This window comes from Nocardioides sp. (genome assembly GCF_036405735.1).
Lineage (GTDB): Bacteria > Actinomycetota > Actinomycetes > Propionibacteriales > Nocardioidaceae > Nocardioides.
Genome location: NZ_DASWXC010000021.1, coordinates 1 through 54492 on the forward strand (window position 1 = coordinate 1; position 54492 = coordinate 54492).

Annotated in this window: 59 protein-coding genes, 2 tRNA genes and 3 pseudogenes (1 of these 64 only partly in view); 41 read left to right on the forward strand and 23 right to left on the reverse strand. The window is 72.0% G+C overall.

What is annotated here, in order from left to right:
• Nucleotides 1-120: 120 nt before the first annotated feature.
• Genes VGE38_RS03725 through VGE38_RS03740 form a run of 4 tightly spaced genes read left to right on the forward strand, consistent with a single transcriptional unit; the run spans nucleotide 121 to nucleotide 3242 of the window.
• Nucleotides 121-1131: a PhoH family protein gene (locus VGE38_RS03725; RefSeq protein WP_331141194.1), complete on the forward strand. Its 1011-nt coding sequence runs from the start codon at nucleotides 121-123 to the stop codon at nucleotides 1129-1131.
• Entirely contained in the window at nucleotides 1128-1607 is a 480-nt protein-coding gene (gene ybeY, locus VGE38_RS03730; protein WP_331141195.1) for an rRNA maturation RNase YbeY, read from the forward strand. Before VGE38_RS03725 ends, ybeY begins: the two co-directional genes overlap by 4 nt.
• Nucleotides 1608-1611: 4 nt before the next feature.
• Nucleotides 1612-2898 carry a hemolysin family protein gene (locus VGE38_RS03735; protein ID WP_331141196.1) on the forward strand — a complete coding sequence of 429 codons (1287 nt, stop codon included), beginning with the start codon at nucleotides 1612-1614 and terminating at the stop codon, nucleotides 2896-2898.
• On the forward strand, nucleotides 2895-3242 hold the full coding sequence (locus VGE38_RS03740) for a cytidine deaminase-like protein (protein WP_331141197.1): 348 nt from the start codon (nucleotides 2895-2897) through the stop codon (nucleotides 3240-3242). Before VGE38_RS03735 ends, VGE38_RS03740 begins: the two co-directional genes overlap by 4 nt.
• Before the next feature lie 27 nt (nucleotides 3243-3269).
• On the opposite strand, the gene VGE38_RS03745 is transcribed toward VGE38_RS03740, so the two are convergent.
• Nucleotides 3270-3521 carry a hypothetical protein gene (locus tag VGE38_RS03745; protein WP_331141198.1) on the reverse strand — a complete coding sequence of 84 codons (252 nt, stop codon included), beginning with the start codon at nucleotides 3519-3521 and terminating at the stop codon, nucleotides 3270-3272.
• Nucleotides 3522-3649: 128 nt separating this feature from the next.
• On the opposite strand from VGE38_RS03745, the gene VGE38_RS03750 reads away from it, so the two are divergent.
• Genes VGE38_RS03750 through era form a run of 4 tightly spaced genes read left to right on the forward strand, consistent with a single transcriptional unit; the run spans nucleotide 3650 to nucleotide 8158 of the window.
• On the forward strand, nucleotides 3650-5083 hold the full coding sequence (locus tag VGE38_RS03750; RefSeq protein WP_331141199.1) for an FAD-binding oxidoreductase: 1434 nt from the start codon (nucleotides 3650-3652) through the stop codon (nucleotides 5081-5083).
• Complete coding sequence (locus tag VGE38_RS03755; protein ID WP_331141200.1) at nucleotides 5080-6375, forward strand: class I SAM-dependent methyltransferase; 1296 nt, start codon at nucleotides 5080-5082, stop codon at nucleotides 6373-6375. The genes VGE38_RS03750 and VGE38_RS03755 overlap by 4 nt, the downstream gene beginning before the upstream one ends.
• A gap of 38 nt (nucleotides 6376-6413) precedes the next feature.
• Nucleotides 6414-7235, forward strand: a complete 822-nt coding sequence (locus tag VGE38_RS03760) for a siderophore-interacting protein (RefSeq protein ID WP_331141201.1) — start codon at nucleotides 6414-6416, stop codon at nucleotides 7233-7235.
• On the forward strand, nucleotides 7232-8158 hold the full coding sequence (gene era, locus VGE38_RS03765) for a GTPase Era (RefSeq protein ID WP_331141202.1): 927 nt from the start codon (nucleotides 7232-7234) through the stop codon (nucleotides 8156-8158). The genes VGE38_RS03760 and era overlap by 4 nt, the downstream gene beginning before the upstream one ends.
• 38 nt (nucleotides 8159-8196) lie before the next feature.
• On the opposite strand, the gene VGE38_RS03770 is transcribed toward era, so the two are convergent.
• From VGE38_RS03770 to VGE38_RS03780, 3 genes are all read right to left on the reverse strand, one after another.
• A complete protein-coding gene (locus tag VGE38_RS03770) occupies nucleotides 8197-9081 on the reverse strand; it encodes a putative endonuclease domain-containing protein (protein ID WP_331141203.1) in 885 nt (294 codons plus the stop codon).
• A gap of 175 nt (nucleotides 9082-9256) precedes the next feature.
• Complete coding sequence (locus tag VGE38_RS03775) at nucleotides 9257-10084, reverse strand: septum formation family protein (RefSeq protein ID WP_331141204.1); 828 nt, start codon at nucleotides 10082-10084, stop codon at nucleotides 9257-9259.
• Nucleotides 10081-10857 (reverse strand): septum formation family protein, encoded by a 777-nt coding sequence (locus VGE38_RS03780; RefSeq protein ID WP_331141205.1) that lies wholly within the window; start codon nucleotides 10855-10857, stop codon nucleotides 10081-10083. The genes VGE38_RS03775 and VGE38_RS03780 overlap by 4 nt, the downstream gene beginning before the upstream one ends.
• 178 nt (nucleotides 10858-11035) lie before the next feature.
• Here VGE38_RS03780 and VGE38_RS03785 point away from each other — a divergent pair, with 178 nt between their 5' ends.
• The gene (locus VGE38_RS03785) at nucleotides 11036-12226 is read left to right on the forward strand and encodes a cytochrome P450 (RefSeq protein WP_331141206.1); all 1191 of its coding nucleotides are present in this window, start codon (nucleotides 11036-11038) and stop codon (nucleotides 12224-12226) included.
• 6 nt (nucleotides 12227-12232) lie between these two features.
• On the opposite strand, the gene VGE38_RS03790 is transcribed toward VGE38_RS03785, so the two are convergent.
• From VGE38_RS03790 to VGE38_RS03805, 4 genes are all read right to left on the reverse strand, one after another.
• Nucleotides 12233-13093 (reverse strand): sigma-70 family RNA polymerase sigma factor, encoded by an 861-nt coding sequence (locus VGE38_RS03790; RefSeq protein ID WP_331141207.1) that lies wholly within the window; start codon nucleotides 13091-13093, stop codon nucleotides 12233-12235.
• A gap of 227 nt (nucleotides 13094-13320) precedes the next feature.
• Nucleotides 13321-13821 (reverse strand): flavodoxin family protein, encoded by a 501-nt coding sequence (locus VGE38_RS03795; RefSeq protein WP_331141208.1) that lies wholly within the window; start codon nucleotides 13819-13821, stop codon nucleotides 13321-13323.
• A 6-nt stretch (nucleotides 13822-13827) separates the two neighbouring features.
• Entirely contained in the window at nucleotides 13828-14235 is a 408-nt protein-coding gene (locus VGE38_RS03800) for a pyridoxamine 5'-phosphate oxidase family protein (RefSeq protein WP_331141209.1), read from the reverse strand.
• A gap of 74 nt (nucleotides 14236-14309) precedes the next feature.
• Nucleotides 14310-15410 (reverse strand): GNAT family N-acetyltransferase, encoded by a 1101-nt coding sequence (locus VGE38_RS03805; RefSeq protein ID WP_331141210.1) that lies wholly within the window; start codon nucleotides 15408-15410, stop codon nucleotides 14310-14312.
• A 278-nt stretch (nucleotides 15411-15688) separates the two neighbouring features.
• Here VGE38_RS03805 and leuA point away from each other — a divergent pair, with 278 nt between their 5' ends.
• On the forward strand, nucleotides 15689-17446 hold the full coding sequence (gene leuA, locus VGE38_RS03810; protein WP_331141211.1) for a 2-isopropylmalate synthase: 1758 nt from the start codon (nucleotides 15689-15691) through the stop codon (nucleotides 17444-17446).
• Here the strand turns inward: leuA and VGE38_RS03815 are convergent.
• Complete coding sequence (locus tag VGE38_RS03815) at nucleotides 17424-18062, reverse strand: gluconokinase, GntK/IdnK-type (RefSeq protein WP_331141212.1); 639 nt, start codon at nucleotides 18060-18062, stop codon at nucleotides 17424-17426. The two genes, leuA and VGE38_RS03815, sit on opposite strands and share 23 nt — an antisense overlap.
• Nucleotides 18063-18107: 45 nt before the next feature.
• On the opposite strand from VGE38_RS03815, the gene VGE38_RS03820 reads away from it, so the two are divergent.
• A complete protein-coding gene (locus tag VGE38_RS03820) occupies nucleotides 18108-18791 on the forward strand; it encodes a FadR/GntR family transcriptional regulator (RefSeq protein ID WP_331141213.1) in 684 nt (227 codons plus the stop codon).
• A 16-nt stretch (nucleotides 18792-18807) separates the two neighbouring features.
• Here the strand turns inward: VGE38_RS03820 and VGE38_RS03825 are convergent, their stop codons facing one another.
• Both VGE38_RS03825 and VGE38_RS03830 read right to left on the reverse strand, forming a co-directional pair.
• Nucleotides 18808-20202 (reverse strand): GntP family permease, encoded by a 1395-nt coding sequence (locus VGE38_RS03825; RefSeq protein WP_331141214.1) that lies wholly within the window; start codon nucleotides 20200-20202, stop codon nucleotides 18808-18810.
• Between the two features lie 93 nt (nucleotides 20203-20295).
• Nucleotides 20296-21066, reverse strand: a complete 771-nt coding sequence (locus VGE38_RS03830) for an ion transporter (RefSeq protein ID WP_331141215.1) — start codon at nucleotides 21064-21066, stop codon at nucleotides 20296-20298.
• Between the two features lie 18 nt (nucleotides 21067-21084).
• Between VGE38_RS03830 and recO the strand changes: the two genes are divergently transcribed.
• Together recO and VGE38_RS03840 are read left to right on the forward strand one after the other, a co-directional pair.
• The gene (gene recO / locus VGE38_RS03835) at nucleotides 21085-21825 is read left to right on the forward strand and encodes a DNA repair protein RecO (protein ID WP_331141216.1); all 741 of its coding nucleotides are present in this window, start codon (nucleotides 21085-21087) and stop codon (nucleotides 21823-21825) included.
• Nucleotides 21826-22272: 447 nt separating this feature from the next.
• Nucleotides 22273-22905, forward strand: a pseudogene (locus VGE38_RS03840) (YibE/F family protein); the annotation flags it as partial.
• Here VGE38_RS03840 and VGE38_RS03845 read toward each other — a convergent pair.
• Entirely contained in the window at nucleotides 22836-23831 is a 996-nt protein-coding gene (locus tag VGE38_RS03845; protein WP_331141217.1) for an EamA family transporter, read from the reverse strand. The pseudogene VGE38_RS03840 and the gene VGE38_RS03845 overlap by 70 nt on opposite strands.
• 40 nt (nucleotides 23832-23871) lie before the next feature.
• Between VGE38_RS03845 and VGE38_RS03850 the strand changes: the two genes are divergently transcribed.
• Nucleotides 23872-24363 carry a MarR family winged helix-turn-helix transcriptional regulator gene (locus tag VGE38_RS03850; RefSeq protein WP_331141218.1) on the forward strand — a complete coding sequence of 164 codons (492 nt, stop codon included), beginning with the start codon at nucleotides 23872-23874 and terminating at the stop codon, nucleotides 24361-24363.
• A gap of 11 nt (nucleotides 24364-24374) precedes the next feature.
• Nucleotides 24375-25160, forward strand: coding sequence for an isoprenyl transferase (locus VGE38_RS03855; RefSeq protein ID WP_331141219.1), 786 nt, complete (start codon nucleotides 24375-24377; stop codon nucleotides 25158-25160).
• A gap of 3 nt (nucleotides 25161-25163) precedes the next feature.
• On the opposite strand, the gene VGE38_RS03860 is transcribed toward VGE38_RS03855, so the two are convergent.
• The 5 genes from VGE38_RS03860 to VGE38_RS03880 are packed head-to-tail and all read right to left on the reverse strand — an operon-like array spanning nucleotide 25164 to nucleotide 28506.
• A complete protein-coding gene (locus tag VGE38_RS03860; protein WP_331141220.1) occupies nucleotides 25164-25310 on the reverse strand; it encodes a hypothetical protein in 147 nt (48 codons plus the stop codon).
• A 38-nt stretch (nucleotides 25311-25348) separates the two neighbouring features.
• The gene (locus VGE38_RS03865; RefSeq protein ID WP_331141221.1) at nucleotides 25349-25747 is read right to left on the reverse strand and encodes a Fur family transcriptional regulator; all 399 of its coding nucleotides are present in this window, start codon (nucleotides 25745-25747) and stop codon (nucleotides 25349-25351) included.
• Complete coding sequence (locus VGE38_RS03870) at nucleotides 25734-26756, reverse strand: metal ABC transporter permease (RefSeq protein ID WP_331141222.1); 1023 nt, start codon at nucleotides 26754-26756, stop codon at nucleotides 25734-25736. The genes VGE38_RS03865 and VGE38_RS03870 overlap by 14 nt, the downstream gene beginning before the upstream one ends.
• Nucleotides 26753-27568, reverse strand: a complete 816-nt coding sequence (locus tag VGE38_RS03875) for a metal ABC transporter ATP-binding protein (protein ID WP_414690890.1) — start codon at nucleotides 27566-27568, stop codon at nucleotides 26753-26755. The genes VGE38_RS03870 and VGE38_RS03875 overlap by 4 nt, the downstream gene beginning before the upstream one ends.
• Nucleotides 27559-28506 carry a metal ABC transporter substrate-binding protein gene (locus VGE38_RS03880; protein ID WP_331141224.1) on the reverse strand — a complete coding sequence of 316 codons (948 nt, stop codon included), beginning with the start codon at nucleotides 28504-28506 and terminating at the stop codon, nucleotides 27559-27561. Before VGE38_RS03880 ends, VGE38_RS03875 begins: the two co-directional genes overlap by 10 nt.
• A 103-nt stretch (nucleotides 28507-28609) precedes the next feature.
• Between VGE38_RS03880 and VGE38_RS03885 the strand changes: the two genes are divergently transcribed.
• The 19 genes and pseudogenes from VGE38_RS03885 (at nucleotide 28610) to VGE38_RS03975 (ending at nucleotide 45414) form a co-directional block, all read left to right on the forward strand.
• On the forward strand, nucleotides 28610-29185 hold the full coding sequence (locus VGE38_RS03885; RefSeq protein WP_331141225.1) for a GNAT family N-acetyltransferase: 576 nt from the start codon (nucleotides 28610-28612) through the stop codon (nucleotides 29183-29185).
• Nucleotides 29182-29499 carry an antibiotic biosynthesis monooxygenase family protein gene (locus tag VGE38_RS03890; protein ID WP_331141226.1) on the forward strand — a complete coding sequence of 106 codons (318 nt, stop codon included), beginning with the start codon at nucleotides 29182-29184 and terminating at the stop codon, nucleotides 29497-29499. The genes VGE38_RS03885 and VGE38_RS03890 overlap by 4 nt, the downstream gene beginning before the upstream one ends.
• Nucleotides 29500-29557: 58 nt before the next feature.
• Nucleotides 29558-30955: a glycine--tRNA ligase gene (locus tag VGE38_RS03895; protein ID WP_331141227.1), complete on the forward strand. Its 1398-nt coding sequence runs from the start codon at nucleotides 29558-29560 to the stop codon at nucleotides 30953-30955.
• A 63-nt stretch (nucleotides 30956-31018) separates the two neighbouring features.
• On the forward strand, nucleotides 31019-31723 hold the full coding sequence (locus VGE38_RS03900; protein WP_331141228.1) for a hypothetical protein: 705 nt from the start codon (nucleotides 31019-31021) through the stop codon (nucleotides 31721-31723).
• 120 nt (nucleotides 31724-31843) lie between these two features.
• A complete protein-coding gene (locus VGE38_RS03905) occupies nucleotides 31844-32509 on the forward strand; it encodes an ArsR/SmtB family transcription factor (RefSeq protein ID WP_331141229.1) in 666 nt (221 codons plus the stop codon).
• Nucleotides 32510-32585: 76 nt separating this feature from the next.
• Nucleotides 32586-33800: pseudogene (locus VGE38_RS03910) on the forward strand (MFS transporter); the annotation flags it as partial.
• 132 nt (nucleotides 33801-33932) lie between these two features.
• On the forward strand, nucleotides 33933-35060 hold the full coding sequence (dusB, locus tag VGE38_RS03915) for a tRNA dihydrouridine synthase DusB (protein ID WP_331141250.1): 1128 nt from the start codon (nucleotides 33933-33935) through the stop codon (nucleotides 35058-35060).
• Between the two features lie 183 nt (nucleotides 35061-35243).
• Nucleotides 35244-36146, forward strand: coding sequence for a VldE C-terminal domain-containing protein (locus tag VGE38_RS03920; protein WP_331141230.1), 903 nt, complete (start codon nucleotides 35244-35246; stop codon nucleotides 36144-36146).
• A 94-nt stretch (nucleotides 36147-36240) separates the two neighbouring features.
• Nucleotides 36241-37482 carry an HNH endonuclease signature motif containing protein gene (locus tag VGE38_RS03925; RefSeq protein ID WP_331141231.1) on the forward strand — a complete coding sequence of 414 codons (1242 nt, stop codon included), beginning with the start codon at nucleotides 36241-36243 and terminating at the stop codon, nucleotides 37480-37482.
• 294 nt (nucleotides 37483-37776) lie between these two features.
• Nucleotides 37777-39036 carry a deoxyguanosinetriphosphate triphosphohydrolase gene (locus VGE38_RS03930; protein ID WP_331141232.1) on the forward strand — a complete coding sequence of 420 codons (1260 nt, stop codon included), beginning with the start codon at nucleotides 37777-37779 and terminating at the stop codon, nucleotides 39034-39036.
• Nucleotides 39033-39953 (forward strand): 2-hydroxyacid dehydrogenase, encoded by a 921-nt coding sequence (locus VGE38_RS03935; protein WP_331141233.1) that lies wholly within the window; start codon nucleotides 39033-39035, stop codon nucleotides 39951-39953. Before VGE38_RS03930 ends, VGE38_RS03935 begins: the two co-directional genes overlap by 4 nt.
• 58 nt (nucleotides 39954-40011) lie before the next feature.
• Nucleotides 40012-40197: pseudogene (locus VGE38_RS03940) on the forward strand (CHC2 zinc finger domain-containing protein); the annotation flags it as partial.
• 417 nt (nucleotides 40198-40614) lie between these two features.
• Nucleotides 40615-42837, forward strand: a complete 2223-nt coding sequence (gene dnaG / locus VGE38_RS03945; RefSeq protein WP_331141251.1) for a DNA primase — start codon at nucleotides 40615-40617, stop codon at nucleotides 42835-42837.
• Nucleotides 42834-43283: a hypothetical protein gene (locus VGE38_RS03950; protein WP_331141234.1), complete on the forward strand. Its 450-nt coding sequence runs from the start codon at nucleotides 42834-42836 to the stop codon at nucleotides 43281-43283. The genes dnaG and VGE38_RS03950 overlap by 4 nt, the downstream gene beginning before the upstream one ends.
• A 55-nt stretch (nucleotides 43284-43338) precedes the next feature.
• Nucleotides 43339-43414: transfer RNA gene (locus VGE38_RS03955), tRNA-Asn, on the forward strand.
• A gap of 90 nt (nucleotides 43415-43504) precedes the next feature.
• Nucleotides 43505-44071, forward strand: a complete 567-nt coding sequence (locus tag VGE38_RS03960; protein WP_331141235.1) for a VOC family protein — start codon at nucleotides 43505-43507, stop codon at nucleotides 44069-44071.
• 65 nt (nucleotides 44072-44136) lie between these two features.
• Entirely contained in the window at nucleotides 44137-45126 is a 990-nt protein-coding gene (locus tag VGE38_RS03965) for an iron-containing redox enzyme family protein (RefSeq protein ID WP_331141236.1), read from the forward strand.
• Complete coding sequence (locus VGE38_RS03970) at nucleotides 45123-45317, forward strand: CDGSH iron-sulfur domain-containing protein (protein ID WP_331141237.1); 195 nt, start codon at nucleotides 45123-45125, stop codon at nucleotides 45315-45317. Before VGE38_RS03965 ends, VGE38_RS03970 begins: the two co-directional genes overlap by 4 nt.
• Nucleotides 45318-45340: 23 nt before the next feature.
• Nucleotides 45341-45414, forward strand: a tRNA-Ile gene (locus tag VGE38_RS03975).
• A gap of 80 nt (nucleotides 45415-45494) precedes the next feature.
• Here the strand turns inward: VGE38_RS03975 and VGE38_RS03980 are convergent.
• Nucleotides 45495-46889: an APC family permease gene (locus VGE38_RS03980; RefSeq protein ID WP_331141238.1), complete on the reverse strand. Its 1395-nt coding sequence runs from the start codon at nucleotides 46887-46889 to the stop codon at nucleotides 45495-45497.
• Nucleotides 46890-46929: 40 nt separating this feature from the next.
• The gene (locus tag VGE38_RS03985; RefSeq protein ID WP_331141239.1) at nucleotides 46930-48621 is read right to left on the reverse strand and encodes an amidohydrolase; all 1692 of its coding nucleotides are present in this window, start codon (nucleotides 48619-48621) and stop codon (nucleotides 46930-46932) included.
• Between the two features lie 89 nt (nucleotides 48622-48710).
• Between VGE38_RS03985 and VGE38_RS03990 the strand changes: the two genes are divergently transcribed.
• The 3 genes from VGE38_RS03990 (at nucleotide 48711) to VGE38_RS04000 (ending at nucleotide 49974) form a co-directional block, all read left to right on the forward strand.
• Nucleotides 48711-49313, forward strand: coding sequence for a TetR/AcrR family transcriptional regulator (locus VGE38_RS03990; RefSeq protein ID WP_331141240.1), 603 nt, complete (start codon nucleotides 48711-48713; stop codon nucleotides 49311-49313).
• 47 nt (nucleotides 49314-49360) lie between these two features.
• The gene (locus tag VGE38_RS03995) at nucleotides 49361-49546 is read left to right on the forward strand and encodes a hypothetical protein (RefSeq protein WP_331141241.1); all 186 of its coding nucleotides are present in this window, start codon (nucleotides 49361-49363) and stop codon (nucleotides 49544-49546) included.
• 131 nt (nucleotides 49547-49677) lie between these two features.
• Nucleotides 49678-49974 (forward strand): TraR/DksA family transcriptional regulator, encoded by a 297-nt coding sequence (locus tag VGE38_RS04000; protein ID WP_331141242.1) that lies wholly within the window; start codon nucleotides 49678-49680, stop codon nucleotides 49972-49974.
• Between the two features lie 64 nt (nucleotides 49975-50038).
• Here the strand turns inward: VGE38_RS04000 and VGE38_RS04005 are convergent, their stop codons facing one another.
• The 3 genes from VGE38_RS04005 to VGE38_RS04015 all read right to left on the reverse strand — a co-directional run bounded on the left by VGE38_RS04005 (nucleotide 50039) and on the right by VGE38_RS04015 (nucleotide 52373).
• Nucleotides 50039-51295, reverse strand: coding sequence for an NAD(P)/FAD-dependent oxidoreductase (locus VGE38_RS04005; protein ID WP_331141243.1), 1257 nt, complete (start codon nucleotides 51293-51295; stop codon nucleotides 50039-50041).
• Complete coding sequence (gene folE, locus VGE38_RS04010) at nucleotides 51292-51861, reverse strand: GTP cyclohydrolase I FolE (protein WP_331141252.1); 570 nt, start codon at nucleotides 51859-51861, stop codon at nucleotides 51292-51294. The genes VGE38_RS04005 and folE overlap by 4 nt, the downstream gene beginning before the upstream one ends.
• A 74-nt stretch (nucleotides 51862-51935) precedes the next feature.
• Nucleotides 51936-52373 (reverse strand): hypothetical protein, encoded by a 438-nt coding sequence (locus VGE38_RS04015; protein WP_331141244.1) that lies wholly within the window; start codon nucleotides 52371-52373, stop codon nucleotides 51936-51938.
• A gap of 153 nt (nucleotides 52374-52526) precedes the next feature.
• Here VGE38_RS04015 and VGE38_RS04020 point away from each other — a divergent pair, with 153 nt between their 5' ends.
• Genes VGE38_RS04020 through VGE38_RS04030 form a run of 3 tightly spaced genes read left to right on the forward strand, consistent with a single transcriptional unit; the run spans nucleotide 52527 to nucleotide 53649 of the window.
• Complete coding sequence (locus VGE38_RS04020; protein ID WP_331141245.1) at nucleotides 52527-52760, forward strand: hypothetical protein; 234 nt, start codon at nucleotides 52527-52529, stop codon at nucleotides 52758-52760.
• Between the two features lie 5 nt (nucleotides 52761-52765).
• Nucleotides 52766-53410, forward strand: coding sequence for an RNA polymerase sigma factor (locus tag VGE38_RS04025; RefSeq protein WP_331141246.1), 645 nt, complete (start codon nucleotides 52766-52768; stop codon nucleotides 53408-53410).
• A complete protein-coding gene (locus tag VGE38_RS04030; RefSeq protein ID WP_331141247.1) occupies nucleotides 53407-53649 on the forward strand; it encodes a hypothetical protein in 243 nt (80 codons plus the stop codon). Before VGE38_RS04025 ends, VGE38_RS04030 begins: the two co-directional genes overlap by 4 nt.
• Nucleotides 53650-53674: 25 nt before the next feature.
• Here the strand turns inward: VGE38_RS04030 and VGE38_RS04035 are convergent, their stop codons facing one another.
• Entirely contained in the window at nucleotides 53675-54124 is a 450-nt protein-coding gene (locus VGE38_RS04035) for a hypothetical protein (RefSeq protein WP_331141248.1), read from the reverse strand.
• Between the two features lie 150 nt (nucleotides 54125-54274).
• Here VGE38_RS04035 and tyrS point away from each other — a divergent pair, with 150 nt between their 5' ends.
• Nucleotides 54275-54492, forward strand: partial view of a tyrosine--tRNA ligase gene (gene tyrS / locus VGE38_RS04040; RefSeq protein ID WP_331141249.1) — the beginning only. The gene runs 1051 nt beyond the window's last position; only the first 218 of its 1269 coding nucleotides appear in the window; it begins with the start codon at nucleotides 54275-54277; its stop codon lies beyond the right edge, outside the window.

The following is a 54492-nucleotide window of genomic DNA, read 5'->3' on the forward strand; positions in this document are numbered from 1 at the left end:
CGGCGCTCGTTCCTCGCGCCGCGCTGGTCAGGCGGAACAACCGGGTGGGCAGGGTCGTTGACCCTGCGTACGATGAAGAGCACGACTGCCGCACCGGAAGGCCCGCCCGCAAGGGCATCCATGACTGACAACCCGCAACACCTCCAGACCCCCGCCGTCACCAAGCACACCGTCGTGGTGCCGAACAGCGTCGACATGGTCAGCGTGTTGGGCCCGGCCGACGAGCATCTCGGCACCATCGAGTCGCACTTCGACGCCGACGTACACGTCCGCGGCAACCGCATCACGCTGCACGGCCAGCCGGCGGAGATCGCCCTCATCGAGCGGCTGCTCGAGGAGATGGTGACGCTGTTGCGCACCGGCCAGGGCCTCTCGTCCGAGGCGGTCGAGCGGATCATCGCGATGCTGCGCGCCGAGACCTCCGAGCGACCCGCCGACGTGCTCTCGCTCAACATCTTGTCCAACCGGGGCCGCTCGATCCGCCCCAAGACGCTGAACCAGAAGCGGTACGTCGACGCGATCGACAAGCACACCGTGACGTTCGGCATCGGCCCGGCCGGCACCGGCAAGACCTACCTCGCCATGGCCAAGGCCGTGCAGGCGCTGCAGTCCAAGCAGGTCAACCGGATCATCCTGACCCGTCCCGCGGTGGAGTCCGGCGAGCGGCTGGGCTTCCTGCCCGGAACGCTGACGGAGAAGATCGACCCCTACATGCGGCCGCTCTACGACGCTCTGCACGACATGCTCGACCCGGAGCTCATCCCCAAGCTGATGGCGGCCGGCACGATCGAGATCGCGCCGCTGGCCTACATGCGCGGGCGCACGCTCAACGACGCGTTCATCATCCTCGACGAGGCGCAGAACACCACGCCGGAGCAGATGAAGATGTTCCTGACCCGCCTCGGCTTCGGGTCGCGGATCGTGGTCACCGGCGACATCTCGCAGACCGACCTGCCCAGCGGCCAGAAGTCCGGCCTGCGCGTCGTCGAGTCGATCCTCGACGAGGTGGAGGACATCTCCTTCAACCGGCTGACCAGCCACGACGTCGTACGCCACCGCCTGGTGGGCAAGATCGTGGCCGCCTACGACGAGTACGACGCCCAGGGCGCCGACGGACGGAGCAGCAAGTGAGCATCGAGGTTCTCGACGAGTCGGGCCACGAGCTCGACGTCGACCACCTGGCCCGGCTGGCACGGTTCGTGATGGACCGGATGCGGGTGCACCCGCTCGCCGAGCTGTGCATCAAGGCGGTCGACGAGGACACCATCGCGCAGCTCAACCAGCAGTGGATGGAGAAGGAGGGGCCGACCGACGTGCTCGCCTTCCCGATGGACGAGCTGCGGCCCGGGCTGCTCGACGAGGAGCCGGAGGAGGGCGTGCTGGGCGACCTGATCCTCGCGCCGGCCGTCGCCGAGCGGCAGGGCGCGACGGCGGGCCACGGGACGCTCGCCGAGCTCGAGCTGCTCACCACCCACGGCATCCTGCACCTGCTCGGCTACGACCACGCCGAGCCCGACGAGCACCGCGAGATGTTCGGCCTGCAGGCCGAGCTGCTCCGGGAGTGGGGCTCCGCGGCCAAGGCGCCCGCGGCCGACGCCGCGCACTGAGCCGATGGTCGATCTCTGGCTGCTGGTGGCAGCGGCCCTGCTGGTCGTGCTCGCCGGGTTGTTCTCCGCTGCGGACGCGGCGCTCGCCGGCTTCTCCCACGCCCGTGCCCAGGAGCTGCTCGAGGGCAAGCGGCCCGGCGCGCGGCGGCTGCTGACGCTGCTCGACGACCCGCCGCGCTACCTCAACAGCGTGCTGCTGCTGCGGCTGCTGTTCGAGCTGGCCGCCACCGTGATCGCCTCACTCCAGTTCCACGACCTCTACGAGGGCTCGTGGTGGCCGACCGTGCTCAGCACGGTGGCTGTCATGCTGGTGGTCTCCTTCGTCGTGATCGGCGTCGCGCCCCGGACGCTGGGACGCCAGCACCAGGAGCGGGTGGCGCTGCTCGCCGCCGCGCCCGTCACCGTCGTCACCGGCGTGCTCGGCCCGCTCCCACGGCTGCTGATCCTGGTCGGCAACGCCCTCACCCCGGGCCGCGGCTTCCGGGAGGGCCCGTTCAACACCGAGACCGAGCTGCGTGAGCTGGTCGACCTCGCCGAGGCCACGGCCGTGATCGAGGGCGACGAGCGCCGGATGATCCACTCCGTCTTCGAGCTCGGCGACACCGCCGCCCGCGAGGTGATGGTCCCGCGCGGCGACGTCATCTTCATCGAGCGGTACAAGAACCTGCGCCAGACCCTGTCGCTCTTCCTGCGCAGCGGCTTCTCCCGGCTGCCCGTCATCGACGACAACCTCGACAGCGTCGTCGGCATCGCCTACCTCAAGGACATCGTCCGGCGCGACTTCGAGGCGCCCGACGTCGAGTTCACCCAGCGCATCGACGAGGTCATGCGGCCGACGTACTGGGTCCCGGAGTCCAAGCCGGTCGACGAGCTGCTCAAGGAGATGCAGGCCCGCCGTCAGCACATGGCGGTCGTCGTGGACGAGTACGGCGGCACGGCCGGCCTGATCACGATCGAGGACATCCTCGAGGAGATCGTCGGGGAGATCACCGACGAGTACGACGCCGAGGACGCCTCGCCCCAGGTGCTCGAGGACGGCGCGGTGCGGGTGCCGGCGCGCTTCCAGATCGACGACCTGGAGGAGCTGGTCGGCTTCGAGGTGGCCGAGGAGGACGTCGACTCGGTGCGCGGTCTGATGGCCAAGCACCTCGGGCTGGTCCCGATCCCGGGCTCGGTGGTCGAGGCGCACGGGCTGCGGTTCACCGCCGAGCGGACCGCCGGTCGCCGCAACCAGATCGGTACCGTGCTCATCCAGCACCTGCCGCCCGAGACCGAGGAGACCGAGGAGTGACCGAGCAGTCGACGCTGTCGGCCGAGGACAAGAAGCTCGTGACGCTGGCCCGCGCCACGCGGGCGAGGACGGGAGCGGCCGAGGGGGCCGCCGTACGCGACCTCGACGGTCGCACCTACGCCGCCGCGACCGTGGCGCTGCACTCGCTGCAGATCTCCGCGGTCGGCGTCTGCGTCGCCATGGCGGTCTCCTCGGGCTCGACGGGCCTGGAGGCCGTCGTCGTGCTGGGTGACGGCATCGCCACGGAGGCCGACCTCGCCGTGGTCCGCGAGTTCGCCGGCGAGGGCGTCACGATCCACGTCGGCGACCAGCGCGGGTCCATCACGTCGACGCTGGTCTCCTAGCTCGCACTCCGCGGCCCCGCCCAGCGATCAGTCCAGCGGGAGCGTCCCGAGCTCGATGGTGAGGTGGATGCCGTCCTCCTCGCGGTAGGCCGTGATGCCGGTCATCGTCGCGAGGTCGGGCTGCTTGGCCCGCATGTGCGCCAGCAGCTGTGAGATGGCCAGCGCCAGCCGAGCCTCGGTGACCGGCTTGTTGCGCCACTTCACCTGGTTGTCGCGGAAGTAGGGCCAGGCCTTCTCGGCCAGGGTCGCGATGGCGTCTCGCTCGGCTGCGGTCGACACGAATGTCTCCTCGTGAAGCGGGTGGTGGAATGCCCGAGGATAGGCAACGAACCGCGCGCGCCACGACTCGGCGAAGCCCCTCAGAAGGGGGAGGACCGCGGAGCGAGGACTGGAGTACCTTGGCTTCCGTGACGCCGAGGGTGAGGGCACGGGAGCCCCGCGCTGGGTCCTGGGACGACCATGCCCGCGCGGTCGAGCGGCTGCGTGCGTCGTACGCCGCGATCCCGGCCGGCGCGCCGGTCCGGCTCGCCAAGCAGACCACCAACCTGTTCCGCGCGCGGCACGCGACCACCTCACCGGGGCTGGACGTCAGCGGCCTCACCGGCGTGATCGAGGTGGACGCGGCGCAGCGGACCGCCGACGTCCAGGGCATGTGCACCTACGAGGACCTCGTCGACGCGACGCTGCCGCACGGGCTGATCCCGTACGTCGTGCCGCAGCTGCGCACGATCACCCTCGGCGGCGCCGTCACCGGGCTCGGGATCGAGTCGACCAGCTTCCGCAACGGGCTGCCGCACGAGTCGGTGCTGGAGATGGACGTCCTCACCGGCGACGGCGAGATCGTGACGACGCGTCCGGGAGAGCGGCTCTTCGACACCTTCCCCAACTCCTACGGCAGCCTCGGCTACGCCACCCGGATCAGGATCCGCCTCGAGCAGGTCCCCGGCTGCGTCGCGCTGCGCCACGTCCGCTTCGACGACGTGGAGCTGCTGGCGAAGACCGTCGCGGAGATCGTCGTGGCGAGGGAGTACGACGGCACCCGGGTCGACGGCCTCGACGGGGTCGCGTTCGCGCCGGGGGAGTACTACCTGACGCTGGCCACCTGGACCGAGGAGCCCTTCGCTGGTCGAGTAGCGAGCGCCAGCGAGCGTGTCGAGACCCCCAGCGACTACGCGGGCCAGCAGGTCTACTACCGCTCGGTCCAGCAGCGTGAGACCGACCTGCTGACGATGTACGACTACCTGTGGCGCTGGGACACCGACTGGTTCTGGTGCTCGGGGGCGTTCGGCGCGCAGCACCCGGTGCTGCGCCGGCTCTGGCCGCGGCGATGGCGGCGCAGCGACGTCTACATGCGGTTGCTCGGCCTGGACCGCCGGTTCCACATCGCCGACCGGCTGGACCGGCGCGCCGGTCGCCCGCTGCGGGAGCGGGTGGTGCAGGACATCGAGGTCCCGCTGGGCAATCTGGGGGCGTTCCTGGACTGGTTCGACGACGAGATCGGGATGCGGCCGGTGTGGCTCTGCCCGCTGGTCTCGACCGGTACCAGCCAGGGCAGCAGGTGGCCGTCGTACCCGCTGGAGCCAGGGGAGGTCTACGTCAACGTCGGCTTCTGGGGGACGGTCCACGTCGGCCCGGAGGCGGCCGACGCGCCCAAGAACCGCGCGATCGAGGCGAAGGTGCACGAGCTGGGCGGACACAAGTCGCTGTACTCCGAGGCGTTCTACGACCGGCCCACGTTCGACGCCCTCTACGACGGCGCCAACCTCGCGGCGGTGAAGGCGACCTACGACCCCGACGACAGGCTGACCAGTCTCTACGACAAGGTGGTGAAGAGGCGATGACCGGGATAGCGGGCACGATCAACTCGTTCTTCGCGGGCGGACTCCCGATCCGCCTCACGGCGTTCGACGGCTCGGTGTCCGGCGACACCGCCTCGCCGTACGGGCTCAGGATCGTCAACCAGCGCGGTCTTCAGTACATCCTCACCGCACCGGGCGACCTCGGGCTCGCCCGCGCCTACGTCAGCGGCGACCTCGAGCTCGAGGGCACCCACCCCGGGGACCCCTACCCGTTGCTCAAGCTCATCGTCGGTTCGACCGACTTCGCCCGTCCGAGCGTGACGGAGATGGCCAGGCTTGTGAAGGAGCTCGGAGCGGCCAGCTTCGTACCGCCCAAGCCGCCGGCCCACGAGCACCTCCCGACCTGGCGCCACGCGCTCGAAGGGGTCCGCAGCGTCGGCGTCAACGCGCTGCGCCGCCACACCCACGAGCGCGACGCCGAGGCGATCCACCACCACTACGACGTGTCGAACACGTTCTACGAGCACGTCCTCGGCCCGTCGATGACCTACACCTGCGCGGTCTTCCCCAGCGAGGACGCCACCCTGGAGGAGGCGCAGGCGCACAAGTACGACCTCGTCTGCCGCAAGCTCGGCCTGCAGCCGGGCCAGCGACTGCTCGACGTGGGCTGTGGCTGGGGCGGCATGGTGCGCCACGCCGCCCGCCACTACGGCGTGAAGGCGCTCGGTGTCACGCTCAGCCGCGAGCAGGCCAGCTGGGCGGCCGAGGCGATCAAGCGCGAGGGTCTCGACGACATCGCCGAGGTGCGCTTCTCCGACTACCGCCATGTGCCCGAGGGTGGGTTCGACGCCATCAGCTCGATCGGCATGACCGAGCACATCGGGGTGAAGAACTACCCGGCGTACTTCTCCTTCCTGCATGCCAAGCTGAAGGACGACGGCCGCCTGCTCAACCACTGCATCACCCGCGCCGACAACAGGGGCGAGGCCATGGCGGGGGCGTTCATCGACCGCTACGTCTTCCCGGACGGCGAGCTGGCCGGCTCCGGGACGATCGTCACGGCGGTCGAGAACGCCGGCTTCGAGGTGCAGCACCACGAGAACTTCCGCCGTCACTACGCGCGCACGCTGGCGGGCTGGAACGAGAACCTCGTCGCCAACTGGGACGCCTGCGTCGCCGAGACCGACCCCGGCACCGCCAAGGTGTGGGGGCTCTACATGGCCGGCTCGCGCGTCGGCTTCGAGCACAACGAGATCCAGCTCCACCACGTACTCGCCACCAAGACGGTCGGCGGGGTGACGTCGTACCCGCTGCGCCACGAGTTCGGGGTCTGACCCTCCGGGTCGAACCCCCACCCCGATAGCCTGACGGGGTGAGCACGAGGGCCCAGCAGTACGCCGCGACGGTGGTCGACCGCCAGCCGCTCTCACCCCATCTGGTGCGCATCGTCCTCGACGTGCCGGACTTCGTCTCCACGGACATCCCCGACGAGTGGGTCGGCCTGGTCGTGCCGGGGCAGTTCCAGAGTCGCTACTACACCGTCCGGTCCTACGCCGAGGGTCGGCTGACCCTCGACGTGGTGGTCCACGACGTCGGCCTGGTCACCGAGTGGGCGCGCCGTGAGGAGTCCGGTGGGCCGGGTGGACCGGGTGGAATCGTGGGGGAGACCGTCACGATCACCGAGCCGAAGGGCTCCTTCGAGCTGCCGGCCAGCGCCCAGTGGCTACTGCTGGTGGGCGACCTGACGGCGTTGCCGGCCATGGCTCGCATCGCGGAGAGCGTGGAACTTCCCACCCGGATCTGGGCCGAGGTGCCCGACGTCGAGGAGCTGCGCGGCTACCTCCCGGCCGGCCCCTCCGTCGCGGAGGTGACCTGGCTGCCGCAGCCGCGTGATGGGGAGTCGCGCCTGGCCGAGGTGGTCGAGGGCATCGACTGGCCCGAGGGCGAGGGCTACTTCTGGATGGCCGGGGAGTCCGCGCAGATGCGCGCGATCCGCAAGCACCTCATGCGGGAGGTGAGGCTGCCCAGTCACGCGTACGACGTGATGGGCTATTGGCGCGCGAACGCCCAGCGCCAGCCCCGCGCCGTCGACCCGGGCCCGGTGTGGCGGGCGGGCAAGGCCGCGGGGCTCTCGGACGAGCAGATCTGGGCCAACTACGACGCGGCCCAACAGGCCCAGGCAGGACAGCAATGACGCAGCAGGAGTTCCGGAGCGGGTTCGTCTCCTTCGTGGGACGGCCCAACGCGGGCAAGTCGACCCTCACCAACGCGCTGGTCGGCACCAAGGTGGCGATCACCTCCGACAAGCCGCAGACCACGCGCACCGTCGTGAAGGGCATCGTCCACCGCGAGGACGGCCAGCTCGTCCTTGTCGACACCCCCGGCCTGCACCGGCCGCGCACGCTGCTCGGCGAGCGCCTCAACGACCTGGTCGAGGCGACCTGGACCGAGGTCGACGTGGTCGCGATGTGCTTCCCGGCCAACGAGAGGATCGGCCCCGGCGACAAGCACATCGCCGCCAACCTGGCGAAGCTCAAGAAGGGCATCAAGCGGGTCGCCGTCGCGACCAAGACCGACCTCGCCGGCCCGGAGCGGATCGGCGAGCACCTGCTCGACATCCAGCGGCTCGGCGCCGACCTCGGCATCGAGTGGGCCGAGATCGTGCCCGTATCCGTGCAGGCCGGGGACCAGGTCGATCTGCTCGCCGACCTGCTCCTCGGGCTGCTGCCCGAGGGCCCGCCGCTCTACCCCGAGGGCGACCTGACCGACAGCCCCGACGAGATCCTGGTGGCCGAGTTGATCCGCGAGGCGGCGCTGGACGGCGTACGCGACGAGCTGCCGCACTCCATCGCGGTGGTCGTGGAGGAGATGGGGCTGCGCGAGGGCCGGGACGAGGACCGGCCGTTGGTCGACATCCACGCCAACCTCTACGTCGAGCGCGACTCCCAGAAGGGCATCGTCATCGGCCACAAGGGCGCCCGCCTCAAGGACGTCGGTAAGCGCGCCCGGCTGCAGATCGCGGAGCTGCTCGGCACGCCGGTCTACCTCGACCTGCACGTCAAGGTCGCCAAGGACTGGCAGCGCGACCCGCGCCAGTTGCGCAAGCTCGGCTTCTGACGGTGCCGTCGTGAGTGTCTCGACGCCCCGAGGACCGTTCACGCGCTCACAGCACGAGTGCTCGGCACGCCGAGACGCCGGAGATCGCGGGCGAGCGAGGCGGCGTCGTCCCTGAGCTCCCGGGCCGTGCACCGGACGATCAGTCGGTTCGGATCGCTCAGGCTCCGCTGGCGGGCGATGTCGTCCTCCCACTGCTCGGCGTCCATATGGAACGCACCGTCGATCTCGAGCTCGATCGTTCTGCCGCCAGCCAGCCGCCACTGGCAGTCGATGTATCTCACCCGCCCCGACGCGTCGCGTCGCCTCACTTGCGTGGTCGGGAGCGCGAGCCCCTGGACACGACACACCCGCTTGATGTCGATCTCGGCCAGGGACTGTGAACCGCCTTCCATGTCGTGCAGAGCGCTCCGCAGCAGCGATGCTCGGCGCAGCGGCGTGAGGTCGTCGATCCATGCGAGCAGTCGTCCAGGGGTGGTCAGTCGTTGCTGCACGGCGGCTGCCAGGACGCCCTGCGCCGTCCGGGCTGACCGGTCGCGCGCGCCGAACATCAGCAGGGACGGCTCGAGCCGGCACCGCCGAGGGGCCGCGTCAGGCTGCAGGAGGTCGTCGAGGTCGCGGCGGGTGCGGACGTAGACGACCCCGTCGAGGCGCGGCGGCACCTCGTCGCCGTACGGCACGTAGACCGTGACCTCATCGCGGTGCCAGTTCTTCAGTCCGGCGCGCTCGCCGGCCGTCAGCCCGCCCAGCGCCGCGCTCTTGCCGCCATGGAGCACACCCGCCCACATCGTCTGCTCGCGGGTCAGTACGCCCGTGAACGTGGCGACGACCGTCGACGTGACCTGTTGCCACCGTTCCGAGCGGACCCGGTGCGCAACCATGTCGGCATCCACACCCACGGTTCGCAGCTGCGCACGGGTGACCACACCCGCCTGCTCGGCGGCGACGTCACGCCAGGTTCGGCGACTGGCCTGCTCGGACGGCTGTTCCATCAGCCCAGTCTCAGAGGGCCGCGGAGCGAACGGCTGCGTCTCTCCACAGCCGACCCGTTGTGAGCGTCTCGACGGCCCGAGGGTCGTCCAGACGCTCACACGAGCCACGTCAGGCCGGTGCCCAGCAGATCCCGTAGGGCTGGCCGGCGTTCCACTGCTCGGCGGTGGGCCACTCGTAGCCCCACTCGAAGTTGAGCGCGTCGGCGGCCACCTCGCGGGCGGCATCGCGGCAGACCTCCTGACCGGCCGCCCGGGCCGCGGGCTCGCCGGGGTAGGCATCCGAGCCCAGATCGACGGTTCGCAGGGCGCGCCAGCGGTGCTGCTCGCCGCACGGGACCCGGGCGAAGCTCGCGGCGCCGGGCCGCGCCGTGCCGCACATGGCCCACCGCGCGCCGGTGTCGGTGTCGAGTACGCCGCGCAGCGACCGCCGCAGTGGCGCCAGCTCCTGCGGGCCGGCGACGGCGATGACGTCGCACCGGAACCAGTCGGCGCCCGCCTCGGCCGCCTCCACGCTGGGCGTGAACCACACCGCCCGCAGCATGCTGAGCCGGCGCTCCTCGTCGCTCCCGCCGACGAAGTCGCCGAGCCGGCGGGGGCACGTGCGCGCGACCTGCGCCTGGACGCGCTCCGAGTCCACGGCGAGCAGGTGCCCGCCGGCCACCGCGTCGAGCCGCCCGACCAGGAACGTCTCCGCGGTGTGCTCGCCGTCGCAGGGGACCGGCGCATCCTGGGTGGTCGGCGCGACGGCCTGGGCGTAGTCGAGCCGGTGACAGGCGCCGTTGGCCGGCGCCGGCACCGGGGTCGCCCGGGACGGCGGCGCGCTGCTGGTCGGCGCCGGCGTCGGCTCGCCGCCGGTGCAGCCGGAGACACACCCCAGCAGGACGGCCAGACCCAGCGCCCACCGCGAGGCGGCGCCGCGCGCGGCTCGCGTCGTCACTTGGCGGTCCGCGCCCAGCACACCGAGCGGCGGTTGCCGGCCTCCCACTCGGCCTCGCCGAACCACGTGTAGCCGTAGTCGTAGTCGGCCGGGTAGCCGAGCCAGGCGCCGACCGAGCCGGAGCAGAAGTCCTTGGTGGTGGCCACGACGGCCTCGTCGCCGGGGTACGGCTCGGACGGCTCGCCGACCTTGATGGTCGTGACGGCACGCCACTCGTGCGGCTTGCTGCACGGCACCTTGCTGCCCTCGGCGACGGTCTTGCCGCGGACGCAGGCCATCCAGTGGTCGTCGTTGGCGCGGGCCATCAGCCCTCGGGTGGTCGTCGGCAGGTCGAGGTAGCGCTTGGACAGTGGGCCACCCCCGACGACGTCGCAGCGGTACCACCGCGCGCCGGCGTCCCAGGCCTTCGGCGAGGGGCGGAACCACACCCACGACAGGATCGAGCGCATCACGGTGCTCTGGTCGCCACCGAGGTAGGTGACCAGCGCGTCGGAGCAGGCGCGGTAGGCCCAGCGGTCCAGCTCCTCGGCCTGGTAGTCGGCGTCGTCGAACTGGGCGGGGAGCTCCCCGGCCGCGAAGGTCTCGGCCGTGTGCGGCTCGGTGCAGGGCACGAGCGGCGAGGCGTTGGTGGGCTCGGAGGTGTGCTTCGGGTCCAGGTTGCGGCAGCCGCCGACCGCCGACGGTTGGGCCGCGTCGACCTGGGCCGGGTCCGCCCCGTCGGGGACGTCCTCGCCGCAGCCGCCCAGCAGTACCAGCGCCAGCAGCGGGCTCACGACGAGCTGCCGGAGTCGCCGGAGCCGGTGCCTACGTGGACGCACGTGTGGGCCTCCTGTCTGCTGCTGGGCGCGCGGGTCTGGGCGGGGGTCTGGGTGGGGATGCGGCCGCGCTCCTCGCGCGGCCTGGGCGATGCTATCCGGCATGCCCTCGTGAGCCGTCGGGCACCGATGGGACATGAGCGACCTCTCGCTGCGCCTGCTCCGCGACGGCTATGCCGCCGTCGCCCGGGACCGCCTCGCCCACGGCGGCGGCGACCCCTACGTCACCCGCCTGCTCGGCCGTCGTACGGTCGTGCTGCGAGGAGCGGAGGGCGCGCGGGCCTTCTACGACGAGGAGCTGGTACGCCGGCACCGAGCCGTCCCGCCGCCGCTGGCATGGCTGCTGTTCGGACGTGGAGCGATGCACGCGCTCGACGGTCGTGACCACCGGGTGCGCAAGCTGCTGATGTTGGACCTGCTCGACGAGGACACCGTCGCTCCGCTGGTCGACGACGTCGCCCGGCGGCTGGAGTCGGCGACCGAGGCGGACGAGCTCGTGGTGTTCGACACCCTGGTGCGCTGCTACGGGCCCGCCGTGCTCGCCTGGGCGGGTGTCCCGCTGCCCGCGCCGCAGGCCGTCGCGGTGTCCCGCCGGCTCGCCAGCATCGTCGACGGGTTCGGCTTCGCCGGCCGCGCATACGTGCGGGCCTGGGCGGGCCGGGTCTGGGCTGACCGATGGGCGCTGCGGGTCGTCAAGGAGACCCGGTCCGGACGACGCCGGCCGCCGAAGGGATCCGTGCTCGAGCGGCTGGCCCGCACCGACCTCGGCGACCGGGTGGCGGCCGTGGAGCTGCTCAACGTGCTGCGGCCCACCGTGGCCGTGGCCTGGCTCGGCACGTTCGCCGCCGGCGCCCTCGCGGCACACCCGGAGTTGGCCGACCACGTCGCGCGCGATCCGGACTACCGCCGCGCGTTCGCGCACGAGGTACGGCGGACGGCGCTCTTCGTCCCCGCGCTGGCCGGCCGGGTGCGGGGGAGCACCGAGGTGGGCGGGGTCGAGCTGCGTCCGGGCGACCGGGTGCTGCTCGACGTGGTCGGCACCGACCTGGACGCGCGGTACTGGGAGGCTCCGGCGGAGTTCCGGCCCGAGCGGTTCGCCGGCGGCGACCCCGACCGGTACGCGATGGTGCCGCAGGGCGGTGGACCGCCGGAGGGGCATCGGTGTCCGGGCGAGCCGCTCACGGTCCGACTGCTCGAGGCCACGGTCGCGATGCTGGCCCGGCGGCGGTGGGAGGTGGCGTCGGAGGCCGCCATCGACCTGGCCCGGATCCCCACCCTGCCCGACGGCGGGCTGCGGATCCGGGCGCTGGCCGGCGCCGAGCGGTGATCCCGCTTAGGTAAGCGCGGCGCGCAGGTCGCGCATGATGCGCGCGAGCAGCCGGGACACCTGCATCTGGGTCACGCCGAGCTCCTGCCCGATCTCCTCCTGGGTCTGGTCCTCGAAGAACCGCAGGTACAGGATCCGGCGGTCACGGGGCGGAAGGTTGCGGACCGCCGGCCCGAGCGTGGCGCGGGCGTCGGCGGCCTCGAAGTCCGCGGGCTCGTCGGGAGCGTGGACGTCGTCGGGCTGGTCCGGGACCAGCTCGCCCAGGGTCGCCGCCGACTCGTGCGAGATCGGCTGGTCCAGCGATGTCGGCTGGAAGCAGCCGAACGCCGTGATGGCGTCGCGGTACTCCTCGTCCGGCAGCCCCAGTCGCTCCTGCACCTCCGCGTCGGTCGGCTCCCGCCCGAGCTCCTGCGTCAGCTCGCCGATGCACGCGTTGACCTGCCACTGCAGCTCCTGGACCCGGCGCGGCGGCCGGACCGCCCAGCCGTGGTCGCGGAAGTGCCGCTGCAGCTCGCCCCGGATCGTCGGCACGGCGTAGGTCAGCAGGTCCTTGCGACGGGTCGGGTCGAAGCGCTGGACGGCCTTGACCAGGCCTTCGTAGGCCGCCTGCTGCAGGTCCTCCATCGGAATCCCGCGGCGGCGGTAGCGGGACGCGACCGCCTCGGCCACGCCCCGGTTGATGAGGACGACCTCGTCGAGCAGGCGCTGTCGCTCCCGGGGATCGTCGACGCGGTGCGCGCGCACGAGCAGGCGCTCCGTCGTGGAGGCCCGTTGCGCCCGCGTCATCCCCCGGTCGCCGTCCGGGACGCGTGCCGTGTGGTGCGAGGCGCGCGCCGTCGGGCGGGCCTGGCGAACCGTTCCTGCCATCTCCAGCCTCCATCCGAGCGTGGTGGTGGTGCAGTCCGTTCCCTCTGACCGTAACCACATCCGGCGTCGCCAAAAAGTCCCTGGACCAGGGTTTGTCGCAATCGAGTGCGGGATACCGGGCGCACGCCGGCGGCTCCGCTGTGGTGAGGCTTACGCAGTCCTCGCGTCAGCGGGCCTGCCGGCACCAGTGCGTCAGGACCCCTGTGAGCGCCCCGGCGAGACCCCGGTCAGTCCACGTCGGCGAGCAGTGCGGCGAGCGTCCCGCCCAGCTCGTACGCCGCCTCGCGATCTGCCTCGCCGACCTCGCCCAGCACCTCGAGGACCGGCGCCGCCTGGCGCCAGCCGAGCGCGCCGACGATCGACTGCACCGAGCGGACCGCCCCGGTGACGTCGTACCGGCCGTGCACCCACAGGCCGTAGGGGCGCCGGCCGGTGCCTGCCGGGTCGCTCGGGACGCCCGCCCCGGAGGCATCGAGGGCGCCGCCGACCTGCAGGAAGACGGAGTCGAAGAAGTGCTTGAGGGCACCTGACATGTAGCCGAAGTTGGCGGACGTGCCGAGCAGGTAGCCGTCAGCGGCCAGGACGTCCTCGGCGGTCGCCTCGAGGGCGGGTCGGACGACGACCTCGACGCCCTCGATCGCGTCGTCCCGGCTGCCGGCCAGGACGGCCTCGCTCAGGGCCGTCAGCGAGGCCGTCGGGGAGTGGTGGACCACCAGGAGCCGCGGCATGGTGTCTCAGCCGTCGGCGACGAGGCGGCGGCCGGTGACCTGGTCGGGCTGCAGCTCGACCCACAGCGCCCGGGTGCCCGGAGCCCAGGTCTGCAGCGCCCGGACCGGTTCGGGCACCTCCTCGGCGTGGTAGTGCACCTGAGCGATGCCGCGCAGCTGCACGCTCCAGCCCAGGTGGGTCGTGCGGTCGAGGTCGTCGACGAGCACCGCGACGCGCACGTCGTCGACCTCGCGAACCATCTTGGAGTAGGCGGTGGTGCGCACCCACAGCGCTCCGTCGTGGACGACGTGGTTGACCGGGATGACGACCGGCCCGTCGCCGGAGGTCCAGGCGATCCGGCACACGCTCTGCTGGCCCACCAGCGCCCAGCTCTCCGTGGCGTCGATGTCGACCAGTCGTCCGGTGTCGCTCACGTCGGCTCCTCGCAGTCCTGGGCAGTCGGCTGGGCGGCGGGGTGCAGTCGTGCCGCACCTCTGACGTTAGGCCATCAGTCCAGTTCCCGGCGGTAGCCGACCTCACGACCGGCCACCCGGCTGCCGAGCCGGTCGTTGATCCCGATCAGGCGGGTGCTGTCGGCTACGTGCCGGCCCTGGGTCACCCCGACGCGGGGCTCGACCTCGGCGAGCCAGGCCACCATGTCGAGCATCATCAGCAGTCCCAGCCGGTGACCGCGGTGCGCGGGTGCGACGACCAGCTCCTCGTGGCGAGCGAAGTCGGGAGTGTCGGGAGCGACGTACAGCGTCGTCATCCCGGCCAGCCGCCCGGTGTCGCCGTGGCGGGCCAGCACCCGGTAGACCGTGCCGCGGGCGAGGAGCCGGTTCTCCATGTCGTAGACGAGGCGGCGGGTCCAGCGGCCGGCCGGCTCGGCGTCGTCGAGCAGCAGGGCGAGCTCGGCGACCAGGTCGTCGGCGGCGGGGCCGGCGACGCGGGAGAGCTCGTAGCCGACGCCGTACGGCGCGACGTCGGCCGCCATCCGCTGCCGGCGCTCGGCGGAGCGGGAGAGGTCGAGCCGACGCACCGCGTGACGCTGGTGCGCCTCGGCGAAGCCGTGCGCCTGCAGGAACGCCTCGCCCTCGGCCTCGTGCCAGGCGACGGCGCGCAGCTCGGAGAGGCCGTGCGTGCGTGCGTGCTGGAGCGCGCAGCGGAGCAGCCGGCTGCCGAGTCCGGCGCGGCGCTGCGCGGGTAGCACGGCCACCTGCACGGCGGCGGCGTGCGGCTGCCCGGGGACCGGCAGGAGGCTGGCGTACCCGATCGCCTCCGCCGGCGTCAGCGGTTCCGGCTCGGGGACCGGGGAGTCCGCCGGGTGCTCGGGGTGCCTGGGGTGCTCGGGGTGCTGCGGCACGTGCCGCACCAGCCAGACCATCGGCTCCGGCTCGGGCCGCTCGTGGCGCCGGCGGGGGAGCAACGTGTGCTCGGTGTCCCGGGGACCCGAGATCCGGCCGAGCCACTCCGCCGACGTCCGCGGAGCCAGACCGCGGTCGTCCGCGGCCGCGTTGTCCAGCTGGGCCAGGCGCTGCGCGAAGGCAGGGGTCACCTCGGCGCGGGTCAGCGCCGTGATCTCCGGACGGATGCCGCGATCGGTCTCCACGCCGGGGTTATCGGCACCCGGCAGCAGAAATGGAGGAGTCGGCCTGTGCCGCCGGTCACCGGGTCCGCTCCGCAACGATGCCGACCGTGCGCTATCGTGGCGGGGTCATGCTGACCGTCATCGCGCCCGTCATCTCGCGCAACCTCCTCCTTAGCCGCCGCAGCGGGGCCTAGAGCCGGACCCCTCGCTGCGGAGTCGTCGTACGCCCGGCCCCATCCCGATCGCTGGCCACCGCCGGCCAGGATCGCCAGCCAGGACCCGACAGCTGAGGCAGGACCATGACCAATCTGAGCAACACCAGCAACGAGCAGAAGCCTTCGGGCATGCCGCACGAGCGCTACCGCGCCTTCGTCCCCGTCGACGTGCCTGACCGCACGTGGCCGACCCGCAAGATCACCGCGGCACCGCGGTGGCTCTCCACCGACCTGCGCGACGGCAACCAGGCCCTCATCGACCCGATGACCCCGTCGCGCAAGCTGATGATGTTCGAGCTGCTCGTGAAGATGGGCTACAAGGAGATCGAGGTCGGCTTTCCGAGCGCCAGCCAGACCGACTTCGACTTCGTGCGCAAGCTCATCGAGGAGGACCGGATCCCGGACGACGTCCAGATCTCGGTGCTCACCCAGGCCCGCGAGGACCTCATCGAGCGCACTGTGCAGTCGCTGGTCGGCGCTCCGCGCGCGACGGTGCACCTCTACAACGCCACCGCCGAGCTGTTCCGGCGGGTCGTCTTCGGCGTCACGCCCCAGGAGTGCGTCGGGATCGCCACGCGCGGCACCGAGCTCGTCATGAAGTACGCCGAGAGCCTGCTGGGCGACCTGGTCGACAGCCGCGACTTCGGCTACCAGTACAGCCCCGAGATCTTCACCCAGACCGACACCGACTTCGCCCTCGAGGTGTGTGAGGCCGTGTCCGACGTCTGGCAGCCGGAGCCGGGACGCGAGATCATCCTGAACCTGCCGGCGACCGTCGAGATGTCGACGCCCAACACCTACGCCGACCAGATCGAGTACTTCGCGCGCGGCCTGACCCGGCGCAACGTGTCCGCGATCAGCCTCCACCCGCACAACGACCGCGGCACCGCCGTCGCCGCCACCGAGCTCGGCCTGATGGCCGGCGCGGACCGCGTCGAGGGTTGCCTGTTCGGCCATGGCGAGCGCACCGGCAACGTCGACCTGGTGACCCTCGGCATGAACCTCTTCAGCCAGGGCATCGACCCGATGATCGACTTCAGCGACATCGACGAGGTCCGCCGCACGGTCGAGTACGCCACTCAGCTGCCCGTCCACCCCCGCCACCCCTACGCCGGCGACCTGGTCTACACCGCCTTCTCGGGGTCCCACCAGGACGCCATCAAGAAGGGCCTGGAGGACCTCGACCGGATCGCGGCCGAGCAGGGCCGGCCGGTGGGCGAGATCCCGTGGGAGGCGCCGTACCTCCCGATCGACCCCAAGGACGTCGGGCGCACCTACGAGGCGGTCATCCGCGTCAACAGCCAGTCCGGCAAGGGCGGGGTCGCCTACGTGCTGAAGGCCGAGCACAAGCTCGACCTGCCGCGCCGCGCCCAGATCGAGTTCAGCCGGGTCATCCAGCAGCACACCGACGCCTCGGGCGGCGAGGTCACGCCGGAGGAGATCTGGTCGATCTTCCGGGCCGAGTACCTCGACCGCACCGCGCCGCTGCAGCTCAACTCGGTCCACACCTCCAGTGCCGCGGGGGAGAAGGACGCGCTCACGGTCAACGTGTACGTCGACGGCGAGCTGTGCACGCTCGAGGGCACCGGCAACGGCCCGATCGCCGCGTTCGTCGAGGCGATCAACGGCCTCGGCCCGGACCGTGCGGGCAACGACTGGGACATCCGGGTGCTCGACTACGCCGAGCACGCGCTGTCGGCCGGCGGTGACGCCTCTGCCGCGGCCTACGTCGAGTGCTCGGTCGGCTCCGAGCTCTACTGGGGCGTGGGCATCGACGCCAACATCGTCACCGCCTCGCTCAAGGCCGTCATCAGCGCCGTCAACCGCGCAGTCGGCTCCTGAGCCACCCGACCGCCGCGGCGGTCACCTCCGCGACCGGGGGGTCGTTGTCGATCTCGACACCGTCCTCGCCCTCGCCGAGCGGCTCCAGGGTCGCCAGCTGGGAGTCGAGGAGCGAAGCGGGCATGAAGTGCTGCCGCTTCGCCATCCGGTCGCGGAGGACCGCGGGCGTGCCGGTCAGGTGCACGAACAGCGTCGGCTCGCCGGGTACGCCGGAGCGCAGGATGTCGCGGTAGGAGTGCTTGAGCGCCGAGCAGGCGACGACGGTCGAGACGCCCTGCGCGTGCTGCTCGGCGGTCCACGCGGCCAGCGCCTCCAGCCAGGGCCGCCGGTCGTCGTCGTCGAGCGGGATGCCGGCGCTCATCTTGTCGATGTTGGCCTGCGGGTGGAAGGCGTCGCCCTCGGCGAGCCGCAGCCCGAACTCCTCGGCCAAGGCCTGGCCGATGGTGGTCTTGCCGGTGCCGGAGACGCCCATGACCACGACGTGGCAGTGTCCGCGTGACGTGGTGGTGGGCCCGGTGCCGGGGCCGGTGCTGGGGCCGGTGCTGGGGCCGGTGCTGGGGCCGGTACTGGGGCCGGTGCTGGGGCTGGTGCTGGGGCTGGTGCTGGCGTCGGTCATCGGGTCTCCCGTCCTGCGGCTGCAGCGGTGGTTAGGGTGCGTCCCATGGTCACCCTGCACACGAGCATGCTCGATAGCCTGGGGACGCGCATCGTCGAAGGTGAGCTCCCGGCCGGCTCGGTGATCACGCTGGAGTGGCTCGGCCAGGAGTTCGGGGTCTCGCGCACGGTCGCGCGCGAGGTGGTGCAGGTGCTGACGTCGGTCGGGCTGGTCGAGAGCCGCCGGCGTACCGGCATCAGGGTGCTGGACCACACCGTCTGGGACCCGTTCGCGCCGTTGGTGCTGCGCTGGCGGCTCGCCGGCTCCCGGCGCGCGGAGACGCTCGCCCAGCTCTCCCAGCTGCGGGCGGCGGTCGAGCCGAGCGCCGCGGCGCTGGCGGCTCGGCGTGCCGACCAGACGCAGCGTGACCGGCTCGTCGAGCTCGCCATGCTGATGGAGGACGCCGGCAGCCGGGGCGATCTGGTGACGTTCCTGCGGCACGACGTGGAGTTCCACCGGCTGCTGCTGGCCACGTCCGGCAACGACATGTTCGCCGGGCTCGGCGGCGTGGTCGAGGCGGTGCTGCTCGGGCGCACCGAGCACCACCTGATGCCGCCCGAGCCCAAGCCCGAGGCGCGGCGCCTGCACACGATGGTGGCCGACGCTGTGGCCGCGGGGCAGCCGGACCTGGCCGAGGCGGCCATGACCGCGATCTGCGCCGAGGTGCTCAGCGCGATGGTCACGGACTGACCGCCCCGGCCGCGGGTCATCCGAGCGCCGAGGCGGCGCCCCAGCCCAGGCACGCCAGCGCGAACACGCTGACGCCCAGCGTTGTCTCCATGACCGTCCAAGTGCGCAGCGTCGTCTTCTCGTCCATCCCGAAGAACCGGCTCACCAGCCAGAAGCCGGAGTCGTTGACGTGCGAGAGCACCGTCGCGCCGGCAGCGATCGCCATGACGATGAGCGCGATGCGGAAGTCGCCGTAGCCGGCGTCAGCGACCGGCGCGGCGATCAGGCCAGCCGTGGTGGTCAGCGCCACCGTGGCCGAGCCCTGTGCGACCCGGAGTGCCGTCGCGATGACGAAGGCCTGAACCAGCAGCGGCAGGCCGATGTCGGCCAGCGAGCCGGTGAGGGCGGTGCCGATGCCGCTGACCCGCAGCACGCCGCCGAACATGCCGCCCGCGCCGGTGATGAGGATGATCGAGCAGATCGGGCCGAGGGCGTCGTCGAGCAGCCGGCTGGTCTCGGCCAGCGAGCCGGTGTTGCGGTGCAGCAGCAGGAGCGCGGCCAGCAGCGTCACCAGCAGGGCGACCGGGGTGTTGCCCAGCAGGCGCAGGAAGGCGAACGCATCGTTGTCCTCGAGCGTGCCCGCCTGGATCAGTGTGCTGAGCACGGTGTTGAGCGAGATGAGCAGCATGGGGAGCAGCAGCAGGGCCAGCACGACGCCGAACGAAGGCGTGGGGCGGTCGGGCCGCTCGTTGTGGTCGTGCAGCTCGCCGAACAGGACGGTCGGCACGTCGATGACGAAACGGGCGGCGAGGAACCGCGAGACGAGCACGACGCCGACGTACCAGGCGATGACGGCGAAGGGAACCCCGACGAGCAGGATGACGCCGATGTCGCCCTCGAGGGACACGCCGGCCGCGACGGGGCCAGGGTGCGGCGGCACGAGCGCATGCATCGCCGCGAAGGCACCCGCGGCGGGGAGGGCGTAGGTCAGCAGCGAGCCGCCGAAGCGTCGGGCCACGGTGAGGATGATCGGCAGGAATACGACCAGGCCGGCGTCGAAGAAGATGGGGAAGCCGAACAGCAGCGCGGCGACGCCGAGCGCGATCGGCGCCCGCTTCTCGCCGAAGCGCGTGATCAGGGTGTCGGCCAGCACCTGGGCGCCGCCGGTGGACTCCAGCAGCCGTCCCAACATGACGCCGAAGCCCACGAGCAGGGCGACCGAGCCGAGCGTGGAGTTGAACCCGAAGGCGATGGCCGCGGGCACGTCAACCAGCGGGATGCCGGCGGCGACGGCGGTGACGAGGCTGACGAGCACCAGTGCCACGAAGGCGTGGAGCCGCAGCTTCATGATCAGGACGAGCAGCACCGCGACGGCGGCCGCCGCGATGAGCAGCAGCACCGTGGTGCTGTGGACCGGTTGGATGGGATCCATGGACGCTCCCGGGGTCGTTGAGGTGACGGGCGTCACCCAGCGTCCCGCAAAGGTACTACGTTTGGCAACCCTGGCAACCTGGCAGGCGATCGGTCAGGCGCCGCGTCGTGGGTCCGCCCTGAGGCTCTGGGGCAGGTCCGCGCGCACGTTGGCGCGCAGCTCGTCGGCCGAGACCCGGATCGCGTCGCTGATCAGCTCCTGCACCCGCTCGTCGGCGAGCGCCGCCTGTGTCACCCGGAAGACGGTGTCGGTCACCAGCCGCACGATGTCGTCGTGGAAGGGCAGGTGGCGCAGCTTCCCGGCCGTGTGGTCCTGCTTGACCAGGTCGAGGACGAGTGCGTCCAGCTCGGCGCGGTTCTCCTCGATCGCGGTGGCGATGTTGCGGGTGTAGTTGCCCGTCTGGATCACCGCGATGACCTCGTCGAGCACCGCCACGGTGACCGGCTTGCGGATCACGTCCACCACGGTGTCGGCGAACCGCCCGACGACGTACGCCGTGGCCCGGTCGCCGAAGGCCCGGTCCGCAGCCCGGCCGAGGCGCGCCAGCACGACCACGATGCGCAGCAGCCGGAAGCTGCGGAACGCCGGGTGCGCCAGCGGGACCATGCCGACGACCTCGTACCAGTAGGACCGCAGGAACCCCCAGCCCCGCGCGGAGCGTCGCCAGCGCCACACGAACTCGACCGCGAAGATGCCGCAGACGACGATGTCGGCGGTCACGACCCGGCGCGTCCACTCCTCCTCGACGTCCCCGAAGGTGACCCAGGTCAGCAGCGCCACCGAGACGATCGCGAGCACCAACATCAGCCAGTCCACGAGCGTGACGGGCGGTCCGGCGGGTCGGCGCGTCGCGCTGGCGGTCATGCGCGGCAGAATAGGCGAGTGCCCCTCTACCGCGACGAGGCGATCGTGCTGCGTACCCACAAGCTGGGCGAGGCCGATCGCATCATCACGATGCTCACCCGGCAGCACGGCCGGGTGCGCGCGGTCGCGCGCGGCGTACGGCGGACGACCTCGAAGTTCGGCTCGCGGCTCGAGCCGTTCACCCATGTCGACCTCCAGCTCGCCGAGGGCCGCAACCTCGACACGATCACCCAGGCCGAGACGCTCTCGCCGTTCCACGCGGGGATCGGCCTCGACTACGACCGCTACACCGCCGGCACCGTGATGCTGGAGACCGCCGACCGGCTGGTCGCGGAGGAGGGCGAGCCCGCGCTGCAGCAGTTCCTGCTGCTTGTGGGCGGCCTGCGGGTGCTGGCCGCCGGCGACCGTCCGCCCCACCAGGTGCTGGACTCCTTCCTGCTGCGCTCGCTGGCCGTCGCCGGCTACGCGCCGAGCTTCGACGCCTGCGCGCGGTGCGGCAGCCTGCCCCACGAGGGGGCGGCCCACCGCTGGTTCAACCCCTCGCTCGGCGGCACTCTGTGCGCCACCTGCCGGGTGCCCGGCTCCGCCTCGCCGGCGCCCGACACCCTCGCCCTGCTCGGGGCGCTGCTCGCGGGGGACTGGCCGGTCGTCGAGGCGGCCGAGCAGCGCACCCAGCGCGAGGCCAGCGGGCTGGTCTCGGCGTACCTGCACTGGCACCTCGAGCGCGGTCTGCGCTCCCTCGCGTACGTGGAGCGCTGATCCGTGGGAGGAGCGCACGCCCACGGGGCGACCACCGGACACGTCCACGTCTCCGCCCTGGCCCGACGCACCCTGGTCGGCCTGCTCGTCGTGGCGGCGGTCGCCACCGTCGTCGGCCTGGTCTGGCTGTGGCCGGACCGCGAGCGTGCGGGCGAGCTGCAGGGCTCGGTGGCGTTCGCCGGGGAGGGGGTCAGCTTCGTGCGCGGCGAGGTGGTCGACGCCACCGATGCCACGCACCTGGCCGTCGAGGTCGTCGAGGGGCCTGAGGAGGGAACCACGGTCAGCATCGAGGTGCCCGAGCAGGTCGGGCGCTCGGGGCTCACCACGGGCGACCCGGTCGAGCTGGTGCGCAGCCCCGGGGCGGAGGGCCAGCCGGCCGGCTACGGCTTCTTCGGCGTCGACCGGGACCGGCCGCTGTGGCTGCTGCTGGGCCTGTTCGTCGTGACCGTGCTCGCCGTCGCCCGGCTGCGCGGTCTGCTCGCCCTGATCGGGCTCGGCTTCTCCGGTCTCGTGCTGTTCTGGTTCATGCTGCCCGGCCTGCTCACCGGTGAGCCGGCGGTGCCGGTCGCGGTGGTGGGATCGACGGCGATCATGTTCGTGGTCCTGTACTCCACCCACGGCGTCTCGCTGCGCACCAGCGCGGCGCTGCTCGGCACGCTCGGCGGCGTGGCCGTCACCGCGCTCATCGCCTGGTGGGCGGTCGACGCGACCCGGCTGGCGGGCATCGGCGACGAAGCCGGCGGCCTGCTGACGTCGTACGCGCCGGAGCTGGACCTGCAGGGACTGCTGCTCGCCGCGGTCATCGTCGCGGGTCTCGGCGTGCTCAACGACGTCACCATCACCCAGGCGTCGGCGGTCTGGGAGCTGCGGGGTGCGGCCCCGGGCATGTCGCGCGCGAAGCTGCTCGCCAGCGCGATGCGGATCGGCCGCGACCACATCGCCTCGACGATCTACACCATCATCTTCGCGTACGCCGGCACGGCGCTGCTCGTGCTGCTCGTGGTGCAGCTCTACGACCGCTCGTTGCTCGCACTGGTCAGCACCGAGGAGCTCGCCGGCGAGGTGGTCCGCTCGCTGGCCAGCGGCATCGGGCTGGTGCTGGCCGTCCCGATCACCACCGCGGTCGCGGCGCTGACCGTGGGCGGCGCCGACCGGTCCGGCGCTCGACGCGTCTGACCCAGCACGACGCCGGCGAGCACCAGCGCCAGCCCGGCCGCCTGCCAGCCGCCCAGCCGCTCGCCGGCCAGTGTCACGCCGGTGAGGGTGCCCGCCACCGGGTTGAGCAGGCCGACCAGGCCGACCGCACCGGCAGGGAGCCGTCGCAGGCCCCGGAACCACACGACGTAGGCCGCCACGGTGCCGACCAGGCCGATCCAGGCGAACCCGAGCAGCTCGCGCGCGCCCAGCGCCGGCGGCGCGCCCTCGACCAGCAGTGCCACCGGCAGCAGCACCAGACCGCCGGCGACCATCTGCCAGCCCGTGAAGGTCAGCAGGTCGACCGGCGGCTGCCAGCGCTTGACGAGCACGAACCCGCACGACGACACCAGCACGGCGGCGAGCGCCGCGGCCACGCCGAGCGGGTCGGCGCCGCCCGGTGAGCGCAGCACGAGCAGGCCGACACCGGTCACGCCGACGCCGGCCGCCGCGAGCGAGGCCAGCCGCGGACGCTCGCCGAGGACCAGCCAGGCCAGCGCCATGATCACCAGCGGGGAGGTCGCCGTCAGCGTCGCGGCCAGCCCGCCGGGCAACCGGAAGGACACCACGAACAGCAGCCCGAAGAAGGCCGCGAAGTTGATGGTGCCGAGCACCGCCGCGCGCCACCACCAGTGACCGCGGGGGAGGGTCGGTCGCAGCGCCAGGATCAGCAGGCCGAACGGGAGCGCACGCACGGTCGCCCCGAAGAGCGGGCGGTCGGGCGGCAGGTAGGTCTCGGCGACGTAGTAGCCGGAGCCCCAGGCGATCGGAGCGATCGCGGTCAGCAGCACCACACGCAGATTAGTTTCCATGGAAACGATAATGTCTTCCGAGGAAGGTATATTCCTTCGCGTGGACCATGTGGCGATGGTGATGGAGCAGTGGGCGCGGGAGCGGCCGGACCTCGACGTCTCGCCGCAGGCCGTGATCGCGCGGCTTCACCGGCTGGCGCTGCGGCTCACCGAGGAGCTCGTCGCCGGGTACGCGCGACACGGCCTCACGGAGGCGGAGTTCGACATCCTCGCCTCGCTGCGCCGGCAGGGGCCGCCGTACGCCCTGCCGGCGGGCGACCTGGCCGCCCAGACCATGGTGACCTCCGGGGCGATCACCAAGCGGGTGGACCGCTGCGTCGAGCGAGGGTGGGTGACCCGCTCGGTCAGCGAGCAGGACGCCCGAGGCCGGGTGATCGCGCTGACCGACAGGGGCCGCGAGCTGATCGACCGCGCCTTCGCCGACCACATCGCGAACGAGCACCGGCTGCTGGCGTCGTTCGGCGAGCGAGACCGGGCGACGCTCGCACGGCTGCTGCGGGCGTGGGCCGAGGAGCTCGACGGCGCGTCGTAGGCTGACCGCTCGTGAGCCGCGCCGTCCCGCCCCGCAAGCCGACCCCGCACCCCTCGGGCGCGACGCCGCCGCCCATCCCGCGCGCGCTCGTGCCCGAGCACGTGGCCGTCGTCATGGACGGCAACGGTCGGTGGGCCAAGGAGCGTGGACTGCCGCGGACCAAGGGCCACGAGGCGGGGGAGTCCTCGCTCTTCGACGTCGTCGAGGGCGCCATCGAGATCGGCGTGAAGGCGATCAGCGCCTACGCCTTCTCCACCGAGAACTGGTCGCGCTCGCCCGACGAGGTGAAGTTCCTGATGGGCTTCAACCGCGACGTCATCCGGCGCCGCCGCGACGAGATGCACGAGCTCGGCGTGCGGGTGCGCTGGGCCGGCCGGGCGCCGCGGCTGTGGAAGTCGGTCATCAGGGAGCTCCAGGTGGCCGAGGAGCTCACACGGCACAACACGGTCTGCACGCTGACGATGTGCGTCAACTACGGCGGCCGGGCCGAGATCGCGGACGCCGCGCGCCGTATCGGCGAGGACGTCGCCGCGGGCCGGCTGCGCGCCGACCGGATCGACGAGAGGACCTTCGCGCGCTACCTCTACGTCCCCGAGCTGCCCGACGCCGACCTGGTCTGGCGCACGAGCGGGGAGCAGCGGCTGTCGAACTTCATGCTCTGGCAGGCGGCGTACTCCGAGATGGTCTTCACCGACGTGCTCTGGCCCGACGTCGACCGCCGGCACCTGTGGGCCGCCATCGACACCTACGCGCGCCGGGACCGCCGGTACGGCGGGGCGGAGCCCAACCGGGTCTGATCCTCAGCCGACCGTCTCCTGCAGCCGGTGCTGCTCCTGCAGCAGGGTCGGCAGGTCCGGAGGAGGGCTGGCCTCCTGGCTGGTCACGACGTCCTCGAGCCGCACCGGCTCGGGCAGCTGCCGGAACCGGTTGGTGCCGCGCTCGCTCATGACGCGCTCCTCTCGTCCTGCGATCGAGAGTAGACCGCTCAGCGGCAGTCGCGGCAGGTTCCGAAGATCTCCAGCGTGTGGCTGACGTCGGCGAAGCCGTGCTCCTCGGCGATGGCCGACGTCCACCGCTCCACGGCCGGTCCCTCGACCTCGACGGTGCGGCCGCAGTCGCGGCACACGAGATGGTGGTGGTGGCTGTCGGAGCAGCGGCGGTAGATCGCCTCGCCGTCCTCGCTGCGCATCATGTCCACCTCGCCGGCCTCGGCGAGCTTCTGCAGGGTGCGGTACACCGTGGCGAGGCCGACCGACTCGCCGCGCCGGCCGAGCAGCTCGTGGATCTCCTGGGCCGACTGGAAGCCCTCGGTGGCCGCCAGCGCCTCGGCCACGGCGAGGCGCTGCTTGGTGGGACGCAGGCCGCCGGCGTCAGTGCTCGTCATAGTGCTGGCCTCCGCCCTCGACGTGGACGGCATGCCGGTGGCCGTCGTGGATGTAGTCGACGTGGTCACCGTGCGGCACCGCCACGTGGCCGCAGTCCTTCCCGTGCTCGTGCGGATGGGCGTCCTCGACCTCGTGCACATCCTCGGCGGGGACGTCGAGGAAGGGCGCGGTCAGGTGCCGGCGGCGCTGGAGCAGCGCCCCGACCGGCCACAGCGCCACGAACCCGGCCAGCGCCAGCAGCACGATCGTCGGGCCGGGCTGGACGTTGGCGCCGGCCCGAGAGACGACGGTCGCCAGGAGCAGGCCGCCGAACGACGCGGCCAGTCCGGCCAGCATGGCGGCGCGCAGCGTGCCCGCGAACGACGTCGTCACCTGCTGCACCGTCGCCACCGGGACCACCATCAGCGCCGAGACGAGCAGCAGGCCGACGGTGCGCATGGCGACGACCACGCTGAGGGCGGCGAGGACGGCCACGAGCATGTTGTAGAAGCGGACCCGCAGGCCCAGCACCCGCGCGTACTCCGGATCCTGGGAGACCGCGAAGATCTGCGGCGACAGGCCGAGGCAGAGCAGCACGACGAGGCTCGACAGCGCGATCGTCGTGACCAGGTCGCCCACGGAGAGCGTGAGCAGCGAGCCGAAGAGGAACTCCTGGAGCCGGGCCGTGCCCGTGCCGGCGAGGCCGGTGATGAAGACGCCACCCGCCAGGCCGCCGTAGAACAGCAGCGCCAGCGCGACGTCGCCGTGCGCTCCGCCGCGGTCACGGATCAGCTCGATCAGCAGGGCGCCGCCGATGGCGACCACGACCGCCATCCAGGTGGGAGAGGTCCCGGTCAGCAGGCCGAGGGCCACGCCGGTCACCGCGATGTGGCCGATGCCGTCACCCATCAGCGAGAGCCGCCGCTGGACGACGTACGTGCCGACGGCCGGTGCCGCGAGGCCGACGACGCACGCCGCGAGCATCGCGCGCTGCATGAAATCCTTGCTCAACAGCTCGAAGAGGCTCATCGGGGTCCCTCCAGCGGGCCGCGGACGTCGGGGCGGCGGTCGCCGATCCTCTCGGGGCCGTCGCGGTCGTCGTGGTGGTGGTGGTGCGAATGCGACTCGCCGAAGTCGGGGACGTGCACCTCGTGGTCGGCGAGCGGACCGCCGTCGTACGCCACCCGGCCGTCCCGCATGACCACGGCCCGGTCGACGAGGGAGGCCAGCGGGCCGAGCTCGTGGGCGACCAGGACGATCGTGGCGCCACGGGCCTTGAGCGCGGACAGCGTGTCGGCGAGGGCGACCTGGTTGGGCAGGTCGACACCCGCGGTGGGCTCGTCGAGAAGGAACAGCTCCGGCTCGCCGGCCAGGGCGCGCGCGATCAGCGCCCGCTGCTGCTGGCCGCCCGAGAGGTGGGAGATGCCGTCGTCGGCGCGGTCCGCGAGCCCGACGATGCGCAGCGCGCCGTCGATCGCCGCCCGATCCGCGGTGCTCAGCCGGCGGAACAGGCGCCGGTGCGTCAGTCGGCCCGACGCGACCACCTCGCGCACGGAGGCGGGTACGCCGGAGACGGCGCTGGTGCGCTGGGGCACATAGCCGATCCGATGCCAGTCGCGGAACTGGCCCAGTGGCGTCTCGTAGAGGAACAGCTCGCCGGCCGTCAGCTCGCGTAATCCGACCAGGGTCCGCACCAGGGTGGACTTGCCCGAGCCGTTCGCGCCCATGAGGGCGACGAACTCGCCGGCGCGAACCGTCAGGTCGACGCTGCGGAGGACCGGGCGGCCGTCGATGGCGACGTCACCGTGCCGCAGCCGGAGGAGAGGGCCGGTCACTGGCATCCGTTGGCTTCGCGCAGGGCAGCGAGGTTGGCGCGCATCAGGGAAAGATAGTCCTCGTCGGACGTCTCCTGCGACAGCCCCTCGATCGGGTCGAGGACCCCGACGGCGACGCCGGCGTCCTTGGCCAGTGACTCGGCGAGCTTCGGGCTGACCAGTCGCTCGGAGAACACGGTCGTCACCTGGTGCTCGCGGATGTGCTCGGCCAGCTCCGCGAGCTCGGCGGGGTTGGGCTCGGCGTCGGGGGTGAGGCCGGCGATGGACTCGAACTCCAGTCCGTAGCGCGCCAGGTAGCCGAAGGCGTCGTGCGCGACGACGACCTCGTGCCGCTCGCAGTCGGCGAGGCCGGTCGTGAACTCCTCGTCGAGCGACTCGAGGTCACTGCGCAGTGCCTCGGCGTTGGCGCGGTAGTCCTCGGTGTGCGTCTCGTCGACCTCGGCCAGTGCGTCGGCGACCGCGTCGCCGTAGTCGGCCATCAGCAGCGGGTCGTGCCAGAAGTGGGGGTCGGGGTCGCCGTGGTCGTGACCGTGCTCGTCGACGTGCTCGTCCGCCGCCTCCTCTTCGTGCTCCTCGACGGATCGCAGCTCGAGCACCTGCTCTGCGTCGACGAGGACGCCGTCAGCGTGCTGGTCGACGGCGTCGTCGATGGCCGGCTGGAAGCCGTGCTCGAACAACACGACGTCCGCGTCGCCGACGGCGGCGGTCTGGTTGATCGACAGCTCGAGGTCGTGCGGCTCGGTGCCGGGGGAGGTCAGACCCGCGACCTCGGCGTACTGGCCGGCGACGCGCGTGGCGACGAACTCGAGCGGGTAGAACGCCGCCGCCACCTGGGCGGTGCCCGCCTCCCCGTCACTGCTCCGCGCGGAGTCGGAGAACGCGCCGCACCCGGCGACCAGTGAGCCGAGGGCGAGGGTGGCGACGGCGGGGAGAAGTCTCTTCATGAGAACGATTCTCACCGTATTGAGAATGATTGTCAAAAGTGCTCGAAAGGTCCGGCTGTGAATGATGGAGCCGGACCGCGCCGCAGGAGGCATGCTGGTGCCCATGCGCATCCGACCGACACAGCCTGCGGACCACGCGAGGGTCGCCGAGATCGTCACGACCGCCTTCGGCGACGAAGGACCTCTCGTCTCCTCGCTGGTCAGCCGCCTGCGTCAGACCGGTCACGTCCGCGCCGCCCTCGTGGCCGAGGACGAGACCGGCGTGATCGGCCATGTCCAGCTGAACCGGTCCTGGCTCGACGCCCGGCGCCGGCTGGTGGAGGTGCTCGTCCTGAGCCCCCTCTCGGTCGCGCCGACGGCGCAACGTCGCGGCGTCGGAACCGACCTGCTCGCCGCCGCGCTGGCTGAGGCCGAGCGACTGGGTGCGCCGGCGGTCTTCGTCGAGGGCGGCTGGGGCTACTACGGCAAGCGCGGGTTCGGCAGGGCGTCCCTCCAGGGGTTCACGGCGCCGTCGGACCGCATCCCCGACCCCGCCTTCCAGGTCGCACTGCTGCCGGCGCTCGAGCCGTGGATGACCGGCGCGCTGGTGTACTGCGAGCCGTTCTGGGCGCTGGACTGCGTGGGTCTGCGAGACCCGCTCCTGGGGCAGATCGAAGCGACCCTGGACGCGTCCCAGTGATCGCCGTCGTCCGCTTCCGGCTGCCCGAGGGGTACGACGCCGAGGGGTTCCGTCTCGACCTCGAGTCGCTCCTCGGCGTACTCGCAGCGGCGGCCGGCTTCGAGGGCGGCACGATCGGGCGCAACGTCGACGACCCGGACCTGTGGCTGCTGACGACCACGTGGGTGAACCCCGGCGCCTACCGCCGGGCGCTCTCGCCGCACGAGGTGCGGCTGAGCCCGGTGTGGCGGGTGGCGGTGGACGAGCCGAGTGCCTACGAGCCGGTCGAGCCTGGGGGAGCGCTCAATATCGGGGCGGCGAGGTCGATAGGGTGAGGCTCCCCGGCGGAGCGACGCCGGGCTAGCCAACCCCGACACGAAGGCAGATCCTCCCGTGGCAAAGCCGCCCGCATCCACCGTCGACCACGTCGTCTCCCTCGCCAAGCGGCGCGGCTTCGTCTACCCGTGCGGTGAGATCTACGGCGGCACCCGCTCCGCCTGGGACTACGGCCCGCTCGGCGTGGAGCTGAAGGAGAACATCAAGCGCCAGTGGTGGCGCTCGATGGTGACCGGCCGCGACGACGTCGTGGGCCTGGACTCCAGCGTGATCCTCCCGCGGCAGACCTGGGAGGCGTCGGGCCACGTCGCGACGTTCAGCGACCCGCTGACCGAGTGCCAGTCGTGCCACAAGCGGTTCCGATTCGACCACCTGCAGGAGGCATTCGCGGAGAAGAAGGGTCTCGACGACCCGGACGCGGTCAGCGCCGACCAGATCGCCTGCCCCAACTGCGGCACGCGCGGCGCCTGGACAGAGCCGCGCCAGTTCTCCGGCCTGCTCAAGACCTACCTCGGTGTGGTCGAGGACGAGTCCGGCCTGCACTACCTGCGCCCGGAGACCGCGCAGGGCATCTTCCTCAACTTCGCCAACGTGCTGACCAGCCAGCGCATGAAGCCGCCGTTCGGCATCGCCCAGATCGGCAAGTCGTTCCGCAACGAGATCACGCCCGGCAACTTCATCTTCCGCACCCGCGAGTTCGAGCAGATGGAGATGGAGTTCTTCGTCAAGCCGGGCGAGGACGAGGACTGGCACCAGTACTGGATCGACACCCGCACGCAGTGGTACGTCGACCTCGGCATCGATCCCGACAACCTGCGGCACTACGAGCACGCCCAGGAGAAGCTCTCCCACTACTCCAAGCGCACCGTGGACATCGAGTACCGGTTCAACTTCGCCGGCTCGGAGTGGGGCGAGCTCGAGGGCATCGCGAACCGCACCGACTTCGACCTCTCGACGCACTCGAAGCACTCGGGCACCGACCTGTCGTACTTCGACCAGACGGCCAACGAGCGCTACGTCCCGTACGTCATCGAGCCGGCGGCCGGCCTGTCGCGGTCGCTGATGACGTTCCTGGTCGACGCCTACACCGAGGACGAGGCGCCCAACGCCAAGGGCGGCGTCGACAAGCGCACCGTGCTGCGGCTGGACCGTCGGCTCGCGCCGGTCAAGGCGGCCGTGCTGCCGCTCTCGCGCAACGAGGACCTCTCGCCGAAGGCGCGCGACCTCGCCAAGGAGCTGCGGCAGAGCTGGAACGTCGACTTCGACGACGCGGGCGCGATCGGCCGCCGCTACCGGCGCCAGGACGAGATCGGCACGCCGTTCTGCGTCACCGTCGACTTCGACACCCTCGAGGACCAGGCCGTCACCATCCGCGAGCGCGACAGCATGCAGCAGGAGCGCGTCTCCCTGGACCGGGTGACCGCCTACCTCGCGGAGCGTCTGGTCGGCTGCTGAGCATTCGGGACGGACGCCCGGAACGGGACCACAGGAACGGCTGAGGAGCGCTCGGAGGACGGCATGGGCACAGGCGTACGGCGGCGGCTGGCCGCCACGGGGGCTGCGCTGGGATCGCTGCTGCTGGTGACGACACTGGTCGGCTGCTCCGAGGAGCAGGAGCCTCGGACCGAGCGACCGACCCAGGGCTCCACGCAGGGCGCCACGCAGGGCTCCACGCAGGCACCGTACCTCCCGGTGCCGAGCGCCGTCGCGCTCACCGACGAGGGTGAACGACTCTCGCTGGGGCGCTCGGCGACGCTGGCGTGGCAGCCGCGCCAGGACCTGGTGGGCGTGATCCGCGCCAGCGTCGACCGCATCGAGCGCACCACCTTCGAGCAGTCCTTCAAGGAGTGGAAGGTCGCCGAGCAGATCCGGAGCTACACGCCGTACCTCGTGCACGCCCTGATCACGAACACCGGCGAGACCGACCTGGCCGGGCTGCCGCTGCCGCTCTACGGGCTGAGCGCCGCCGACGCGCTCGTCGAGCCGAGCACGTTCGCCAGCCGGTTCAAGCCGTGCCACCCGAGCACGTTGCCGAAGCCGTTCCCCGCCGGCGCCAGTGTCGGTGTCTGCCTGGTCTACCTGGTGCCCGACGGCGGTGAGCTCGCGGGCGTGGCGTTCCGGCCCTCGGAGGAGTTCCGGCCCATCACCTGGGCCGGTGCGATCGCCACCCTCACGCCCAGCCCCACCGCGAAGCCGAAGAAGCGACGCCCGGCCGCCGGTTGATCGAGCAGCGAAGGCGCCCGCTTCCCGCCGAGGCCTGAGCGTGTCGAGATCCCCGCAGCGACCGCCGCCCCATCAATCCATACATCTATGGAATGATGGAGTGAACGAAGGAGGCGGGAGATGGACGACGTGACCCGCAAGAACGCCCTGTATGCCGAGTTCGCTGCGATCGGCAAGGCGCTGGCCAACGCCGGCCGTATCGAGCTGCTCGACGTCCTCGCGCAGGGCCCGCGCAGCGTGGACGAGCTCGCCGAGGCGGCGGGCATGGGCTTGTCGACCTGCTCGGCACACCTGCAGTCACTGCGCGAGGCCGGCCTGGTCGGCTCGGTCCGGGACGGCAAGCGCGTCATCAACTTCCTGACCGACGAGGACGTGGCCCGGCTCCTGGTCGACCTGCGCTCGGTCGCCTCGCGGCACCGGCCCGGGACCGACCGCGCCCGCCGCGCCTACCTCGGGCCGGACGACACCGAGGCGATCACCCGGGCGGAGCTTCTTCGCCGCGCCGAGACCGGCGACCTGGTGATCCTGGACGTGCGGCCAGGTGTCGAGTACGCCGCCGGTCATCTACCCGGCGCGCTCAACATCCCGATCGCTGAGCTCGCAGAGCGGCTCGACGAGCTACCGCTCGACACCGAAGTCGTCGCCTACTGCCGCGGCGCCTTCTGCGTCATGGCCCATGAGGCGGTCCGCATCCTCACCGCCCACGGCTACCGCGCCCGCCGTACCGAGGACGGTGCGCTGGAGTGGCGGGCCGCCGGCCTCCTCCGACCGCTTCCCGCCGCCTGAGCGCGCCGACCGCAGCCGCTGCACGAGCCACCACCAGAGAGTCCTCATGTCGTCCGAACTGTCCGCGCCCACACCGATGCCCACACCCACGGTCACCGCCGACGACCAGCACCGCCTGTACCGGCGGACCTTGACGGTCGTCGTCATCTCCCAGGTCTTCGGCGGCGCCGGCCTGGCTGCCGGCGTCACCGTCGGCGCCCTGCTCGCGCAGGACATGCTCGGCGGTGCAGGCGCCGCCGGCCTCCCGGCCGGGCTGTTCACCCTCGGCTCCGCCCTCGCCGCGTTCACGGTCGGCCGGGTCTCCCAGCGCTCGGGTCGCCGCCTCGGGCTGGCCGGCGGCTTCCTCGTCGGCGCTCTCGGCGCGGCTGCCATCGTGCTCGCCGCGGTCCTCGACAACCCGATCCTCTTCTTCACCGCCCTCTTCGTGTACGGCGCCGGCACCGCCACCAACCTGCAGGCCAGGTATGCCGGAACCGACCTCGCACCACCACGGTCGCGCGGCACCGCCGTGTCGGTCGCGATGGTCTCGACCACGTTCGGTGCCGTCGCGGGTCCGAACTCGGTCGACCTCCTGGGAGAGCTCGCCGTGGGGCTGGGCATTCCGGCCCTGGCCGGTCCCTTCCTCCTCGCCGCGGTCGCGTACGGCCTGGCCGGCGTCGTCCTCTTCGTGTTCCTCCACCCGGACCCGCTGCTGGTCGCCCGGGACATCGCGCGTCAGCGCGAGGCGGCAGGCGACACCGGCACGCCCGGTGGCACCCGGGCCGCGCCGGTCGAGCCGACCGCGGGCTCGCCCCGCGGCGTCGCCGTCGGCGCGACCATCATGGTCCTCACCCAGATCGCCATGGTGGCGATCATGACGATGACCCCGGTGCACATGCGGCACCACCATCACAGCCTCGGCGACGTCGGGTTCGTCATCGGCATGCACATCGCGGCCATGTTCCTGCCGTCCCTGGTCACCGGCCGGCTCGTCGACCGCCTGGGCCGCCTGCCCATGGCCGTCGCCTCCGCAGCCACCCTTCTCGCAGCGGGGCTGGTCGCCGCCTTCGCCCCGGGCGACTCGATGGTCCTCCTGACCGTCGCGCTGGTCCTCCTGGGGCTCGGGTGGAACTTCGGCCTCATCAGCGGCACCGCGCTGCTCGTCGACGCGACCACCCTCGAGACCCGGGCGAGGACCCAGGGCTCCGTGGACGTGCTCGTCGCCGTCGCCGGTGCGGGCGGCGGCGCGCTCTCCGGCGTCGTCGTCGGGATGTCCAGCTTCGCCGCCCTCTCGCTCGGAGGAGGACTCCTCGCCCTGCTGCTCGTCCCCGCGGTGGGTGGTACCAGCGGCCAGGGTCGAGCCGGCCGTGACCCGCGGGCGCACCACGCGGTCGTCGAGCGCGACGATTCGGCCGCTTCCTCACGCGTTGCGGACAATGGGGCCATGACCTACCCGCCCCTGCGCCTCGGCGACCTCGAGGTCGCCACGCCGGTGGTGCTGGCCCCGATGGCCGGCATCACCAACGCGGCGTACCGCCGGCTGTGCGCCGAGCAGGGAGCGGGACTCTACGTCTGCGAGATGATCACCTCCCGCGGCCTGGTGGAGGGTGACCAGCACACCAGGGACATGCTGGTCTTCGACGAGCTCGAGACGGTCCGGAGCGTGCAGCTCTACGGCACCGACCCGGCGTACGTCGGCAAGGCCGCCGAGATCCTCTGCGCGGAGTACGGCGTCGCGCACATCGACCTCAACTTCGGTTGCCCGGTCCCCAAGGTCACCCGCAAGGGTGGCGGTGGCGCGCTGCCGTGGAAGCGGAACCTGCTCGGCGCCATCCTGGAGAACGCGGTGCAGGCCGCGTCGTCGTACGGCGTGCCCGTCACGATGAAGACCCGCAAGGGCATCGACGACGACCACCTCACCTTCCTCGACGCCGGGCGGATCGCCCAGGACAGCGGTGTGGCGGCCATCGCGCTGCACGGCCGCACGGTCTCGCAGGCCTACTCCGGCCAGGCCGACTGGGACGCGATCGCCGCGCTCAAGGCCAGCGTCGACATCCCGGTGCTGGGCAACGGCGACATCTGGGAGGCGGCCGACGCGCTGCGCATGGTGGAGGAGACCGGCGTCGACGGTGTCGTCATCGGCCGCGGGTGCCTGGGCCGGCCCTGGCTGTTCCGGGACCTGGCGGCGGCGTTCGCCGGTGACGAGGTCGCCACGCTGCCCACGCTGGGCGAGGTGGCCGACATGATGCGGCGCCACGCCGAGCTGCTGTGCCAGCACATGGGCGAGGAGCGCGGCTGCAAGGAGATCCGCAAGCACGTGACGTGGTACCTCAAGGGCTTCTCGGCCGGCGGCCGGATGCGCAAGGAGCTCGGCCTGGTGGACTCCCTCGCGGCCCTGGACGCACTGCTCGCCGAGCTCGATCGCGACGAGCCGTTCCCCGTCTCGGAGCTGGGCGCTCCGCGCGGCCGCCAGGGTGCGCCGCGCGACAAGGTCGTCCTTCCCGAGGGCTGGCTGGACGACACCGACGGGACCGGTTGCGCGATCGCCGAGGACACCGTCTCCGGCGGCTGAGATCCGGTGGCGGCCGGCGCGCTCTCCACAGTTGCGTGGAACCGGGTGACGAGAGACACCCCGTGACGTAGCCTCCCGATGCGGGATCGTCCGTGGAGCTGTGCTTCACTCGATGATCGCGCCGGCTGCCCGTGGGGGGGGTGGGGCGGTGCCGTCCTGTCGTCAATGCAAAGGATCAGCGCTGTGGCTCATGCTCGCCACAAGCGGGAAACCAATGCCCGCCGCCGTCCGACCGCCGCTGTGGTCGCCGCCCCGGTCGCCTTCGTCGCGACCGCTGCCGTGGTGACCGCCGGCGTCCTGGCCGGCGATCCGGTCGCGTCCAGCGACCACCAGCTCACCGCCCAGACCTCCGGGCAGTCCTCGGCCAACCGAGCCGCCGCCGCACTCGGCAGCGTCGCCGACCGGGAGGCGAGCGTGTCGCGCTCGTTGCCGCGCGGCGCCAAGAGCGCCGGTCCGACGGTGCCCAAGGACAAGGCCGCCCTGATGCTGGCGCCCGCGGCCGTGCGTGCCGCCGTCGCCGCCGCGCGGAGTGCCAAGACCAAGCTGTGGACCACCAGCGAGCTCAACCTGTGGAGCTCGCCGCGCGAGAAGGCCGAGCAGGTCGGTGTCCTCGCTGCGGGCGAGCACGTCCTCGTGACCGGCCGCAAGGTGCTCGATCGCGAGGAGGTCGTCGTCGAGGGCAAGGCCCGCTGGGTCACCGCCGGATACCTCTCCGAGGAGGAGCCGCCCGCGCTCGGCGGCGAGTGCACCAACGGCACCTCGGTGCCCGACGGCGTCAGCGAGAACGTCAAGAAGGTCCACGCGGCGGTCTGCGCGAACTTCCCCGACATCAGCACCTACGGCACCTTCCGCAGCGACGGCGAGCACAGCCAGGGCCTCGCGGTCGACATCATGGTCAGCGGCGCCGAGGGCTGGGACATCGCGGAGTTCCTGCGGGACAACTACGCCGACCTCGGGGTCAGCTACCTGATCTACGAGCAGCAGATCTGGTCGGTCGAGCGTGGCGGCGAAGGCTGGCGTGGCATGTCGGACCGCGGGTCGGCCACGGCCAACCACTTCGACCACGTCCACGTCACGACGTACTGAGCTGCGGCTCGCACGGCCTGAGCGGGCCGACGGGACTGTCGGTGGTCCCCGCTAGCGTCGGTGGTACTGGACCACCTCTCGCTCGGGACCGCCCATGACCATCGCCTTCGCCGCCGACACACCGCGGTTGCTGGCGTGCGTAGAGGTCCTGGAGGAGGCTCTCGGCGCGGTGGCCGACGCGGAGCCGGTGTTCCTGACCACGGAGCAGAAGGCTGACGCGATCCGGCGTCTGGCCCGCGTCGACGCCCGGCTCGCGGAGCTGCGGTTGCGGTTCCTGCCCGCATCGGGTGACGTTGCGGACGCGGTCGGCTCTCGTGACGTCGCAGCGTGGGTGGCGGCGGAGACGAGGCAGGACTTCGCCGCACCACGCGCCGACCTGGCACTCGCCGCATCGCTCGACCGGACCTATGAGTGTCTGCGCCACGCCCTGCGCGACGGAGATGTGAGTCTCGCTCAGGCGCGGGTCATCGTGAAGGCCCTCGACGACCTTCCCGACGACCTCGATCCGGCGGTCCGGCTGCTCGCCGAGAAGACGCTGGTCGCCGAGGCGGAGCACCACAGCCCGCACCGGCTGCGGATCCTGGGCCGCCGCATCCTCGAGATCGTCGCACCGGAGATCGCCGACGCGGAGGAGGCCAAGCGGCTCGAGGCCGAGGAGGCACACGCCCGCGCCCGGACGAAGCTGACCTTGAAGACGCTGGGCGACGGCACCACCCGCATCTCCGGCGTCCTGCCGGACCAGACGGCGCACCGGCTCGCGACCTACCTCCATGCCTTCACCAATCCGCGCCGGCAGGACGGGACCGAGGCCCAGGCGTACGCCGGCTCGTACCCGCGTCGGCTGGGACAGGCGTTCTGTCAGTTCCTCGAGACGGCCGACCCCGACCGCCTTCCGGTCCACGGCGGGGACGCGACCACCCTGGTGGTCACCATCGACCTCGACCAGTTGAGACACGACGTCGGCCTGGGCCAGGTCATCGGCGGCGACGGGCTCTCAGCGACAGAGACCCGCCGCCTGGCCTGCACCGCGACCGTCATCCCGGCGGTGCTGGGCGGGCGTGGGGAGGTGCTCGACCTGGGCCGCGGTCGGCGACTCTTCGACAAGGCGCAGCGCAAGGCGCTGCTGGTGCGCGACCGGACCTGCCGCGCCGAGGGCTGTGACATCCCCGGGACGTGGTGCGAGGCCCATCACTGGCTCGCGTGGGCGCGGGGTGGCAGCACCACGCTCGAGAACGGTGTCCTCCTCTGCGGCCACCACCATCACCGCGCTCACGACCCCACCTACACCGGCGTACGCCTTCCCAACGGCGACGTCAGGTTCCACCGACGCCCCTAGGCGGACCCGGACGCTCGGGATCGTCACGGCCGCCTGTCTCCAACCAGGACCGGCCGACGTACGCCCGTGTGCCCGGTGGCAGCTCGACGGGCTCGTCCCAGATGAGCCGACGGCACCACGCCATGACCTCGCGGTGGTCGGGGCCGGAGCCGTCGCTGCTCGTGCCACCGCCCTCGGGGGACCAGTGCGCCTGCCATGCCTCGCCGTCACCCGCCCAGCGTGGGGATCCGCGGTGGCTCCTGTGGAGCAACCGGGCGCCGTCCACTGTCCGAGGCCCGCCGTAGCATGCACGACGTGGACGCCACCGACGATCTCTACGACGCCGCAGCCCGCGAGCGGCGCGTCGCCGAGCCGCCGAAGCGGGTCGCCGCGCCGGAGCGCACGCCGTTCGAGCGCGACCGGGCCCGCGTCGTCCACGCCGCCTCGTCGCGCCGGCTGGCCGCCAAGACGCAGGTCGTGGGGCCGCAGTCCGACGACTTCGTGCGCAACCGACTGACCCACAGCCTCGAGGTCGCCCAGGTCGCCCGTGACCTGTCCCGGGCGCTGGGCAGTCAGCCCGACCTCGCCGAGACCGCGGCGCTCGCCCACGACCTCGGCCACCCGCCGTTCGGCCACAACGGCGAGGAGGTGCTGTCCGCGCTGGCTGCCGAGTGCGGTGGCTTCGAGGGCAACGCCCAGACGCTGCGGATCCTCACCCGTCTCGAGGCCAAGACCTTCGACGACGACGGTGAGAGCGTCGGTCTCAACCTCACCCGGGCGACGCTCGACGCCTGCACCAAGTACCCCTGGCGTCGCGACGAGGCGCCGGGGCCGACCGGAGCGCGCCCGAAGTTCGGCGTCTACGACGACGACCTCGCCGTCTTCGCCTGGCTGCGCACGCCCGAGACTGGACACCGCCGCTGCGTCGAGGCGCAGATCATGGACCTCGCCGACGACGTGGCCTACTCCGTGCACGACGTGGAGGACGGCGTCGTCGCGGGCCGGATCGACCTGACCCGGGTCGACGTCGCGGCCGTGGGGGAGGCGGTGCGCTCCTGGTACCTCCCCGAGGCGACCGACCCCGAGGTCGCCTCGACCCTGGCCGGACTGCGCGAGGTGGGCAGCTGGCCGACGACGCGCTACGACGGCACCCGCCGCACCCTGGCCGCCCTGAAGAACCTCACCAGCGACCTGATCGGCCGCTTCTGCGGTGCCGTGCAGTCCGCCACGCACGAGAGCGGGCCAGGACCGTTCGTCCGGTTCCGCGGCGACCTGGTGGTGCCGGCGCAGACCCAGCGGGAGATCGCGGTCCTCAAGGGCATCGCCGCCCACTACGTCATGCAGACCGACGACCGGATCGCCCTCATGAGCCGCCAGCGCGAGCTGCTGGCCGAGCTGGTCGCCGAGCTCGTCGGCCGCGGCCCGGACGCCCTGGACCGGCAGTTCGCCGACGACTGGGCGGCAGCCGGAGACGACGCCGGCCGGCTGCGCGTCGTCATCGACCAGGTCGCCTCCCTCACCGACGTCACGGCGCTCGCCTGGCACGAGCGCCTGGTCCGCAGGCGCGCGTCGTGACCGCCGACCGGCCGTTGGTCTGGCTGCCCTTCGACCCCGCCGAGCTGGGCGAGGCGCCGGCCGGACTGCGCTACGAGGTGGTCGACCCGACCCGTCACGTGCCGGAGTCGGTGGGCGAGGTCGAGCTCTACGTCACGCCGTACCGCATGGCTCCGGAGGTGGCCGACGTGTTGCCGCGGATGACATCCCTGCGGGTGGTGCAGACCCTGTCCGCCGGCGTCGACAACGTCCGGGGCCGGATCCCCGCCGGGGTGACCCTCTGCAACGGCCGCGGCATCCACGAGACCTCGACCGCTGAGCTGACGCTGGCGCTCATCCTGGCCAGCCTGCGCGGCCTGCCGCGGTTCGTGCGTCAGCAGGACCGCCACGAGTGGCGCGGTGGGTTCGAGGAGTCGCTGGCCGACAAGCGGGTGCTCATCGTCGGGTACGGCGCCGTCGGCGCCGCGATCGAGGCCCGGCTGCTCCCGTTCGAGACCGAGGTGGTCCGCGTGGCGCGCACGGCTCGCGACGGCGTCCAAGCCATCGCCGAGCTGCCTGGCCTGCTGCCGACAGCCGACGTCGTCGTGCTCGTCGTCCCGCTGACCGACGAGACCCGCGGGCTGGTGGACGCGCCGTTCCTTGACCGGATGAAGCAGGGCGCGCTGCTGGTCAACGTCGCCCGCGGCGCCGTCGTGGTGACCGAGGACCTCCTCGCCGCGCTGGAGGCCGGTCGGATCCGGGCAGCCGTGGACGTCGCCGACACCGAGCCGCTGCCGGCCGACCATCCGCTCTGGACCGCACCCGGGCTGCTCCTCAGCCCCCACGTCGGTGGTGCGAGCACGGCGATGTGGCCGCGGGCCTACCGGCTGGTGCGCTCGCAGCTGGAGCGGTTCGCGGCCGGCGAGCCGCTCGCGAACGTCATGACGGGGGAGTACTGACCCCCCCGACCTGTGGATCGGCGGCGTGCCGACGTACGCCGGACCGTAGGATCGCCCCGTGGCCGGTCGCATCCTCGAGAAGAGCATCGCGGAGGTGCGCGAGAAGGCCCGGATCGAGGACATCGTCGGGCAGTACGTCACCCTGCGCAACGCGGGCGGCGGATCGCTGAAGGGGCTGTGCCCGTTCCACGACGAGAAGTCGCCGTCGTTCAACGTGACGCCGAGCCGGCAGTTCTACCACTGCCTGGCGGGTGAGACGCGCGTGCTCACTTGGGAGGGCGTCAAGGAGATCCGAGATCTCGCGGGCGGCGTCCACCGGATCCTGAATCGGTACGGCGACTGGGTGGAGGCGCCCTTCAAGGCGTACGGCGTCCAGCGCCTCCACCGCATCACGCTGACCCGCAACCGCCAGGTGAAGGAGATCTACGCGACCGACGGGCACCGCTGGTTCGTTCGGTCCGGCAAGGACCGGAGTCGCCAGCGAGAGGTCCTCACGACGGACTTGAAGCCAGGCGATCGGCTCGTCACGGTGTTCCCACGGCGGAGGACCAGTCGCACAACACCGTCGCCCTTCGGCATCGCCCATGGCTTCACCTACGGTGACGGGACTCGGAACGGAACGGGGAGCATGGCGCTGCTGTGTCCGCCGAAGGACCTGGCGATGCTGAAGTGGTTCCCGAACAGCCACACCTCTGCCAGCGGCGACAACCTCCTCGTCCACCATCTGCCGGCGTTCTTCAAGTCGCTGCCCCCGCTCGACGAGTCGGTGTCGTATCTGTACGGCTGGCTAGCGGGCTACTTCGCAGCCGACGGGTGCGTCGCGAAGGACGGCACGGTCATGCTCAACTCGGCGAACCGAGAGGATCTCGAGTTCGTGCGGACCCTGGCGACGCGGCTCGGGATCGCCACGTATGGCATCACGGTCCAAAGCCGAGTCGGCATCGGTCACAGAGAGCCGACGGACCTCTACCGAGTGCATTTCGTCAACGACGATCTGGGCGAGTCGTTCTTCCTGCTCGACGAGCACCGCCGTCGCTTCGTCGAGGCCGAGAAGCAGTTCGCTCGACGTGGCTGGGTCGTTCAGAGTGTCGCGGAATCCGAGCGCGTCGAGGAGGTCTTCTGCGCCGAGGTCGACGAGGGTCACGCCTTCACGCTCGAGGACAACATCCTCACCGGAAACTGCTTCGGCTGCGGCGAGGGCGGCGACGTCATCAGCTTCCTGATGAAGATCGACGGGCTCAACTTCGGCGAGGTCGTCGAGCGCCTCGCGGAGAAGTACGGCGTCCCGCTGGAGCGGGAGGACGGCGACGGACCACAGGAGCGACGCGGCCCGCAGCGCGGCAAGCTGATCGAGGCGCACCGGATCGCCCAGGAGTTCTACGCCGAGCAGCTGATGAGCCCCGACGCGCTCACCGCCCGGCAGTTCCTGGCCGAGCGGCAGTTCGAGCAGCAGCACGCGCTCCAGTTCGGCATCGGCTTCGCCCCACGCGACGGTCAGTCGCTCTTCCGCCACCTGCGCGGTCGCGGCTTCAGCGAGGAGGAGATCGTCGTCGCGGGCCTGGGTCGGCAGTACGGCAAGGACGTCTTCCAGGGCCGGCTGCTGTGGCCGATCCGCGACGCCTCGGGCGACGTCATCGGGTTCGGGGCCCGCAAGCTCTTCGACGACGACCGGATGCAGGGCAAGTACGTCAACACCTCCGAGACGCCGATCTACAAGAAGAACCAGGTGCTCTACGGCATCGACCTGGCCCGCACCGGCATGCGGCAGACCGGCCAGGCCGTGGTGGTCGAGGGCTACACCGACGTGATGGCCTGCCACCTGGCCGGCGTCACGACCGCCGTCGCGACCTGCGGCACGTCGTTCACCAGCGACCACGGCAAGGTGCTGCGCCGCTTCATGGCCGACTTCAAGGGCTCCCAGGGCGAGGTCGTCTTCACCTTCGACGGCGACAAGGCCGGCCAGGCGGCCGCGATGAAGGTCTTCGCCGGGGACCAGGAGTTCGTCTCGCAGACCTACGTCGCCGTCGCCCCCGAGGGACTGGACCCGTGCGACCTGCGCATCAAGGAGGGCGACGAGGCGGTCCGCGGCCTGGTCGCCAGCCGGCAGCCGCTCTACGAGTTCGTGCTCGGCAACGTCGTGGGCCGCTACGACCTCGATCGCGCCGACGGCCGGGTGGACGCGCTGCGCGAGGCCGCGCCATTGGTGGCGAGCATCCGCGACAAGAGCAAGGTCGAGGCGTTCGTCCGCGAGCTCGCCCGCATGGTCGGGGTCGACGTGGACGAGGCCCGCGCGGAGGTACGCCGAGCCGGCGCCCGTCGTCCCGCACCGGCCCCTCGTGACCGGGCGGTCGCGGCCGCCCCGCCCGCCGAGACCGCGGCGCCGGCCGCCCCGCCGACACCGCCGTTGCCGGACCCGCGCGACCCGCGGCTGCTGGTCGAGCGCAGCACGCTCAAGCTCGTCGTGCAGCACCCGATCGCCATCGGACGCACCACCGCCGACATCACCGCGAGCGACTTCAGCCACCCCGCCTACCGCGCGGTGTGGCAGCTGGTCGAGCAGGCCGGTGGCCTGGCGGCCGGCGCGGACGACCCCGGCTGGGCGGGACGGCTGCGCGACGCGGCCGCGCACCCCGCCCTGCAGAACCTCGTCAGTGCGCTCGCGGTCGAGCCGCTGCCCGCGAAGGAGCCGGGGCCGGCGTACGTCCTCGAGCATGTCGTCCGGCTGCGGGAGGCGGCGCTGGCCCGGCGCATCGCCGACGCGCACAGCCGGCTGCAGCGGGCCGACCCGACGGCCGACCCGGATGCCTACCGCGCCATGGTGGTGGAGCTCAACGGGCTGGAGCAGCAGCGTCGGGCGCTGCGCGATCGGATCACCGTTCAGTGAGCGCCGGCATCGACGTGCCCCGCGGCGAGCGGCTGCTCGCTGTCGCCGACACGGACGAGGGTCCGGTCGGCGGCACGCGTGCGGCGCTGTACCTGCGCGGCCGGCGCATCCCCTGGGAGCAGCTCGACGCGGCGGCCTGGGACAGCGAGGCCGGCGTGCTGACGCTCACCGAGGTCGGCACGTGGGGCGAGCCGGTGCCGACGCACCGGGTCGCGCTCTCCGACGAGCGCCGGCTGCTGGAGCTCGTGCGCGAGCGGGTGACGGCCAGCGTGGTGCTGCAGCGCGGCTTCGAGCACGGCCGCATCATCGCCCGACGCTCACCCACGGGCGCCGGCGACGTCGCCTGGTTCGTGGCGTACGACGCCGGCGTGGACCCCGGCGACCCGGTGGTCGCGGCCGCGGCCGACCGGGCGCTCACCGCGGCGCGCGGCGACATCGGCGAGTGACCGCGATTTCGGAGTAGGCCCTGTCATTGCTATGGTTTCGCCCGCTGCCAAGCGATCCCCTGTAGCTCAACTGGCAGAGCATGCGACTGTTAATCGCAGGGTTGTTGGTTCGAGTCCAACCGGGGGAGCCAAGGAAGGCCGTTCGACCCATCGGGGTCGGCGGCCTTTTCGCGTCTCCTGGCACCGATCTCCTCCACCGACGAAGCGGCTAGCCTGACGACGTGTTCTTGGAGAACGTTGTCTTCGACGCCACCGACCCGCAGGCACTGGGCCGCTCCTGGGAGGCGCGGCTCGGCACCGAGCAGCTGACCGATGAGGAAGCGGGCTACGAGACCCGCCTCGAGGTGCCCGGCGGACCGGTGCTGGACCTGTGCTTCCAACGCGTGCCCGAGCAGCCGGCGGAGCGCGAACGGCTGCGCTTCGACGTCGTGGGCGAGGATCCGGCGAAGCTCACCGCAATCCTCCTGGAGGCGGCCGACCCGGTCCGCGACGCGGAGTTCTGGGCGTGGCTGACCGGCTGGACTCCGACCGGCGCCGGCGGCCTGCGTCATCCGTCGGGTCTCGGACCGGTCCTGCGGTTGGTACCCGAGGCCGAGCCCAAGGGCCTCGCCAAGAACCGGGTGCATCTCGACGTCCGACTCGAACAGGGTGAGGACGCCGACACGGTCGAGCGCGAGATCTTCGAGCGCGGCGGCACCGTCCTCGACGCCGACTGGGGCGATCTGCCCTGGCGCAGCTACGTGGACCCGTCCGGCAACGAGTTCTGCGTGCTGCCGGCGCACAGCTGAGGCGTCGCCAACCGGGACGTAGCGGGCGCTGCATCGCGCCGCTGGCCCGGGGGTACCAGTGCGCCATGTCGATGACCACCGCGCGTGCCCGGCTCCCCAAGCCTCGCGGCACGCTGAGCGAACGCGTCTTCCAAGCCGCCCGCGAGCCCGCCCAGGAGGCCCGCTCCACGGGCTACCTCGACGTCGAGCCGGACTCGGCCGACGACGCCGCGATCACGCTGTGGGCGCTCTACGAGCTGTCCTACCGGGGCTTCGAGGACGTCGACGACGCCGCCGAGTGGGACCTCGACCTGCTCCGGGTGCGGCGGCGCCTCGAGGCCGACCTGGAGGCCCAGCTGCGGGCGCGCTGGCCGGGCGTTCCGGCGTACGACGGCGACGGTGGGGCCGCGTTCGAGGAGGCGTTCTTCCGCTGGGTCGAGGAGTTCGAGGGTCCGTCGCTGTCGCGGTTCGTGCAGCGCCAGGCGACCACCGAGCAGGTCCTGGACCTGCTGCGGCTGAAGTCGGTCTACCACCTCAAGGAGTCCGACCCGGCAGCCTTCGTCGTGCCGCGCCTGGAGGTCGAGGCCCGCGCGGGGCTCATGGAGCTGCAGTACGACGAGTACGGCGGCGGTCGCCCCGACCGGCTGCACGCCGGCCTGTTCGCCCGCGGCATGGCGGCGGTGGGCCTGCGCCCCGACGAGGGTGCGTACGTCGACGAGGCGCCCACCCTGGTGCTGGAGCAGAACAACGCGATGAGCCTGTTCGGGCTGCACCGCCGGCTGCGCGGAGCGGCGATGGGGCACCTCGCGGCCTTCGAGGCGACGAGCTCGCTGCCGTGCCGCCGGATGGCCCAGGGCATGGAGCGGCTCGGCATGGCCGCGGAGATGATCGACTACTACACCGAGCACGTCGAGGCGGACGCGGTCCACGAGCAGCTGGCCGTGCGCAACATCTGCGCGCCGATGATCGCGGTCGACCCGGCCGTCGAGGCCGACATCTGGTTCGGGGCCTTCACGTGCCTGGACCAGGAGGCGCGGCTCGCCGGGCAGCTGCTGGAGCAGTGGGAGGCCGCATGAGCAACGCCGACATCGTCGTGTGCCCCGGCGGCCCGCTGCTGATCCGGGGCGACCACGTCATCCGGGACGAGGACGGGGCCGAGCACGCCACCGTCCGGCCCGTCAGCGCGGTCTGCCGCTGCGGCAAGTCCGCCACCAAGCCGTGGTGCGACGGCACCCACAAGCTCATCCCGGAGAAGAACCGACCCTGACCGGCGATAGGGTCTCGCCCCGAGGGGCGGTAGCTCAGTCGGTCAGAGCAGAGGACTCATAATCCTTGGGTCGTGGGTTCGAGCCCCACCCGCCCTACTGAGGTCCACCGCGGCCCGGTCAGGCCATGAGGCGGCGGCGCCGGCCGAGGAACGGCCGGCGCCCCCGATCGGCGGCTGCTACAGGTCCGGCCCGGAGAGATCCGGCCCCGACAGAGCGGGCGCCGGCGCCCGGAACAGGCGCGTCCGCCACAGCAGGAAGCCGAGCCCGAGCGCGACCCACAGCAGGCCCACGAGCTTGGCGGACGACTCGAGGCTGAGCCACAGCCAGACGTTGGCGACGACGCCCAGCGCGGGGAGCACGACGTACCCGAGCCTGCTGTGGCCGCGTCCCTCCCGCAGGAAGCGGACGTAGGTGAAGATCACCGACAGGTTGACGAAGGCGAAGGCCACGAACGCGCCGAAGTTGATCAGGGACGCCGCCTGGTAGAGGTCCAGGAAGACGGCCGTCGACGCGAGCAGCCCGATGAGGATCACGTTGCCCGACGGGACTCCGGCCTTGTTGAGCGCGCAGAACGGCCGCTGGGGGAGGGCGCCGTCGCGGCCCATGGCGTAGAGCAGCCGGGCCGCGCTCATCTGCTGGGTGATGCCGCAGCCGTACACGGCCGTCATGTAGCCCCCGATGAAGATCGCCTGGAACGCCGCGCCCCCGATGTACTGAGCGATCTCCGGCGAGGCGCCGACGATGTCGCCGACCGCGGATACGTCCGGGAAGAGCGCCTGCATGACGTAGGTGACGGTCACGAAGAAGACGCCCGCGACCGCGACGATGATCATGATGGCGCGCGGGATGTCACGCTGCGGGTGGTTGGCCTCCTCCGCGAGCGTGGTCACCGCGTCGAACCCGAGGAAGGACAGCGCCAGCACGGCGGCCCCGGCGCCGATGGCGCTCAGCTCGACGCTCGAGGAGTAGAACGGCTCCCAGGAGAACGTCGAGCCGTTGGCCCCCTCGATCACGCTCTTCACGGTGAGCACCACGAACGCGATCGCGACGGTGAGCTGGATGATCACCAGAGCGACGTTGACGTTGGCCGCGAGCTTGACGCCGACGAGGTTCAGCACGGTGCACAGCACGATGGTCGACACGATCCAGACCCACGCCGGCACGTCGGGGAACGCGACGGTCATGTAGATCGACGAGAGCAGCGCGTTGATCATCGGGAGCAACAGGTAGTCCAGCGTCGCGGCCCAGCCGACGAGGAACCCGAGGTGCGGGTTGATCGCCTCGCGGGTGTAGGTGTAGGCGGACCCGGCGCGCGGGAAGTAGCGCACGATCCGGGCGTAGCTCAGGGCAGTGATCACCACAGCCACGAGGATCACCAGGTAGGACAGCGGGACGTGGCCGTCGGTGATGTCCGCGACGATGCCGAAGGTGTCGAAGACGGCCAGCGGTGCCATGTAGGCCAGGCCCAGGAAGACGATCTGGGGCAGGCTGAGCGTACGGCGGAGCCGGCCCTGCGACGGGTCGGCAGCCGCCGCCCGGTCGGGGCTGACGCCGGGATCCAGTTGTGACATGTCGTTCGTCCTTCTCCTCGGGGCGTGTCAGGTCGGGGCTTCAGTGGTGCGTGGCTGAGCACTGCGTGCGCGGCGTCTCCGGCTCGCGCACGGCGCCGGAGGCCGTCGCGTCGTGGACGATCTCGCCGCCCACGACCGTCAGGGCGGCGTGCTCGTCGAGCAGGGCGGCGGGCTCGTCCTGCAGCTCGTAGAGGTCGCTGGACCACGCCACCAGGTCGGCGGCCGCGCCCACCCGGATCACGCCGAGCTCCTGCTCGGCGTGCCAGGCCCAGGCGCCCTCGCGGGTGTAGCCCGCCAGGGCGGCGTCCAGGTCGATGCGCTGCTCCGGCGTCCACGACGTGGTGCCGTCGAGCGTGGCGCGGGTGAGCGCGGAGTACATCCCCACGAGCGGGTCCATCTCGCCGACCTGCCAGTCGCTCGACAGCGCCACATGCGCGCCGGAGGCCATCAGCGAGCGGATCTGCCAGGCCCGGTCCCACCGCTCCTCCCCGACGTTCTCCATCCAGGTCCCGGCGACGAGGTCGGGGGAGCAGTGGCGCGGCTGCATCGCGGCGGTGACGCCGAGTGCGGAGAAGCGCGCCAGGTCGTCGGGGTGCAGGCACTCCACGTGCACGATGCCGTGGCGGCGGTCCGCCGTGCGGTTGGAACGGCCGGCGGCCTCGATCGCGTCGAGCGCCAGCCGGATGCCACCGTCGCCGGTGGCGTGCGTGTGGGTCTGGAAGCCGAGCCGGTCGAGCTCGGAGATGATCCGGGTGAGCTCGCCGACCGGTGCCGAGGGGTGGCCGCGGTGCCCCGGACGGTTGGCGTAGTCCTCGAGCATCCAGGCGGTGTGCGGCTCGATCACGTCGTCGGCGTACAGCTTCACCGGGCCGAGGCGGAGCCGGGAGGTGGCCGGGATGTCGTCCACCGCCGTCCGCAGGTCGCGGCGCAGCGAGGCGTCGGCGTCGATGGGGTGGAAGAGCGCGGCGATGACCCGTGAGCTGAGGAGGCCGGCCTCGCGCGCGGTCTCTAGGAGCCCGACCTCCGCGAGCGGGACCTGCGGCTCCACGACGGTGGTGATCCCGCAGCGGGTGGCCATCTCGAGGCTGCCGAGAAGCTTGCGGTAGCGCCGCTGGGGCGAGTACATCGGGATGTCACGCTGCAGGGCCGCGAGCCCGGCGCTCGTCATCGCGCTGGTGTAGAAGTCCGTGACCCACCCGGTGGGTCGGCCCTCCTCGTCGAGCTCCGGGTTGCCCCAGGCGATCCGGGCGCCGTCCAACAGGCCGAGGGCGCGCATGGCAGGCTCGTTGAGCCACACCGAGTGCTGGTCGTACGTCGTGACGAACACCGGGCGCTCGGTCAGCCCCGCCAGGTCGTCGGCCCGGGGGCGGCGACCCTCGACGACGGAGTAGACGGCGTTCTCCGCGCACACCCAGGTCAGGTCCGGTCGACGTTGCGCGAGGTCGCTGATGCGGCGACGGACCTCGGCGAGCGTCTCCGCGCCCTCCAGACTCACCGCGTCCGGGTCGAATCCCAGCAGCAGGTGGTTGTGGCTGTCGATGATCCCGGGCGTCAGCAGGGCGCCGCCCAGGTCGCGCGTCTCCCGCGCCGCCGGAGCGTCGGCCGCCGGGCCGACGTAGGTGATCACCCCGTCCGTGACGCCGACCGCCTCCGCCCACGGGGCGGCGTCGTCGAAGGTCCGCACGCGGCCCCGGGTGAACAGCAGATCCGTCAGCACGATGTTCCTCTCCAAGTTTTTTGACAGTAGCGTCAAAGAATTGCGCCGTACAGTCACACGCCCTGGAAGCACGTGTCAAGGCTCACAGCCCTAGAGTCGGGGCCATGGCCCGTCCCCGCCGGCAGGAAGAACGCCGAGCCGACCTCGTCGACGCGACGCTGGCTGCCGTCTCCGAGCGCGGCCTGCGGGCGCTGTCGCTGACCGATGTCGCTGCCAAGGCCGGCCTGACGAGAGGCGCGATCCTCTACTACTACGACGACCTCGACGCGCTGCTGCTGGAGACGCATCGCGCCGGCGTGGAGCGGTTCTGCGACCGCCGGGACGCGATCGTCGCCGCCATCCCCGAGCCCCCGAGGCAGCTCGCGGCCGCCATCCGGGAGGGCCTGCCGAGCGGTCCCGACGACGCCCTGATGCGCCTGCTCTACGAGTTCGACGTGCTCGCCGGGACCTCCTCGCTCCACGACCAGCTGGTCGAGCAGCTCTACCGCCGCCAGCTCGCGACGTACGCCGACATCCTGGGTCGCGGCGTGGCGAGCGGTGCCTTCGCGCCGGTCATGGCGGTGGACGTCGCGGCGATGAACCTCGTGGCCCTCGAGGACGCCTACGGTCTCCACATCGTGGGCGGCAACAGCCTGATCACCGTCGCGAGCGCCGAGGCCGCGATGCGTGAGGCCGCGCGCGCCTTCGGTGCGTCGGTGGACTGCTAGACCGGAAACGGGTTGCGCGGCGCGGCAGCGTTGCTAGGGTCCCCGGCATGGGTGACGTCAGCGTGGCAGTGAGCAGGGGCATGCGTGCCGCCGGCCACGACGCTGCCGCGCCGACCCATGTCATCTCCGGTGCCGCCCTGCTCGCCCTCCGACTGGGCGAGGAGGCCCGCGGCATCCGCGGCCTGGACCTGCTGCGTCGCAGCGTGGACCGCGCGCCGCCCGGTTGGCTCTGACGTTCTCACCAGATCGAGGGGCCGGCGCTTCGTCACCGGTCCCTCCGCCTTTCCCAGCAGTCACCAGAGCCCGTGCGCCCCGGCTGTGAGCCGGGGCGTCGCACCATGCATCACCGACATGGAGGAACGACATGACCGACCGCGTCACCACCCAGGACCGCGAGCTCGACCTGACCGACATCGAGGCCAAGCTCGCCGAGTACGAGGCCGCGCGTACGGCGCAGCTCGCAGGGATCGACACCAGCCCCGACGAGGTGACGGCGGCGTACCGCGAGACCGTCGAGCGCCTGCTGCAGGAGATCCGCTTCGCCCGGGCGCGGATCGCCGAGGGCCGCTACGGCACCTGCACCCGGTGCGGCGCCGACATCCCGCTCGCCCGGCTGGAGTGGCGGCCCTGGGCCGTCACCTGCACCAACTGCGCCCGCTGACGAGGCTCACCCGCGGCGACGCTCGTCACGGTGGAGCCGGCACCGGGCCGGCCGGTGAGGATCCTCACCGGCGGCCCGGTGCCACGTCGGCCACGGCGTCCAGCGGGATGCTGGGGTCGCGCAGGGCGGCGGTGTCCACGGCGGGAGCCGCCACGATGCGACGGATCGCCTCGATCGCGTCCCAGTCGTTGACGTGCATCCCGGCCAGCACCGTGGCGCCCCGGAGCCAGAAGGCGCTGAACACCCGCGCCTCGAGGTCGCCGCGGACGATCACCTCGTCGGATCCCTCCGGTCCGACGTGCCCGACGTACTCCATGCCGAGGTCGTACTGGTCGGTGAAGAAGTACGGCTGGCGCGCATAGGGCTGCTCCTCGCCGAGCATGCTGCGGGCGGCATGGCGCCCCTGCTGGATCGCGGTGTCCCAGTGCTCGACACGGATCCTGCCGAGCAGGGGGTGGTCGTGCTGCGCCACGTCGCCGGCGGCGTACACGTGCGGGTCACTGGCGCGGAGGAACGCGTCGACGAGCACGCCGCGGTCGGTGGCGAGCCCCGCCTTGGCGGCGAGGTGGTCGTAGGGCTCGGCGCCGATGCCCACCAGGACCAGGTCGGGGCTGAGGCGGTGGCCGTCGGAGAGGCGCACGCGGGTCCGGCCGCCGATGTGGTCGACCGACGCGACCGACGTGGCGAGGCGCAGGTCGACGCCGTGCGCGCGGTGCAGGTCGGCGAAGACCGGTGCCACGACGGGCCCCAGGACGCCGGCCAGCGGCTGGGACGCGCTCTCGACCACGGTGACGCTCGCTCCTGCCTCCCGCGCCGCAGCCGCGGCCTCGAGCCCAATCCAGCCGGCGCCGATCACGAGGACGTGACCGGTCAGCCGCGCCCGGAGCGTCAGCGCATCCTCCAGGGTGCGCAGGTACACCACGTCGGCCGCCGACCCGTCGACCAAGGGCAGGCGGCGCGGTCGCGCTCCGGTGGCCAGCAGGAGCCGGTCGTAGCGCAGCTGACGGTCGGCCAGGACGACGTGACGGGTGTCGAGGTCGATCTCGGTGACCGTCGTGCCGGTCAGCAGCTCGATCTGCTGCTCGGCGTACCACGCGGCGTCATGGACGAAGACCGAGTCGACGTCGGCACTCCCCAGGAGCAGTCCCTTGGACAGCGGCGGTCGCTCGTACGGCGGATGCGGCTCGGACCCGATCAGGGTGATCGCGCCGCTGTGTCCCTGAGCGCGCAGCTCCTCCGCGGCGGACACGCCGGCGAGGCCGGCCCCGATGATCACTATCTCCATGGCCTGCTCCCTCTCGTCGTCCGGGTCCTGGTTCATGCCGTCCCCCTGGTCAGGGCCAGGAACTCGGCCCGACTGCGAGGGTCGTCGCGGAGCCGGCCGAACAGCGCCGACGTCGTGGTGCGGGCGCCCGGCGCGCGAGCGCCCCGCAGGGTCATGCACAGATGCTCGGCCTCGATGACGACGCCGACCCCGTCGGGTCGCAGCGCAGTCTGCAGGTGGTCGGCGACGCGTTGGGTGAGCCGCTCCTGGGTCTGCGGGCGCCGGGCGTGGAGCTCGACCATGCGAGCGAACTTCGAGAGTCCGAGGATCCGGTCGCCCGGCAGGTAGCCGATGTGCGCGACGCCGACGAACGGGAGGATGTGGTGCTCACACAGCGACTGCAACGGGATGTCCTGGACCAGCACGAGCTCGTCGTACCCCTCGTCGTTGGGGAAGGTCGTCAGGTCGAAGTCCGGCCCACTGGTCAGGTCGATGAGCGCCCGTGACATCCGTCGCGGCGTGTCGGCGAGCCCCTCCTCGGTCAGGTCCAGCCCGAGCGCGGTGAGCAGGGCCGCGGCTGCCTGCTCGGCCGCCAGGTGGTCGACCTGCGGCCCCGCGTGCATGACGCGGGGCCGCCAGCGGCCGGCCTCCGGCTCGGCGCCGTCGGCGGGGTACGGCGCGCTGCTGGTCATGCCGGTCATGCCGCGTTCCGGCCGCGGCCCCAGGCCAGGCTCGCCAGGGCGAGCGCCCCGACGAGGAGGCCGAAGTCGCGTAGGGCCACGTCGTAGAACTCGCCCATGGTCACCAGGTTGAGGATGATCCCGGCCAGCCAGCCGGCGACGAGCAGGGCGCCGTAGCGCGGCGCGATCGCGACCACGATCCCGGCCACCACCTCGATCACGCCGACGGCCAGCATCGCCTGGTGGGCGGTGCCGGGGACGAGGTCGTTGATCCAGGGTGCGAGGTACTGCTCCCAGTCGGTCAGCAGCTCGGCGAACTTGTCGAGGCCGAACGCGATCGGCGCGATCGTGAAGACGGTGCGCAACAGCAGGTAGGCGCGCTCGGCGCCGGTGCCGCCTCGGGTGGCGCGGAGGGGGGATCCGAGCGTGCCGGGAGTGGACGTGTTCGTGGTCATGGGGTGCTACCTCTCTGGACGGTCTCTCGTCCGGCGGGTTCGACGAAGCCGCCGGTGGTGCTGCATGACCTGTTGGTGTCACCTCGGCCCGGTCGTCTTACCGGCGTCAGTGCCGGCGGTAAGAACCCCTCGGTCCGCCGACACGAAACAGGCATGACCCTTCACGACTCGCCGTCGCTGCCGAACCGCGCCGAGGCGCCGGTCGACGTCCGGTCCTGGCGGCGCCGCGAGCTGATCGAGGGCGGCTTCCCGGCGCCGCTGGCCGACGTGGTCGTCGCCGATCCCCGCTTCGACCTGCATGCGCTGCTGCAGCTGGTCGACCGCGGCTGCTCGCCAGAGCTCGCGGTCCGGATCCTGGCGCCGATGCCCCGCGAGGTGGCACCGTGACGACCGTGAACCCCACGACACCCGAGGTGGTGCCCCCGCCCTCGGACGACTCCTGGCTGACGGACCTGGCCGACCACGGCCCGGACGGTCAGGAGGCGCTCCGAAGGCTCCACGAGCTCCTGCTGCGAGCGACCCGGCACCAGGTGTGGCGCCTGCGGGACCTGTTGCCCGGTGCGGGTGCCGGCGACCTGGAGGACCTGGCCCAGCAGGCGGCCGGCGACGCCATGGTCGCCGTGCTCCGCCAGCTGGGCACCTTCGAGGGACGCAGCCGCTTCACCACCTGGGCCTACAAGTTCGGCGTCCTCCACGCGGGCGTGGCGGTACGCCGGCAGGCCTGGCGTCACCGCGAGGTCTCGCTCCCCGACACGCTGGTCGTGGTCGACGGGGCGCCGGGTCCGGAGGAGCACAGCGAGGCCGCCCAGCTCGCCCGGGCGCTCCAGGCCGCGATCGCCAGTGAGCTCACGCCGCACCAGCGGCGCGTCGTGCTGGCGTTGCTGGTGGAGCAGGTGCCGATCGACGTCCTCGCCGACCGCCTGGGCAGCACCCGCAACGCGCTGTACAAGACCCTGCACGACGCGCGCCGGCGGCTCCGCTCGGCACTCAGCGAGAGCGGCCACCTCGAGCCCCGCCCGAACCGGAGCACCCCATGACCCCCACGCCAGAGCCCATCCGCGGCCTCAGTCCCGAGGCGATCGCCGGCCTGCTGGCCGACACGAGTCCCTACCTGTCCTGCGACGACTGCTTCGCGCGCATCGACGAGTACGTCGAGCGGCGCTTCGCCGACCCGCACTACGAGGACCCGGTGATGTCGGCCCACCTCGCCGGCTGTGGTGCGTGTGCCGAGGAGGCCGAGACGCTGCACGAGCTGCTGGCTCAGGACGCCGGCTGACCCGGTCGACCGGCGCGACGCCGGGTCAGCTCAGGACGTCGAGCGCGATGAGCAGGGTGAGCAGCAGCAGCGTGACGCCGAGCCCGCCGTGGCCGAGCAGCGCGACGCCGGGGATCTGCTTCTCGGCGACGCGCACGTCGGCCGGATCGGGCGGCGTGCCGGGCACGGGGTTCTGGGGCACGTCGACGACCGCGGGCTTGGTGACGGTCCTCAGGCCCATGACGGTGCCCAGCAGCACGCCGAGCGCGACGCTGACGAAGGACGCCCAGGCGAAACCGCGCTCGTCGGTGACAACCCAGCCGATCCACGTCGCGGTCGAGAACCCGCCCAGCAGCAGGTGGCTGAAGACGACCGCGCTCGGCAGACGCGTCGCGTGAGCGGTGCTGTCGAGCCGGCCCGCGCTGAGCGTGTAGCTGAACAGGTACGCACCACCCAGCAGCTGCACGGCGAACAGGCCGATCACGAAGTTCGACACCTCCTGCCATTACCCACCACCCGTCCGCCGTACGCCGCCGGGCGGCGGCTCGCAGGACGCGGTCACTAGGCTGGGGGAGCGGTCCGGGCCTCCCGGGCCGGCGTCACAGATCCGCACCAGCCCCGCAAGCCATCCCCGGAAAGGCCCCCCGTGTCCATCGACCCGACCTTGCTCGACGACCTCGAGTGGCGCGGCCTCATCGCGCACTCGACCGACCGGGAGGCCCTCGCCGAGGCCCTCACCGAGGGCGTCAAGTTCTATGTCGGCTTCGACCCGACGGCACCCAGCCTCCACATGGGCCACCTCGTCCAGGTCCTGACCGCCAAGCGGTTGCAGCTGGCCGGTCACACGCCGTACGCCCTGGTGGG

Excerpts from the sequence above, each read along its gene's own strand:
- era (WP_331141202.1), top strand. The coding sequence starts at position 7,232 with ATGACGCAGCAGGAGTTCCGGAGCGGGTTCGTCTCCTTCGTGGGACGG.
- VGE38_RS03725 (WP_331141194.1), top strand. The coding sequence starts at position 121 with ATGACTGACAACCCGCAACACCTCCAGACCCCCGCCGTCACCAAGCAC.
- VGE38_RS03815 (WP_331141212.1), bottom strand. The coding sequence starts at position 18,062 with ATGACCGACGCCAGCACCAGCCCCAGCACCAGCCCCAGCACCGGCCCC.
- VGE38_RS03785 (WP_331141206.1), top strand. The coding sequence starts at position 11,036 with ATGAGCGACCTCTCGCTGCGCCTGCTCCGCGACGGCTATGCCGCCGTC.
- VGE38_RS03885 (WP_331141225.1), top strand. The coding sequence starts at position 28,610 with ATGCGCATCCGACCGACACAGCCTGCGGACCACGCGAGGGTCGCCGAG.
- VGE38_RS03830 (WP_331141215.1), bottom strand. The coding sequence starts at position 21,066 with ATGACCGCCAGCGCGACGCGCCGACCCGCCGGACCGCCCGTCACGCTC.
- VGE38_RS03845 (WP_331141217.1), bottom strand. The coding sequence starts at position 23,831 with ATGGAAACTAATCTGCGTGTGGTGCTGCTGACCGCGATCGCTCCGATC.
- VGE38_RS04000 (WP_331141242.1), top strand. The coding sequence starts at position 49,678 with ATGACCGACCGCGTCACCACCCAGGACCGCGAGCTCGACCTGACCGAC.
- VGE38_RS03990 (WP_331141240.1), top strand. The coding sequence starts at position 48,711 with ATGGCCCGTCCCCGCCGGCAGGAAGAACGCCGAGCCGACCTCGTCGAC.
- VGE38_RS03880 (WP_331141224.1), bottom strand. The coding sequence starts at position 28,506 with ATGAAGAGACTTCTCCCCGCCGTCGCCACCCTCGCCCTCGGCTCACTG.
- VGE38_RS03860 (WP_331141220.1), bottom strand. The coding sequence starts at position 25,310 with ATGAGCGAGCGCGGCACCAACCGGTTCCGGCAGCTGCCCGAGCCGGTG.
- dnaG (WP_331141251.1), top strand. The coding sequence starts at position 40,615 with ATGCTGAAGTGGTTCCCGAACAGCCACACCTCTGCCAGCGGCGACAAC.
- VGE38_RS04015 (WP_331141244.1), bottom strand. The coding sequence starts at position 52,373 with ATGACCACGAACACGTCCACTCCCGGCACGCTCGGATCCCCCCTCCGC.
- VGE38_RS03820 (WP_331141213.1), top strand. The coding sequence starts at position 18,108 with ATGGTCACCCTGCACACGAGCATGCTCGATAGCCTGGGGACGCGCATC.
- VGE38_RS03875 (WP_414690890.1), bottom strand. The coding sequence starts at position 27,568 with ATGCCAGTGACCGGCCCTCTCCTCCGGCTGCGGCACGGTGACGTCGCC.
- VGE38_RS03790 (WP_331141207.1), bottom strand. The coding sequence starts at position 13,093 with ATGGCAGGAACGGTTCGCCAGGCCCGCCCGACGGCGCGCGCCTCGCAC.
- VGE38_RS03735 (WP_331141196.1), top strand. The coding sequence starts at position 1,612 with ATGGTCGATCTCTGGCTGCTGGTGGCAGCGGCCCTGCTGGTCGTGCTC.
- VGE38_RS04020 (WP_331141245.1), top strand. The coding sequence starts at position 52,527 with ATGACCCTTCACGACTCGCCGTCGCTGCCGAACCGCGCCGAGGCGCCG.
- VGE38_RS03755 (WP_331141200.1), top strand. The coding sequence starts at position 5,080 with ATGACCGGGATAGCGGGCACGATCAACTCGTTCTTCGCGGGCGGACTC.
- VGE38_RS04005 (WP_331141243.1), bottom strand. The coding sequence starts at position 51,295 with ATGAACCAGGACCCGGACGACGAGAGGGAGCAGGCCATGGAGATAGTG.
- VGE38_RS03980 (WP_331141238.1), bottom strand. The coding sequence starts at position 46,889 with ATGTCACAACTGGATCCCGGCGTCAGCCCCGACCGGGCGGCGGCTGCC.
- folE (WP_331141252.1), bottom strand. The coding sequence starts at position 51,861 with ATGCACGCGGGGCCGCAGGTCGACCACCTGGCGGCCGAGCAGGCAGCC.
- VGE38_RS03795 (WP_331141208.1), bottom strand. The coding sequence starts at position 13,821 with ATGCCGCGGCTCCTGGTGGTCCACCACTCCCCGACGGCCTCGCTGACG.
- dusB (WP_331141250.1), top strand. The coding sequence starts at position 33,933 with ATGACCTACCCGCCCCTGCGCCTCGGCGACCTCGAGGTCGCCACGCCG.
- VGE38_RS03865 (WP_331141221.1), bottom strand. The coding sequence starts at position 25,747 with ATGACGAGCACTGACGCCGGCGGCCTGCGTCCCACCAAGCAGCGCCTC.
- VGE38_RS03925 (WP_331141231.1), top strand. The coding sequence starts at position 36,241 with ATGACCATCGCCTTCGCCGCCGACACACCGCGGTTGCTGGCGTGCGTA.
- VGE38_RS03870 (WP_331141222.1), bottom strand. The coding sequence starts at position 26,756 with ATGAGCCTCTTCGAGCTGTTGAGCAAGGATTTCATGCAGCGCGCGATG.
- VGE38_RS03825 (WP_331141214.1), bottom strand. The coding sequence starts at position 20,202 with ATGGATCCCATCCAACCGGTCCACAGCACCACGGTGCTGCTGCTCATC.
- VGE38_RS03995 (WP_331141241.1), top strand. The coding sequence starts at position 49,361 with ATGGGTGACGTCAGCGTGGCAGTGAGCAGGGGCATGCGTGCCGCCGGC.
- leuA (WP_331141211.1), top strand. The coding sequence starts at position 15,689 with ATGACCAATCTGAGCAACACCAGCAACGAGCAGAAGCCTTCGGGCATG.
- VGE38_RS03900 (WP_331141228.1), top strand. The coding sequence starts at position 31,019 with ATGGGCACAGGCGTACGGCGGCGGCTGGCCGCCACGGGGGCTGCGCTG.
- VGE38_RS03965 (WP_331141236.1), top strand. The coding sequence starts at position 44,137 with ATGTCGATGACCACCGCGCGTGCCCGGCTCCCCAAGCCTCGCGGCACG.
- VGE38_RS03970 (WP_331141237.1), top strand. The coding sequence starts at position 45,123 with ATGAGCAACGCCGACATCGTCGTGTGCCCCGGCGGCCCGCTGCTGATC.
- VGE38_RS03905 (WP_331141229.1), top strand. The coding sequence starts at position 31,844 with ATGGACGACGTGACCCGCAAGAACGCCCTGTATGCCGAGTTCGCTGCG.
- VGE38_RS04030 (WP_331141247.1), top strand. The coding sequence starts at position 53,407 with ATGACCCCCACGCCAGAGCCCATCCGCGGCCTCAGTCCCGAGGCGATC.